The following is a 57,671-nucleotide window of genomic DNA, read 5'->3' on the forward strand; positions in this document are numbered from 1 at the left end:
CTACTCCCCCTACTCCCCCTACTTCCCCTACTTCTGACTCCTGACTCCTGAATTCTGCTGTAAAATATATGAAAATTATTTCTTGTTCTCAACAACAGTGCTACGCTTGACGGTATTCGGGGCAATGGCACGATAAAATTCTATAACGATAAAATGTAATAAAGGTCTAAATGGCAGAAACACTATTTTTCAACGCCCTGCGGGAAGCTATTGACGAAGAAATGGCACGCGATTCTAGCGTATTCGTTCTGGGTGAGGACGTGGGACACTACGGCGGTTCTTATAAAGTTACTAAAGACTTACACCAAAAGTATGGTGATCTGCGAGTTTTAGATACCCCCATTGCAGAAAATAGCTTTACAGGTATAGCTGTAGGGGCTGCTATGACTGGGTTAAGACCGATTATTGAAGGGATGAATATGGGCTTTTTGCTCCTCGCCTTCAACCAAATTTCTAACAACGCGGGTATGTTACGCTACACTTCCGGTGGTAACTTTAAAATCCCTATGGTGATTCGTGGTCCTGGGGGTGTGGGTAGACAGCTAGGTGCGGAACATTCCCAACGTCTCGAAGCTTATTTCCAAGCTGTTCCTGGTTTAAAAATTGTGGCTTGTTCCACACCTTATAACGCTAAAGGACTGCTGAAAGCAGCTATCCGCGATGACAACCCTGTATTATTTTTTGAACACGTTTTACTTTATAATTTAAAAGAAGACCTGCCAGAAACAGAATATGTACTACCGCTAGATAAGGCTGAGGTTGTCCGTCAAGGTAAGGACGTGACGATTTTAACTTATTCGCGGATGCGGTATCATGTGCTGCAAGCTGTGAAAGCTTTGGAAAAACAAGGTTATGATCCAGAAGTTATTGACTTAATTTCCCTGAAACCTCTTGATTTTGAAACTATTGGCGCATCAATTCGCAAGACTCACCGGGTGATTGTTGTAGAAGAGTGTATGAGAACCGGGGGTATTGGTGCAGAATTAACCGCTTCGATTAATGACCGCTTATTTGATGAATTGGATGCACCTGTATTGCGGCTTTCTTCTCAAGATATTCCCACACCTTACAACGGTAATCTTGAGCGCCTAACTATTGTCCAACCAGAACAAATCGTAGAAGCCGTCCAGAAGATGATGGCTTTGCGAGTTTAGGTATTTGTCAGTTGTCAGTTGTTCGTTGCTGTGAACCAATAACCACTGACCACTGACTACTGACCACAAGAGGAACACGGTAGCGTTGGGAGCTTCGCGTCTTCAAACCGCAGGGGAAAACGCACACGGGCGAATTGATTGCCTTCAATATTCGTGATACAATTAAATTGTCACTAAAGACATAAAAAGCTACCGGGGGACTCTCGGAAAGTTACGCTTGTCAGAGATGATTCTGCCAGTAATGGCAAACAGGATCAGGGCAAGAACCGTACATCTAAGGTAATACCTGAAAAGCGGATATTATTCGAGCAGTTGTCTTGACAATTATTCGATTAAGAATCCCCGCGTCTTTAGACCGGGGAGTGTCAACTCAAACTTCTACTCACAACGCAATCAAAGAACGTTATTATAACCTTTGTTAGTTGTGAGTGATAGTATGCAAAAACAGCGATCGCTATTAGCGTTAATTATAGTTTTGGTCATCGCCGCTATTACGGTGATTGTGACAATTCCTGTCCCCTTGGGATTAGATTTACGGGGCGGCTCACAGCTTACTATTCAGGTGAAACCAACGGCGGAAATTCCCCAAATCACCGAACGAGAATTGGAAGCTGTGAAAAAAGTAGTCGAAGGGCGAATTAATGGTCTTGGTGTTTCTGAGCCATTAATTCAAACTATCGGTACAGATAAGATATCCGTACAACTACCGGGTGTCAATGACCCAGAACAAGCAGAACGAGTATTAGGTGGTACAGCACAATTAGAGTTCCGTGTCCAAAAACCGAATACAGAAACACAACTTTTTGCTTTCCAGATTACACGCAACGATCTGAAAACTAAGCGAGAAGAGTTGAAAAAATCCAAAGATCAAGCCGCGATTGATAAAAATAAGGAAGAGTTTCAAAAGAATAATCAAGCGATCGCCGAATTGTTTGAAAGTACCAACCCACCCCTCACTGGCAAATATCTCAAGGATGCCTACGGTGAACCCAATCAAGGCACTAACTGGAATGTAGCTATCCGTTTTGACCAAAAGGGTGGAGAACTCTTTGCTGGACTGACAAAAGACCTGGCTGGAACAGGTCGGAGTATCGGTATTTTTCTGGATAATGAAATGATCAGTTCACCCACCGTAGGACCAGAACACGCTGCTACTGGAATCACTGGTGGTTCTGCTATTATTACGGGTCGTTTTCAAGCCCAAGAGGCTAATGATTTAGGGGTACAATTGCGCGGTGGTGCATTACCCGTTCCTGTGGAAATTGCGGAAAGAAGAACAGTAGGCGCTACTTTAGGAAAAGATAGTATTCAAAGAAGTATCTACGCTGGTATTGGTGGTCTGACTTTAGTATTAATATTTATGGTGTGGTACTATCGCCTACCGGGAATGATAGCCAATGTTTCACTAATAATTTACTCCATACTGACTTGGGCTGCATTTTGTTTACTAAGTGTTACCCTCACTTTGCCGGGAATTGCAGGTTTTATTCTCAGTATTGGTATGGCTGTTGATGCTAACGTCTTGATTTTTGAACGCACCAGAGAAGAATTACAAGCAGGTAAATCTTTATATCGTTCTGTAGAATCTGGTTTTTACCGCGCCTTTTCCAGTATTTTAGATAGTAACGTTACTACCTGGATTGCTTGTGCTGCATTATTTTGGTTAGGTTCAGGATTAGTCAAAGGCTTTGCACTTACCTTAGCTTTAGGCGTAGGGGTGAGTATGTTTACCGCAATTACTTGTAGTCGCACATTGATGTTTTTAGTTATTTCTATTCCCTCTTTGCGGAACACACAACTTTATGCTCCTAATGTGCCAGTAGCAAATAAGACAGGAGTGGCACAATGAGACTAGATATTAACAAGGCACGGGGTACTTGGTGGACTATTTCCGCTGTGATTATCCTGGTGGGGATCATCTCCATGGTGATATCCACACTCAATCCCAGCATCAAAGCACCTCTGCGTCCCAGCTTAGATTTTATCGGCGGAACCAGGTTGCAATTCGTGCGGGACTGTGGCAAACCTGGTAACTGTGACCAACCCATAGATATTAACCTAGTTCGAGAAGTCGCCAAATCCCAAGGACTTGGAGACAGCAGCATTCAGTTAATCTCGGAAAATGGACAGGAAAATGGCATTACCATTCGCACCAAAAACCTGGAAACAGAACAGCGGAGTAATTTGCAAAATGCCTTAACTGAAAAAATTGGCACTTTCGACCCCCAAAAAAATCAAATTGACTCCGTTGGTGCAACTTTAGGAAAGGAATTATTTACTTCGGGAATCTTAGCTTTAATAGTTTCTTTTGTCGGGATAACTGTTTATATGGCTTTCCGGTTTCAGTTGGACTATGCCTTATTAGCTATTGTGGCTTTGTTTCACGACATTCTGGTAACAACTGGAGTTTTCTCAATTTTAGGGTTAGTTTTCGGCGTTGAAGTAGATAGTCTTTTCATTGTTGCTTTGCTAACTATCACAGGGTTTTCAGTCAATGATACTGTGGTAATTTATGACCGCATTCGGGAAACTATTAAACTCCATCCTGAACAACCAATTGCTGAAATTGTTGATGATGCAGTTAACCAAACTTTGTCTAGGTCAATCAACACCACTTTAACAGTTTTATTAACACTATCTGCTATTTTCCTGTTTGGTGGAGAAACCCTCCATTATTTCTCTTTGGCTTTAATGGTAGGCTTTTTAATGGGAGCTTATTCTAGTATCTTCATTGCTAGTACACTCCTGATTTGGTGGCGAGAACGCAGTGAAAATTACTCAGTTGACAACTCTGTAAGTTCTCCAGAAATTTAAATTTCACTCACTCCTAGCCTCTGGCTTCACTCGTTCCTAGCCTCTGGCTGGGAATGTCTCCGTTGAGGCTCTGCCTCCTTACTACACTAAACCCCTTGTATCGTAATAAGGAGAGAAAAGAGTAAAATCTTAACTCAAGCAACAGAATAGGTTTTTCGTGATTTTACAAAAGTCCATGTCCCAACCGTGTTGAGTATAACTAGCGGCAGAGCCGCAATGATGAGCATTCCCAGTCGGAGACTGGGAACGAGATTTTATCGGCGCACAGTATATCTTTCCTATGGATAAACCTGAAGAACCACAAATTGAACCAGAGACAGTGGAATTAGACCCGGCTTTTGCTCAACAATTACAAAAACTACATAGGCTAAGAGTATATGGCAGATGGTTATTTGCCAGTTGTTTGTGGCTGACTATTGCCCCTTTTTGCTTATGGAATTTACGAACTGAAATTTCTTTGTTACAAGAATATTTTACCTGGGTAGGACTACGATATACACTGATTTTTCATCCTCTATCTACACTGGGTTTAAGTTTATGTATTGGTATGACGACTTCTGTTTTAGTTTGGCAAAGTCGTAATATTATATGGGGATTACCATTACAAGAACAGGAAAATTTAAAAAAGCAACTTTATCGGATTCGTCAACAAGGATCTTCTCATCCTTTATGGAAATGGGTTTGTCAATAATCAGGGAATAGGCACGAAGCGAAGTCATTTAGGGTGCGTAATTTACAGGAATAACTCAAATGTCATATAGTGAATTTACTCTAGACAAAGTTAGAAAAGCCTTTGCTTTAACGATTATAGATAAAGTTAATATTTTTGCATCTATCCCAGAAATTGAATGTCCAGATTTACTAACAGAAGTATTAAAAGAAAATCTACCTTTAGCACTTGCTAGTAATACTGAAAAATCCCGTTCTGAAATGATAATTGCACCGATTTTAATAGCTGCTAGAAAATATTTAAACAATCAAATCAGTTTATTTTCAGGGATTGATTTTACAGTAGACACTGAACAAGGATTAAACGGTAATTGTGATTTCATTATTAGCCGTTCACCTGAATTATTAATTATTAATGCTCCCGTTGTCACAATTGTAGAAGCTAAAAAAGAAAATATTAATGCAGGTTTAGGACAATGTGTAGCAGAAATGATAGCCGCCAGAATGTTTAATGAACGTGAAGGTAATAATATTCAAACAATTTATGGTACTGTCACCACTGGTACTAACTGGAAATTTTTAAAACTTATTAATCAAGTGGTAGAAATTGACTTGACAGATTATTATATTAATAATATCGGTAAAATTCTCGGTATTTTATCTAGTATCGTGATGGAATAGGTATTGTATATGCCTCTGGAGTCAATTACTGCTGAACAAAGAACGGTTTTATATAACGTTAGCTGGGATACCTTTGAAGCCAGAAGTGTTGAATGTTAAGATTTTGAGGATTGTGTCCAAGTTGTGCATTGGTATTGGTGATACCAAATTTGATCAATTAATGACTCTATTCTCAATAGACAATGGATTTTACCTGGGTAAAACGCAAAGATTGTAAAGTTTTATTGCAGGATTCAACACTTGTGCTTTGAAGCCTTGTTGAAAGATACAGGTGAGGATAGGAGAACGTTTAGCGGCCAAACTAAGAGAATTGAATATTGACCCTGACATTTTATAAAAAAATACACTTTGTGTAGGTTGGGTTGACCCAAGGAAACCCAACATTTCAATACGTAATGATCACGTTTTAAGCTTTGTGTAGGTTGGGTTGACGCAAGGAAACCCAACATTTAAAATATTCGATTAATTTTGCACTGAAGACTTAGAACTGATTATTTTTGATGAAACATCAAACTTAACCATCTCACAAAACCATTAAAATCATTCCTAATTTATGGGGCGCCTAAAATTGAATATTAATAGTATCAGAAAACCAATCATCATTAATTAACTGTTCTAAAGTATAAGGACATTGCTCAGGAAAAGTGTTTTTCTTTAATCCTGTTTTTGCTATCACATACTTAATAGCTTTTTGATAATTATTTTCTTTTTCTTCGTTTAGGTGTTTTCTTAAATTCCTAGTCATATCTGTTTCTAATTCATTGCGGAAATTAACAATTTCTGCTGCCCAACGACGACGATTTATACTTTCTGCTTCCCAATATTCAATTAATAATAAATGAATGATGATTTGTCTCAAATAACTTTCCCCACTACGTTTAGTATCTCTAACCAAATTTTCTAAAACCTCACTTAAACTATCTAAATCTAAATCATTTAATTGATCATTTTTTATTTGTTCCAAAGTCATCTCATACCAGGCTAAATAGTCTGATTTATATAATTTTTTTAAGTTATTTGTGCTTAAAGTTTGCATATTTCCACCTCAAAAAATAATATAATTTGATTATACCCCATAAAAATCCTCATGCAGAATTTCCTAATTTAAGTAGGTGAGCGTTGAAAATTGTCGTTATGGCAAGGCAAAAGGCAAGAGGCAAGAGGCAAGAGTGAAGAGGGTTTGGGCGATTTTACATTTCTTTACACAGTTTGGTTTTATTGTGTTCACCTACTTACAGTGCTTTGCGGTGCTAATTTGAGTTTTTGCAGTTCTTCCTCAAGGTTTTGCAGTCGATCTAACATCTGTTGAAATTCTTGTGCTTCCTGCACTACAACCTCAGCTTTGCCATTGACAGTCAGCACCAGTGGGGATTTTGTAGACTTAATTTTCTCTACGTAGTCTTTGGCGTTACGTTTGAAATCGGTAAGAGTTTGGATATTTTGGAGATTAATTCTAGTTTGCATCGCATCTAATAAAATGCTGAATAATACACATTATAAGATTTTTTGTAGCTATTTCTGCTATAGCTACCCAAGAGATTTAGAATATAAAAAAACTTATTTGAGTAAAGTGACTCAAAAAAACGTAAATCATCATGGGGAAGTCCCACAAAGCAGCAATACTACTTATTATTCCCTGCTAGGACTCCATCCCGGAGCATCAGTAATTGATATTCGTCGTGCTTATCGGGAACTGAGTAAACTCTATCATCCAGATACGACAGAATTACCTGCTAATATTGCTACGGCTCAATTTCAGCAAATCAACACAGCTTACGCTACCCTGAGTAATCCAGAACGGCGCTTAAACTATGATTTAAAAATTGGCTATTCTCGATTTGGTGTCATTCAAGTCCCACCAGATTTAAATCACTCCGTGCATAAACCCTACGATTTTTCCAAATCAATGTATTTGGATGCAAGCGATCGCCCCTTGTCTGCTGGAGAAATATTTGTATTATTTATTTTGGGGTTAACCATTGTTGGTTGTATGCTATTAGCTCTGGCGATCGCCATTCTCCGTGGAGAAGCAATTAGTTAAACTCAATTTCCCAACTCTAAAATCACCAATAATTCTGAATTGAACTGCTTATGCTTGCCGCTGATACACCCCTGTATAGTCACTCTTTACCACAAATCGAACAATGGCTAAAAAACCAAGGTTGTCAACAAGACGATACCCAACTACATTGTTGGCGTGTCCAAAGATCTAGTTGGGAAGCGGAACTTTGGTTAGATACTGAACAAATTACAGTTCGCTATTTTCAATCAGGAGAAAACCGTCAAGATATACAACGTTCCTTTAAATATTCCCTGAGTCGGGAAGACATTGAAGAAGCCGTTTTTTCAGGACCATAATCTGGGGGAGGTAGGGGCGCAGGGCCTGCGCCCTCTTGAATTGATTGATAATTGTCACACCTTCCCAAACCGACGTTCTCGTTGTTGATAAGCAGATAAAGCTCGATGAAACTCATGACGGTTAAAATCCGGCCAAAGAATATCAGAAATATAAATTTCACTATAAGCCATTTGCCAAAGTAGGAAATTAGATAATCGCATTTCCCCACTGGTGCGAATTAATAAATCTGGATCTGCTATTCCAGCCGTATATAAATGAGCTTCAAATACTTCTTCAGATATATCATCAGGCTGTAGTAAATCTTCTTTAACCTTTTGAGCGATCGCCCGACAAGCCTGTAAAATCTCCTGCCTACCCCCATAATTAGTCGCAATTGTAAACCGGATACTCTGATTATCCTTAGTTTGATCCATAGAATGGGAAATCTCAGCCTGAAGAGCCTGTGGTAAAGCCGATAAATTACCCACAAACTGAATTTGCACATTTTCCTCCACCATTTCCCGCAGTTCTTGGCGTAAAACGCGTTGAAATAGATTCATCAAAAATTCCACCTCCTCCTCTGGTCTTTGCCAATTCTCCGTTGAAAAAGCATAGGCAGTTAGAGCTTTAATTCCCCAGTCCTTGCAACAGCGCAGCAAATCCTTGAGAGCATCGACACCAGCCTTATGACCCATAATGCGGGGTAGACCACGACTTTTTGCCCATCGGCCATTACCATCCATAATTACCGCAACGTGCTGAGGTAGTAATTGTTGTTTTAAATCAAGAGGTAAATATTGCAATTCAGTTTGTTGTGTTTTCATTTTTTATCTTGAGAAGCGGTCGTACCCCTACGGGTAGCGTGTCGAAGGCAAGGTAAGCCAAGTAACCGGGACATTAATTTTAGTGATTGATCACCAAGTTGACGAACTAAACTTAAAAGACCAGGTGCATGAGCCTCCCGATCTACAGTCGGAGAAAATCGAGTTTCTAAAGACTCTTTGAGCTTTTTAATAGTTAGTGGTCTATATAGAGTTCCCTTTTCCGCTAAGGAAATAGAACCCGTTTCTTCTGATACAACAACACAAATACAATTTTCGACCCTTTCAGTAATTCCCATTGCCGCCCGATGGCGTGTTCCCAACTGCCGCGACGCTGTGCGTCCTGAAAGTGGTAGAATTATACCAGATGACACAATGCGCGAACCACGAATTAACGTTGCTCCATCATGTAACAAAGTTTTTGGTTGAAAAATAGTTTGGATCAGTTCTTTAGAAACTTCAGCATTTAGTTTCACTCCTGGGACTGAAAAATCCTGTTCTTCGATAGGTCCTGTGGTTTCTAAAATTAGTAAAGCGCCAATACGATTTTTTGATAACTCTTTAATTGCATCAACAATTTCATCAATTACACTATCTGACTTAGGAATTGCTCTGGCATTATTTTGAAATAATTGCCAAAATTCGCCACGTCCCAATTGTTCCAAAAAACGGCGAAATTCTGATTGCAGTGCCACAGCCATAGCCACAGCACAGCCAATCACCAATTTTTCGAGAACAAAATTTAGCAAAGGTAATCCTAACTTGCCACTGAGCGCCGAGCAAAGCATTAAGACTATAAACCCTCGCACCATCCATAATGTGCGCCGTTCACTAATAATCACCAGGATCATGTATGTCAGTGCCAGCACCAACACCATATCCAGAGTCCCAAGGAGCAAGGACTGCGACCAATCTCCCAGGTTTATCAGCCATTGCTTCCACCAATCTCTCATGACATCTGGATTCTTATAGTCATTTGTCAGTTGTCAGTTGTCAGTCGTCAGTTGTCATTTGTGATTTTTTAACCACTGACCACTGACCACTGACTACGGACTATTTAAGTCTTTCTGGTAGGCGATCTTGTCGAATCAAGTCTTGATAAGTTTCGCGTTGCAAAATTAAATTTGCTTCGCCATTTGCCACTACAACTGCTGCCGGTCGAGGGAGGCGATTGTAGTTAGATGCCATACTGTAATTGTATGCACCAGTTCCCATAACTACGAGAATATCATTTGCTTCAGTTTTTGGCAGTTGGGCATTTTTAATCAGAATATCTCCTGATTCGCAATGTTTACCCGCCAATGTCACAATTTCGGTGCAAGGATCAGATATTTTATTCGCAACCACCACCCGATAAACTGATTGATAGGTAATAGGACGCGGATTATCTGACATTCCGCCATCAATCGCCACGTAGGTGCGAATTTCAGGAACCACCTTGGTAGCGCCAACCGTGTAAGCAGTGACACAAGATGTGGCAATGAGCGATCGCCCTGGCTCACAGAGTAACTTTGGTAAAGGCAAGTTTTCCGATGTACAAGCAGCTTGTACAACCTCACAAATTGCCTTAGACCATTCGGCAATGCTTGGTGGATCATCAGATTCTGTATATTTAATCCCTAAACCACCACCAACATTTAATTCTGTCACCTGCAAACCATGTTTAGCCGCATCTCTTAACCACTGCACCATTACAGCGGCTAAATCTCTATGTGGTTGACGTTCAAAAATTTGTGAACCAATATGAGCGTGTAACCCCACACAGTTTAAACTAGGCTGTTGACTCACAAAAGTAAACACCTCTTGTAAATCATGGGGATCAAAACCAAATTTACTATCTAAGTGTCCAGTGCGAATATATTCGTGAGTATGGCATTCTATCCCAGGAGTTAAGCGTAGCATGATCCGAATGGGCGAAAGAAAAGAATTTTCCGTTTTCTCCCCTGCTATTTTCACCAGCATATCTAATTCATGCCAGTTATCCGCTACGATAGTACATCCAGACTGAATCGCTAAAACCAACTCATCATGAGATTTATTATTTCCATGTAAGTAAATTTTATCAGGACTCATACCCGCATTCAACGCAGTATAAAGTTCGCCACCGGAGACTACATCAATTCCTAAACCTTCTGAGGCAACAATGGCACAAACCGCTAAACAATTCCATGCCTTAGAAGCATAAAGTACCTGAGATTCTCCCTTGTAATATTCCTTAAAGGTATCTCGATATTGCTTACAAGCTGTCCGCAGGGTTTCCTCATCTAAAATATATAAAGGTGAAGCAAACTGTTCAACTAGGGTTGTGACATCACACCCACCGATTTCTAGATGATCATGATCATTAACTCTCGCCGTCAAAGGTAAGAGTTGTTGATTAGGAGAAATATCAGCACTGTCACCGCTTGTTGACTGTAAATATTGACGGCCAGAAAGTTGAACTTCGACGGGGTAAGTCGATACCATAACTAATAAGAGTTGTCTTTGTGAAAAATCAGGCCATGAGTATATGTCCTGATTTCCAGTTTACCCTCTCATTGGTATGGTAATGGATAATTGGTAATTGATAATTAACCTTCCTCAATCCTCAAAAATTGTGATTTCATCCGACTTAAAAATTCAACCTTTAACCACAGATAATTTAACTGAACTATTAGAACTAGATAAAGCCTGTTTTGATGGTTTATGGACTATGGAAGGCTACCTGCGGGAGTTAGAAAGTCCTAATAGTCATTTTTTGGGTTTATTTTCACCTTTTAATCACTCCGAATTGTTAGGAATGGGGTGCTTTTGGTCAATTTTAGAGGAAGCACACATTACAATTTTGGCAGTTCATCCCCAATATCATGGTCAAGGACTGGGAAAAGCTCTATTATATTCCCTTCTGCAAACTGCGGCTGATATTGGTTTGGAGAGAGCTACCCTCGAAGTCCGTGATTCTAACCACGTTGCTATTTCTTTGTATCAAAAATTTGGTTTCAAGACTGCGGGAAAACGACGGGGTTATTACAAAGATAACAATGAGGATGCCTTAATTCTCTGGCTGTCTGAACTACAACAACCACATTTTCTCAAAAATCTAGATCAATGGGCAACTTTCATGAATTCACCCTTCTAGTGGTCTGTCAATCCAAAAATGACGGGTAAAGGCAAGTAGGGGGAGAAGAGGGGTAGGGGAGTAGGGGAGGGAAAACAGAAGTTTTTCCTATTATTACCCGTCAAAATAAATTTGACGAACTACTATATTCCAACTGACAACTGACAACTTCCTAATCTTCCAGTGATTGGGATTGCACTTCAACGGCTTTCACATCAATTGTTCCTTCTGGTGTGAAGCGTTGGAATTGAAAGTCTTTCACTAATAATTGTTCACCACAGTTAGCACATTGTACTTGGCTGTTATTTATCCCTGTTAATTCATACCCACAGACAGGACACTGGTTAGTAACTAAATTCTTTTGTAACCACCAGCGAAACCCAAAGAATGCTATCACAGGCAAAAGAAACAGTAAACCCAAAATAATTACCAAGGAATTAACTAACCAGCCCAATCCCAATGATGCTAATAACCAGGCGATCGCTAACAGGGTTAGCCAGGGGCGGATTTTCTCAAAATTAAATTGCAAGTTTTTAAAGGTCATGTCTCTTTCTCTGTGCTAATAAAATATTAATTCTTCTTTAAAAATTATTTCTTCGTAGAGAAAAAAGGTTTTTTAGTTTTCTCTGATTATAGCAAACACCACAAAATAACTAAAAATGTAATTATTTTGACTTTTAAATGCCGATTAGCTCACTAATTTTTAATTTTGCCGTTCTTCTAAACAATATTTAACAATTAACAGGCAATTTCTACTATCTGAATCACGTTCATATACAACTTTATCCGCCAAGCGGCGGAGTAAAAACCATCCATATCCACCCACTTGTAGAGTCCCCGGTTCTGGCTCAGTGATTACATCGGGATTAAATGGTTTTCCGTAATCCCAAATTCTCACCTCTAGCCTATCAGTCCATAAACTGACTTGAATTTCTATAGTTGTTTCCGGTGGTAAAGCATGATGAGCATGACGAACTGCGTTGGTAAAACCTTCTGCTAAAGCTAGGTTGAGACGATAAAGTTGGCTATCTGACCAGCCATATTTAGGTAAATATTGCTGACAGAATTCTTCAAACCATTGTTGTACTGGATTTAAGAGCTTAAGATCGCTCCTTACCGTCCGATGGTCTTGCTGCACTATGCTAAGCATTGACCGTGACTTAAATAGAAAGTAATTGAACAGTAGTGGTGTTTTTTGTGATTTGAGAAGTTCACATTTAGGAATGGTGATGATTAGATTAGAGATAAAACTAAATACTTTGGTTTTAACTCTATCCTCATCATTAATCAATACCTTGTCCATTTCCTGTAGGTTGGGTTAAGCGACAGCGCAACCCAACGCATTTGTTGGGTTTCATGCTTCAACCCAACCTACAAATCAAGGCTTTTTCTAATTTGGACAAGGTATTGTTAATGTGAAATAATCTTCCCGCAATTCTAGTAGTTCGTCAAATTTATTTTGACGGGTAATGATCGGAAAAAACTTCTGTTCTTCCCTCCTCTGCCCCGGTGCCTCTCTTCTCCCCCTGCTTGCCTTCACGCGTCATTTTCGGGTTGACAGACTACTAGTTCAGTTAGGAACGTGGATTTATTAACTTACAATTCTTGATAACGACCGTCTAACATTAGTTAGATTACATCTAACAAGATTTGCACTTTATTTAATCCTCATTCCTTAGCGTCTGTTGATCTTCAAAAGTATATCTGTTTTAAAATACCAGTAACAATTAGACCATCAAATAATTATGGCTATTTGTTTGTCAGATATTATCCTGTATATACTCCTAAAAATCACAGACGCTACTAGATTTAGTGTTAACTTTAACTACCTTAGAATAATCCTAAAGTTAAGGATTTGTCTAATGGCATTGCAGCACCAATACCTAACCAGATGGTAACAAGAGTACCAAAAAGAAATACTGTTGTTGCTACGGGACGACGGAAGGGGTTTTGGAACTTATTCACGTTTTCCAAAAAGGGAACGAGAATTAATCCCAAGGGTACAGCAGCCATTGCTAACACACCTAATAGTTTACTAGGTAGTGAGCGGAGAATTTGGAATACAGGATATAAGTACCACTCTGGCAAAATTTCCAAAGGAGTAGCGAAAGGATTGGCTGGTTCACCGATCATCGCGGGATCTAGAGTTGCTAGAGCCACAATACAGGCGAAAGAACCCATAATGACGACTGGGAATATATAGAGCAAATCGTTGGGCCAAGCAGGTTCACCATAGTAATTGTGACCCATGCCTTGGGCAAGTTTAGCTCTCAATTTGGGATCGCTCAGATCCGGTTTTTTTTGGGTTGACATTTTTAAATGCGCTCTCCGGCTGAAGTGAAGTTAAAGTATTGGTGGAAGCTGTTAACAATGCAACTAGCTCAAGTTTCCGATAGTAGTTTATGTCTACAACTACAAGTTATTTTCTCTTTAGTTTAAAACAAACTACGATGATCTGGAAACACAAGTTTTGCCTATTTGCTAACAACTTTGATTACAAAGGTCCAGAAATACCTTGTTTGCGAATCATCAGGAAGTGGAACAACATGAAGACGGCAATTAACCAAGGAAGAACGAAGGTGTGAGCGCTATAGTAGCGGGTAAGTGTAGCTTGACCAACACTAGAACCACCACGGAGTAAATCGGAGATGAGAACGCCGACTACGGGAATGGCTTCTGGTACACCACTAACAATTTTTACAGCCCAGTAACCAACTTGATCCCAAGGCAGAGAGTAGCCTGTTACACCGAAGGAAACGGTGATAACTGCGAGGATAACACCACTGATCCAGGTTAATTCGCGGGGCTTTTTGAAGCCACCGGTTAGATAAACGCGGAATGTGTGGAGAATCATCATTAATACCATCATGCTGGCTGACCAGCGGTGAATGGAGCGAATTAACCAACCGAAGTTGACTTCATTCATGATGTACTCGACAGAAGAGAAAGCTTCAGCAACTGTAGGTTTGTAGTAGAATGTCATCGCAAATCCGGTGGCGAACTGGATCAGGAAGCATACTAGGGTAATTCCACCTAAACAGTAGAAGATGTTAACGTGGGGAGGAACGTATTTGGTGGTGATATCATCAGCAATTTCTTGGAGATCCAAGCGTTCCTCAAACCAGTCATAGACGTTAGCCATACAATCTTAAAGTCCTAAAAATAGATTGCGGTTGATAAGTTTTGTTATGCGAAGCTTAGTCAGCCATGACTATTCAACTAACCTCAGTTAGAGGGTTCGCTTCTCGCTTCATCCAAGAGAATGGGGTTCTATTTGTCCACGAGCGTAGATTTGGGTGTAACTCACCCTATTTTTGATAAATCTTCCCGTCTTCTTGTCTTTACGAGCCAACGCTAACTATGTTGACTCCAAAGATGATTTTATCGTTGATCAGGAAGAATGGGCAGCTCATAAATTTGGACTAGCAACTTTATGAGAAGAATGCACTTCTTCTATAAAAAAAGTAACATAGTCGAGAGATAGATTTCATCAGCAACTGAGCATTACAGAAATTTTTAGGGAATTTAAGTCTGAGATGGCACTGAAATTAGGGTTCATTCACAAACGGGTTTGGCGGCTAGGATGCTTACTGCTATTGCTTTTTGGTTTGGTGTTTGCAGGATATGTTCCGCCGGCTTCGGCTTTGACTCCAGAACAGAAGTTAGTTTATGAAGTATGGCGAATTGTTAATCGCTCTTATTTGGATGGAACTTTTAACCATCAAAGCTGGCTTGATGTGCGACAAAATGCATTAAAAGGACATTTTGCTAATCATGAAGCAGCCTATACTACTATTCAGGCGATGCTAAAGAGTTTGGATGATCCTTTTACCCGGTTTCTTGATCCTGAGAAATATCGCAGTTTGCAAGTTAGCACTTCTGGAGAGTTAACTGGTGTGGGATTACAAATTACTCTCAATCCCCAAACTGGTGTTTTGGAGGTGATTACACCCATTAATAATTCTCCGGCGGATAGGGCGGGTTTAAAACCACGCGATCGCATCTTGAAGATTGAGGGTTTATCTACAGAGAATCTGACTCTTGATGAGGCGGCGGCGCAGATGCGTGGATTAAGAGGCAGCGTGGTTACGCTTTTAATTGGCAGGGAAGGAGAACAGGATCAGGAGGTTATCTTGGTGCGCGATCGCATTTCGCTGAATCCTGTTGTTTTTGATTTACGATTATCCCCCCAAGGAACCAAGATTGGCTATCTATCACTGAGTCAATTTAGTGCCAATGCTGTTACTGAGTTGGCACAAGCTATTTCTATTTTAGAAAAAAAAGGCGCGTCTGCCTATATTCTTGATTTAAGAAATAATCCCGGTGGACTCTTACAAGCAGGAATTGAAACTGCTCGTTTATGGTTAGACTCTGGCACAATCGTTTACACTGCCAACCGTCAAGGCATTCAGGGAACCTATGAAGCCTTTGGACCGGCTTTAACGACAGATCCTTTAGTAATTCTCGTTAATAAAGGAACTGCCAGTGCCAGCGAAATTCTCGCGGGTGCATTACAAGATAATCATCGCGCCCAATTAATTGGGGAAACAACTTTTGGTAAGGGTTTAATTCAATCTTTGTTTGAATTGTCCGACGGTTCTGGTTTGGCGGTGACAATTGCTAAATATGAAACTCCTAACCATCGAGATATTAATAAGTTGGGAATTAAGCCTGATCAAATTATTTCCCAACCATCACTTAACCGAGAACAAATCGGCACAAAGACAGATACTCAATATCAGGCGGCTGTAGAACTTTTGAGTAAGAATTTGGTAATGGGTAATTGGTAATGGGTAATTGGTAGGAATTTCTTTCCCTATTCCCTATTCCCTATTCCCTATTCCCTATTCCCTATTCCCTATTCCCTCTTAACTGTCACCTGTCACCTGTCACCTGTCACCTAAATTCAAGTTGGTGATTTTTTGGTAAGCTTGGTCTATACAGGATTTACCTCTAAGGTAGCCTGTATTAGCGCCAGGGCATAAATAAGTTAAAGTTTGTGGTGTGAAGCGATCGCTTAATAACTTAACGCTTTTAAGTTGTCGTAGCCAATGAAAAGTTTTAGAAGTGCGTAGTGGCATAGGTTCACCATGCTGGTTAGGAAGTAAATGCCGTCCCGAAAATAACACGCCGTCAAATTCACGATAGTATAGACAAGAAGAGCCTGGAGAATGGCCTGGTGTCCAAATTATTTGTGTTGTGGCATTGAGAGTGAACTCATCAGTAAAAGTGGTGACAGTTGAACCGGGCAATAAATAGGCTTCTTGTTCTTGGATGAGAATTTCGCAATTTAAGATTTGCTGATATTCTGCGGCTTTACCAATAGCACCACGATGACTGATAAAAAACCACCGAATTCCCCCATGTAAGGACAAAAAATCCTGGTTTATTTGTTCTAAAGCTGGGCAATCTATGAGAATATTTCCTTCATTGCCGATAATGAAGTAAGATGTCCCTCCTAAAGTGTCCCGATTAGGTGGAAAGGCAAAAATACTGTTATTCGTAAAAATCAGAGGATTTTCTGGCGTTGACAGGCTTTTTGTCAGAATAGAACGTGGTGGTTTAGTCTTGTAACTCGACTGCTGGGGAAAAGAAGACATAAATGAAAAAACTCAAACTCAAGGAGTGGTGAACAATCAGGTTACAGTGTGTTTACCATGACTGTGAACCGTGATTGAAAAATTAAGGCGTGCAGTCTTGCTTATAATTAGAATCTGTAACAAAAATTATAGGTAAGTCATTCTATCAAAATATAGTGAAAATAATATGGCATTTTGGTTTCTCCTCCTTCTGGGGTCATTGACTTATTTAATGATGCAACAGAGCGTTGCACGGGCTACAAGAACCCCTGTATGGTTATTGTGGTTGGTTTTAATGACACCTGCATTTGTATTGACTGGTTGGACGCTGATATATGGTGTTAAACAAGCTCCCCCATCAGCGCTCATTCTTTGGGTATCGGGAGGTTGTTTATTATTATATTGGGTGTTGTTTAATCGGGGTCGGCAATTACCCGTAAATTCAGAAAATCAATCTCCAGAAAATCTATCACCATCCAATAATACTCCTCCTGTAGAAATAGCGCCCGTCCGTCCCATTAACGTAGCAGAAGAAAGTCAACTGCGAAATTGTTTTCCCTGGTCTGTATATTATGTCCAAAATATTGAGTATCGTCCCCAAGCGGTAATTTGTCGGGGACAGTTGCGAACTATGGCTAGTGCGGCTTATGAGCAGATTAAAACTAATATTGAAGGACAATTTGGCGATCGCTTTTTAGTCATATTTCAAGAAGGGATGAATGATAAACCCTTCTTTGTATTAGTTCCCAATCCTCAAGCAGTTAAACCAAATAACCAACAAGACGCAGAAAAAATTTCCGAACCAGTCTTAGCATTACTATTGTTAGTAGCAACTTTATTCAGCACCACTTTTATCGGCTTGAAAATTGCGGGTTTTAATATCACCCAACTAGAATCTGATTTCACATTATTTTTTCAGGGTTTACCCTATGCTTTGGGCTTAATAACTATCTTAGGAACTCACGAACTAGGTCATTATTTAACAGCGAAATTCTACAAAATTCGCACCACATTACCCTATTTTATTCCTATACCTTTTTTCTTAGGCACATTTGGTGCTTTTATTAAAATCCAGAGTCCCATACCTCACCGCAAAGCGTTATTTGATGTGAGTATTGCTGGTCCATTGGCAGGATTTATTATGACTATACCTTTATTAATTTGGGGTTTAGCTCATTCAGAAATAGTAGCTTTACCCGAAAAAACCGGACTTTTAAACCCCAATGCACTCAATCCTAAATATTCGATTCTATTAGCTTTACTCTCAAAGTTGGCTTTAGGAAGTGAATTAACTGCAAAATCTGCCATTGATTTACATCCAGTTGCAGTTGCAGGTTTCTTAGGATTAATTGTCACCGCATTAAATTTGATGCCTGTGGGACAATTAGATGGTGGTCACATTGTTCATGCTATGTTTGGACAACGAACTGCTGTGATTATTGGTCAAGTTGCCAGATTATTATTACTAATGCTTTCGTTTATCCGAGAAGAATTTTTATTTTGGGCAATTATTTTATTATTTGTTCCCTTAGTTGACGAACCTGCTTTAAACGATGTCACGGAATTAGATAATAAACGTGATTTTATGGGATTAATATCAATGGCTTTGTTACTGTTGATTGTTTTACCATTACCCAAAGTTTTAGCTAATTTGTTGCATATATAGGAATCCGGTTTGATTCTGTGAATTTTCCTGCGTAGGAAGGCAAGAGGCAAAAGGCAAGAGGCAAGAGGCAAGAGGATTTGAGAATATGAAGGTGTACCGAGTTTTGTATGGCTACGCCACGCAAGCTATCAAAAATCAAATAGGAGTCCTATATAAATGTAATTAAGAGGCAAGAGGTAATGACCAATGACCAATTACCCATTACCCATTACCAACCTCAATATTGTAGTCTAGGATTCTTGTGAATTAGCGGCTTCAGTAGCCTTTTTAGAAGCATCTGTGCTACCCATACGGATTTCAGAAGTGAAGGAAGCCATACTAAAGCCACCAAAACGCTTTAGCACACTTACTCGCATCCGTAAATTAGGACTGGCAAACCATAGTCTTTCTTCAGACCACATGGTTTCATACTCAGTAATTAGAGTTAAAGCACCATCGTCACCGATTTTATAGCTACCAGCAACGGGGGCTTTTTCGGCATAACCCATTTCTCGGAGTAATTTACCTTCATCTGGGTTATCTGTATTGGGGACTGTGACTAAAACAGTCGAACCCTGATGTTTTTCTTCATCCCATTCCATTGTGCCATTCCAGATAACTCGCGCCCCACAGGAAGCCGTATTTGGCGCAATTTCATACTGTTCACACAGTTTAATTACTTCTGGATGATCAGCGGCTAACATCTCAATTACAATGTCTGATTTGCCGTCTTCTGACTGTTTAAACGCTAAGTGGTGACTGGTGCGATGGGAAAACCATTTTCCAGCACTTAATTCAAAAAATTCTTCAATGTTCATAAATAAAGTTGTCCTGCATCACAATTTTAACAATGCCTTTTATTATAAGAGACCCGCGTCTTTAGACCGGGAAGTGTCAATAAAAACTAGGAGGCGACTTTAAGTAGGTGAACACAATAAAACCAAACTGTGTAAAGAAATGTAAAATCGCCCAAACCCTCTTCACTCTTGCCTCTTGCCTCTTGCCTTTTGCCTTGCCATAACGACAATTTTCAACACCAACCTACTTAAGTTCAACTCAGGTTGTTGGTTTCTTCAAGTCTTTGTAGAGAAATCCTGGCTGCTTCAGCAACGTTTTTATGACTATCTTTTTCTAGATATTTTAAGGCGGAGACACTTTTAGGAGTCGGTAAATTGCCTAAAGCCTCAGCTAGTCGTTGTCGCACTAACCAATCCTCTGATTGGGCAAAACGGAGAATATGTGTGACAGAATTTATATCGCGGATTTCTCCCAAAGCTGAAATAGCCGCTTGTTGGATGACTATTTCTTCGCTATTTAACGCTTGGATGAGAATATCATGGGCGCGAGGGTCTTTGATATTACCTAAAGATACGGCAGCACTAAATCGCACTAGCCAGTCCGTATCTTCATAAAATGCCCGTGATAGCACTTCTAAGGCTCTATTATCTTCTAGATACCCCAATGCACCGGCAGCATCAGCGCGGATGCCATAATCTGGATCTGTTTCTAAAATTTTCACGAGAATAGAATAGCACTCTGGGGTTTTTTTGATTCCTAGAGCGAATATTGCCATTGAGCGCAGTTGCAGGGATTCATCATCTAGAACCTTTTTAATTAAAGGGACTGCATCATCGGCAGATATGTGACGCAAACTAGCAAGAGCTACCATGCGATCGCGCAAATTTGGACTTTCTAACTGAGTCGCAATTACTTCTAAACTTGGAGCAGCCATTTATTTGACAGCAATTTCTTAATTTATCTTTACTTTAACGTAATTGGGGCAGTCTAAACTATGATTCTTGTGATTCTGATGATTTGGATGATTTTGGCGATGAAAACCCCATTAATCATCTAAATCAAAGAGATCACACAAATCATAGTTCAGACTTTGGTATGATATCGTCACTTAAATAACAGTAAAACTTCACACCTATACTGTGTCTTTAGCAAGAGGAGAATAGATCGGAATAGACGTAGGGTTAATGGAACGACTGTTAAAGACAGCGAAATTACCATTAGGAGAATGATCATGGTTTTAGTTAGCGATCGCCCGGGTACGAAAAAAATCACCAGCTTACAACAGCAGCTTATTTATGAAATGAACATCATGTTCGATGCTGAAAATCATTTCTTAGAAGCCCAGCAAATGATGTGGCAATGTTGTCAAAACAGTAAATTGAAAGCTGTAATTGAGCCACATATTCCAGAAACCGAACAGCATATCGAAAACCTGAAACAGGTTTTATCTATTTTAGGAGAGCAACCACAGCGAATTACCTGTGATCTTGCGGCTGGTTTAATTAGTGAAGGTCAAAAATTCGTCCTTTTAGCTGCCGATAATCCCAAAATTATAGACTTAGGATTGGCGGAATGGCATAGTAAAATTGAACAATTGGAAATAGCTTGTTATCGTAGTTTAATTAAGGTAGCGGAACAAATGGGACAAAACCAAGTTGTCCAGTTGTTAGAACAAAACCTACACCAAGAAGAACAGACAGCACAAAAGCTGGAACAGTTGATGATGCAGTTAGTTCAAGAAGCAAAGCAAACTGAAGCTAAGGCTACTGCTAAGGCTCGTTAGTATGATTGGTATGTTCTAAAAAACCCAGTTCATACTGAGTGTTTTTGGATATTATAATCCCCGATTTTTCATGCTTCGGGGATTTTAATTTGCGAATTTTGGCGTTGCTGAATTGAGGTATGAAATTCCCAAATTGAACCTTTAAAACTCAAACCTCAGTGCGTCTTTGCGCCTTTGCGTGAGACTAGAATTCATACCCTTAATCAGCAACGCCCGAATTTTCATCACTCAAATCTCAAAAATCTATAAATCAGGAGGCAGAATTACGTTATCAATTGCATGAACAACACCGTTACTACCTTGGATATCTGCCTGAGTTACTTTGGCATCATTTACAGTTACACCTGTAACTGGGTCAACTTTAACATTAATAGCACCCCCTTCTACGGTTTTCACTTCCCCAGATTTTAAGTCAGTGGAGAGGACCTTACCAGATACTACATGATAAGTTAATATCTTGACCAATACTTCCTTATTTTCTGGCTTCAATAAATCCTTTAATGCGTCCGCTGGTAGTTTTGCAAATGCTGCGTCTGTAGGAGCAAAAATGGTAAAAAGACCTTTTCCTTGTAAGGTTTCTGTAAGTCCCGCTGCTTTTAAAGCTTTAGCGAGAGTTTTAAAAGATTCATTCTTCTCAAGCAAAGTCACTAAATTCACTGATGTTGACTGGGTGGGTTTGCTAACTGGTGTAGTGGGGACTTCCCTTACTGGCTGGTTGGGTTCGGCGACCGGTGCGGTTTCACTAGGTTTGCTACCACGATTGTAAGGTGGTTCATTGAAAATATTTGGTCTGGGATTGCGGACTTCTTTGGCTGGAGATGGGATAGTAGTTAAAAGAGCGATACTCATTAATCCCATAATTGCTGTGATTTTGGGCAATAATTTGCTGTAATTAGCGTTCATAAATTTTGTTTATCTTGATTGCATACAAGTTATACCAAGATTTATCACATTTTGCCAACCAAAAAGGTTCTTGACTCAGGAACAAGATTTTTCGCAAAAATTGAGGTAAGGTGATCAAAGAATCTAGAAATCAGTGGTCAGGAGTAGGAATATTTATAATATCTAAGAGTTTGTTTGAAAAGTATTAGATGAAACCTATCCCCCCTTCCCTACCTCTCCCTAACTCTCTTCTAAGAGGCTATCGTGTACACACAAGTTAAATTACCCCCCTTAATCCCCCCGATGCTTTGGGGGGAAACCGGAAAAATTAGTTCCCTCCCCAAAGCATCGGGGAGGGTTAGGGTGGGGTAATTTGAGGAATAATGGTGATTTGATAACTTGTGTGTAGACCGTAGCTCCTAAGAGGAGAGGGAAAAGGAATAACATTTAATACTGGAGAGGTTTACCAGAGGGATTTATTTATACATTAAAAACTTTTCAAACATCCTCTAACAAGTTCAACACTTTTATGCTATTTTATGCTATGAACTATTGGGAAAATTTTAAGTATCTCGAACAGTGCTAAATCAATTTATGTCCATAAAAATCCGAACCCGATTGTTGCACAAATTCGAGTGATTTCCAACTTGATGGGCAACAACTTAACCCAGAAAATGGTAAATTTACAGGAAAAATGCTAAGAATTAAAGATACAATTATAAAACTAACGACTAAACAAGTTGCCGAATATACAATATGCTAGAACTATATCAGTGGGAACTATCTCAATTTTCCGAAAAAGTTCGTCTAATCCTAGATTATAAAGGACTAGAGTATCGCAAAATCGAAGTTGCACCAGGAATTGGCCAGTTAGAATTATTTCGTTTAACTGGACAAAAGCAAGTTCCAGTGTTAAAAGATGGCAATAGATATATTGCTGATTCTACAGAAATCGCTAAATATTTAGATTCAGAATACCCAGATTATCCCCTGATACCGATAGATCCCAAAAAACGCGCTTTGACTTTATTATTGGAAGATTGGGCTGATGAATCTATAGGTGTTAAAGGTAGAAAGGTTCTATTTGCAGCTATTAGTCAAGATCAGAGTTTTCGTAAGTCGTTGTTACCAGTTTCTACTCCAGATATTCTTAGAAGTGTTGTGGAAGGTGTTCCTAGTGATTTTCTGTCAGCACTGGGTTTTGGTGTCGGTTTTACCCCAGATGTGGTAAATGCGGCTGTTACTAGCTTAAAACAAGATTTGGATATTATTACCCAATTATTAGTGGGTAGTCCTTATTTAACAGGTGATGAACCAACTTTAGCTGATTTAACAGTTGCTAGTTTATCCATGCTTTTGAAGTTTCCTGATGGTGCTTATTTGGATTTACCTGTATCTCTCAGAGGGAAAGGGTTGTCGAGTATAGCCAATAATCCTGATTATGAAGCATTTTTCGCTTGGCGCGATCGCATCTACTCTCAATTTAGAAAACCATTACCAGGAATCACACCACCCGTAGGAAATTCACCCACAAGTATTCAAATTGATTAGGCAAGAGGCAATAGGCAAGAGGCAATAGGCAATAGGCAATAGGCAATAGGCAAGAAAAATATCAATATTTCCTGTTCCCTGTTCCCTGTTCCCTGTTCCCTGCTATAACAACGAACAACGAACAACAAACAAAAATGAATTTGGGATTACCATTAGGTTCTGTTATTGAAGGTTCTCTAACTGGGGGTTTGGAGGTCAGATTACACCCAGATATTTCTGTCGAAGATATGCGGGTAGGTAAATTTCTCGTGGTACAAGGGATGCGATCGCGCTTTTTCTGTATGCTAACAGATGTATCCTTGGGTATGGCGAATGACCGCATTACAGCTAGTCCTCCCAATTGGGAAGATAGCTTTCTGCGTGAAGTATTAGCAGGTAGCGGTACTTATGGGATGATCAACCTAGCACCCATGTTGATGTTTACCCCTGAATCTCCAGAATCTGGCTTTTCTAACAATGGTAAATCCCCTAATTCTTTTATCCCATCGTCCACTGGTTTAGCATCCTTTCAACCCCAAACCAGTACGACGATGGAATTATTACCTGTGAAAACTATTCCTAGTCACTTTAGCCAAGTTTACGAAGCCAATGAGGAGGACTTCCGCAAAGTGTTTGGCTGGGAAGATGACCCTCATCGTAACAACTTTTCTATCGGTAAACCCTTAGATATGGATGTGCCGATTTGCATTGATTTAAACCGCTTTGTGGAACGGAGTAATGGGATTTTTGGTAAATCGGGGACTGGGAAATCTTTCCTGACACGGTTAATTTTAGCTGGGGTTATTCGTAAAAATGCGGCTGTTAACTTGATTTTTGATATGCACTCAGAATATGGTTGGGAAGCAGTCGCAGAAGGAAAGAACGTTAATACTGTAAAAGGTTTAAAACAACTATTTCCCGGACAAGTTGAAGTTTACACACTTGATCCAGATTCAACTAAACGGCGAGGTGTAAGAGACGCACAAGAACTATATCTAAGCTATGAACAGGTTGAAGTTGAAGATATTAAACTATGTAATCGTGATTTAGGACTTTCAGAAGCGGCTTTAGATAATGCTAATATCCTCTTTACAGAGTTGGGTAAATCGTGGATTATTCAATTACTAAATATGAGTAATGAAGATATTGAGATGTTTTGTGACGAAAAACGCGGACACAAAGGCTCAATTATGGCATTACAGCGGAAACTTTTTCGCTTAGATAGTTTAAAATATATGCGAAGTGCTTGTCCGCAAAATTATATTAAAAATATCGTCCAATCTTTAGAAGCTGGAAAAAACGTAGTTATCGAATTTGGTTCCCAGTCCAATATGCTCTCATATATGCTGGTGACGAATATGATTACCAGACGGATACATGAGCATTATGTCAAAAAAGCTGATAAATTTCTCCAAAGTAAAAATCCTTTGGATCGGCCGACACCATTAATGATTACAATAGAGGAAGCACACCGCTTTCTTGACCCAGGAGTGGTACAAAGTACAATTTTTGGAACTATTGCTAGAGAACTACGAAAATATTTTGTCACGCTTTTGGTAGTTGATCAACGTCCATCAGGGATAGATAATGAAGTCATGTCTCAGATTGGGACTCGAATCACCGCTTTGCTGAATGACGAAAAAGATATTGATGCTATTTTTACAGGTGTATCTGGTGCGGGTGGTTTACGCTCAGTCTTAGCTAAGTTGGACTCTAAACAACAAGCTTTAATTTTAGGTCATGCTGTTCCTATGCCAGTAGTCGTGCGGACTCGTCCCTATGATTCTACCTTTTATTCCGAAATTGGTGCGATCGCTTGGGAAGAAAAAACAGATGAGGAAGTATTCACCGCTGCTGAACTAGCAAAAGCAGATTTAGGTTTTTAGTAGTTTCAAGTCAATAACAGACAACAGACAACAGACAACAGACAACAGACAACAGACAACGGACAACGGACAACTAACAATTTCGTAACATCCCTCCATTATCCAAGTAGCTCAAGTTCGGTTATCCGGCTAATCAAAAGCAACTTTAGAGGGGTTTTCGCGTCACTATGGATATGCGAACACAGTTTTTGGAAGTTAAAAAAAAATAGTTTCCATAATCATCAACTTTTTGGCTTGATTACTAGAGTATTTATTATCTGGGAACTTTACTATTGACTCTGTTTGTCGTAACATAAAACCAATGTAAACTCATACTGACTCCGGTTTCAAAACGACTACTAGATAACTTAAACAAAAGAATTCTAGCCACCAACCCAATGTATTTCTGCTAAAACTCCAAAATCAAAATTATAGAGAGGGTAAGGAGACATATTTTTAGACTAACAACATCTTCATAAAGGTTGGATCAATATCAATCATGCTTGATGGTAGCTTTTCATATCCAGTGATGTATATTGTAAGCTTACGAATTGCCTTTGTTAAAAAAATATTGATTATGTTTAAGGAGTAGAGGATAAAAGCACCAATGCCTACAGTTAAAAATCATACAGAGAATGTCAATGCCAAATTTACCGCTGATATGGTCAGAACCTATCTGCGAGAAATTGGTCGTGTACCTTTGTTAAGCCGTGAACAAGAGATTATCTACGGTAAACAAGTACAGCAGATGATGGCGCTGCTAGAAGCTAAAGAAGCTTTGAGGAAGGAAATTGATCATGAACCTAGTTCATCAGAATGGGCTGCCCGTGTTAATCAATCAGAAACAGAAATAAATCATCTGATGGTACAAGGTAAGCGAGCCAAGCAAAAAATGATTGAGGCTAATTTACGCTTGGTTGTAGCTATTGCAAAAAAATATCAAAAGCGAAATATGGAATTTCTGGATTTAATCCAGGAAGGTACTTTGGGATTAGAACGGGGTGTGGAGAAATTTGATCCTATGCGGGGTTATAAGTTCTCAACCTATGCCTACTGGTGGATTCGTCAGGCAATTACCAGAGCGATCGCCCAACAAGGTCGAACCATTCGCCTACCAATCCATATTACCGAAAAATTGAACAAAATTAAAAAAGTTCAACGGGAGTTAGCACAAAAGCTAGGAAGATCACCCTCACCGACAGAAATCGCCAAAGAACTGGAGTTAGAACCGGCTCAGATTCGTGAATATCTGAATATGGCGCGTCAACCAGTCTCTTTAGATGTGCGCGTCGGTGAAAACCAAGATACCGAATTACAAGAAATGTTGGAAGATGACGGTCCTTCCCCTGAGTATTACACTACTCAAGAGTTTCTACGTCAAGACTTGAATAATTTACTTGCAGAACTCACACCCCAACAGCGTCAAGTTGTCGCCTTACGCTTTGGTTTAGAAGATGGAAATGAAATGTCCTTGGCGAAAGTTGGTGAACGGTTGAACCTCAGTCGGGAACGAGTCCGCCAATTAGAGCATCAAGCCCTTGCACATTTACGTCGCCGTCGAGCTAATGTCAAAGAATACGTTGCCAGCTAAAACAGTATACACGCAACAGCGTATCTTGAAGCATTCCTCTTGGTGATGCGCCTCCTGAGTTCAAAACAGGGGGCGATTTTTTTTGAAGAAATAGAAAAGGTTCTGCAAATTTCTGATTTATTTTGCGAAATCTGTAGATGGGAAGTTGTATCTACTGGCAGATCAATACAAGAATTAAACATTGAAACAGGCTGAGAATTTTCAATCTCGATTTTACATCCCTCCGGTGGAGGATTTTATGAACTGATGGATAAATTTATTAACTAATGATAATCTGAGATTATTCCCCAAATTTACATAAATGGTGAGTTTTTGCTGAATTTAAAATTAAATATATAGATAAAACTTTTGAGGGAATCGTCAGTAATGAGTATTCAGTTATTATGGCAAAAATCCAGGAAAGAACAATAGTTAGCTTTATTACAGGAGAAATCCGATGCTTAATCATATTTCCAAATTAATGACTTCTAGCCAATTTAAATTTCCCATTGTTGGACTAATTGTTTCGGTTGGTATTTTGGGTATTAGTTATTCTAGTCAACAACATTACAAACTCCTCTCATCAACGGCCTTAACTACTAATTATGTAGTACCCATAAATCAAAGACAGATTAACTTTGATCCTGCTGTGATTAAAGAGGAAGCTATGCAAAAATCACCAGTGAATATTTCTAATCAGATATCTACTGATAAGTTAACAGAAAATATCACAGCATTATCTACAAATACGAGAGAATTGGGGAGAAAAGGACAAATCCAATTTCCCGAACAAGATGGGACTTATCTTTATGGACAATCATCCACACCAAATGAATTAGGACAAGGTTACATTCTCTTTCAAAAACAACAAAGTAAAATTATTGGTGCTTTGTATGTTCCTCACTCTGAATTTAGTTGTTTTCAAGGAACTTTAGCTAAGTCAGGAGAATTAGCAATGACAGTGAAAAGTTCTCCCGGTGAAGTTGGTGTAATGGAGGTTTCTACAGCAAGTACGATCCCTAAAGTTAATGAAAATGAGTTCACAACTTATCCTTATTCAGTAACATTACAAGACTATCATCAGTTGAGTTCTGTAAGTTCTAATGATAGGGAAATTTTGCAGATATGCCAACAAGGAAGCGATGGTTTTAAATAAGTAGGTGGACGTAAATAATTGTCCTTGGGATATAGCATTTTTTAGTGAGGTACAAGAACCCCAACCCCCTCCCCGCAAGCGAGGAGGAGGCTATAAATATACTCGATATGATTAGGAAATGCTATAAAGCAGGGAGAAATAAGTTAATGACCAATGACCAACGACCAATGACCAATGACCAATGACCAATAACTAATGACCAATGACTAATTTGAATTAATACTCAATTCCTGCTTGAGCTTTCACCCCTTGATCCTTAAAAGGATGCTTAACTAATGTCATTTCAGTGACTAAATCGGCTTTTTCAATTAATGCCGGTGGTGCGCCTCTTCCCGTGAGAATTACGTGCTTGTCTGCTGGTTTTTGAGCTAAACCTGCTAATACTTCTTCAACCTGTAAATAACCCAGTTTCAGAGCAATATTAATTTCATCGAGGAGAACTAATTTAAAGTCTGGGTTGTTGATAAATTCTAGGGATTTTTCCCAAGCAGCAGCAGCTTTATCAAGATCACGATCACGATCTTGAGTTTCCCATGTAAAGCCTTCTCCCATTGCATGAAATTCGAGTTGGTTTTCCCAGTGGCTAAAAGCACGTTTTTCTGCTGGTTCCCATGCGCCTTTGATGAATTGCACTATGGCTACTTTATGTCCATGTCCGAGCGATCGCAAAACCATTCCCAAAGCCGCAGTAGTTTTACCCTTACCATGACCAGTATTGACGATAATTAAGCCTTTTTCCGGTATGGCTTTAGCTATGCGTTGATCTTGGACTTCTTTCCGTCGCTGCATTTTTTGACGGTATTTTTCATCAGTTTGGGATGTTGATATTACCTCATCAATTAACCGGGAAATCTCTTGATCTGCTGAATCTGGATGTAATTCTTCTGGTGTGTCGCTTTTCATAAATCCTGTTGATAAATAACTGTTAAGACTAAGAACATGAAGTATAATTTTTCTGCTTCGACAAATTCATTAGTTATGATAGACCAGAAATCACATAAATTATGTTAGCTGTGATCTTAATAAAAAGTAGAAATATCTGTGAGGGTTGGCATCGGTTTCCGAGTTAATCCTCTGGGATAATCTTATTGTAAACCAAAAAGAGCGATCGCATTTTTCGACGCAGAGTAACGCTAAGTCGATCTTTTCAAGCTTTTACTCTGCTTATATTTTATATCTCAATCGGACCAACATTAAAACAAAGTTCTAATTGCTGATACTTTTAACCGAGACATTCCCCGATATCTGAGATATCGTGAATGTCCAGTACAACATCACCAACTGAGTTGGTAAAGGTGGTTACGTCGTAACAATCCCCTGACAATAGTATTATCAAAATTTTCGTCAGCAAGCAGTTTTAACATACTTCCCGTTCTGCTTTCCGCGCCAACAATCTATCACGCAACCCTTGGGAATCAAATCTGACCTCATTTATTTTACGAACTTCCTGTGCTTGTTGGTGTCTTTGCTGTAAATACACTTCCACTTCTTGTTGATGATTGAGATAGAAGGCAATGGTAGCATAAATATCAGCAAGTTTAAGGGATGGATAACGGTAAGCAATTTCTTCTGCTGTTGTTCCTTGTTTAAAAACAGCAATTACCGTATCTAGTGTTACACGAGTTTTGCCTATCCTAATGCGATAACATTATATCCAGTGTATTTGCTATTCAGGATTTCCCAAAAATGTCACAAAAGCCAGGTAAGAAAATTGCACCTATTCCCATGTCTAAAAATGTTAGCGTGGTTGACTTGATTGATACCTATTTTACCGCTTACAACTCAGCCCGGTTGCGGGAAGCCTGTCAACTGCTAACTAAGGAAGTGTTTCAAGAGGGTGTCACCGTAGGAGTAAGCCTATCTGGGGCGATGACACCGGCAGGTTTTGGAGTTTCCGCCCTTGCGCCTCTCATTCGCAATGGTTTTATTGACTGGATGATTTGCACAGGTGCGAATCTTTACCATGATATGCACTATGGTTTGGGTTTTGAACTATTTGCGGGTAGTCCCTTTTTAGATGATGTCAAATTGCGAGAAGAAGGAACAATCAGAATTTATGACATTATTTTTGGTTACGACGTACTGCTAGAAACGGACGCTTTTATTCGCAAAGTTCTCCAAGCTGAACCTTTCCAAAAGCGCATGGGAACTGCGGAATTTCATCATTTACTGGGTAAGTGCGTCTGGGAAATCGAAAAGCAATTGGGTGTCAAAAATTCCTGCTTATTGGCGACAGCCTATGAATGTGGCGTACCTATTTATACTTCTTCTCCTGGAGATAGTTCCATTGGGATGAATGTGGCTGCTTTGGCTTTAGAAGGTTCAAAGCTGGTAATAGATCCGTCCATTGATGTCAATGAAACCGCAGCTATCGTCTATGGGGCGCGAGAAAACGACGGTACAAGTGCAGCGGTAATTATTGGTGGTGGTAGTCCTAAAAACTTTTTATTACAAACACAACCGCAACTTCACGAGGTTTTAGGATTGGAAGAACGGGGACATGACTTCTTTATTCAGTTTACTGATGCCCGTCCTGATACTGGTGGTTTGTCTGGGGCGACTCCTGCTGAAGCTGTGAGTTGGGGTAAAATTGACCCCGATGAGTTACCTAGCGCTATTGTTTGTTATACCGATAGTACGATCGCTCTACCTTTGGTGACAGCATACACTCTTAATCAATGTCCACCACGCCCCCTAAAACGGCTGTATGATGGACGGGAAGCTTTACTAGATACATTGCAAAAAGACTATCTAGCAGCTAAAGATCAGCCTGTGAGTGAGGGTAGTAAGGAAAAAGCCGCTACTTATCCCTGCGGCACACCAGTTAAAGGTTAGGGTTTTAAAGTCATATTAGTAAGGTGCGTCAGCAGCTAATAATTTATTAAGTTTGACGCAACCTACTAACTTATGAACGATTAATCTCCCATTTATTATGATATATTGTGGATAGTTCCAATCATTTTAAAACTTGATATATGATATAACATCACAAATCATCCAATAGAAAAATATGAAAAATATTCAGATTACTTCATTAGGTATCAACCAAGCACTTAAAAACCATGATTATTTATCATCCATTGCACAATATATATGGAACGGTTTTGATGCGGAGGCTACTGAAATTAATATAATAATGCAATCTGATGACTTGGGAAGAATATCAGAACTAAAAATTATAGATAATGGATGTGGTATTGCTGATCCAAATAGATTTTCACTCTTTTATGAATCGAATAAACAAATTAATTTTGGTACTGCCAAGAATCTATCACATATTCACGGTAACAATGGTATAGGCAGATTAACTTTTTTTACTTTTTCTTCCTCAGCACAATGGGATACTATTTATGAAAAAGAAGGAAAAAGATATAGTTATAGCATAAATATAAATCATAAACAATTGGATAACTATGATATCTCAGAAGAGGTAGAAACTGATAAAAAAACAGGAACAACAGTTTTTTTTGATGATATTCATACAATTACATCTAATGATTTTAATGATGATCTTAATATCTATCTATATAGAGAATTTAGCTGGTTTCTTGAACTAAATTCAATGAAAAACTTTTCAATTAAAATAAATGATATGGATTTAGATTATAAATCTAATTTCATTAGCGATTTCACTGAATTAGAACATAAAATTGGTCAATATTTATTTAATTTGAAATTTATTCGCTGGTCTCAATCTCTAAAGAATGAATATTCTAGATATTACTGTATTAATTCCAAAGGTGAAGAAATAGATAAAAATACAACTACTCTTAATAATAAAGGTGATCATTTTTCTCATAGTGTTTTTGTTAAAAGTGAGTTCTTTGATCAAGAACATTTTGGATGGAGAAATATACAGAATAAGCAAATTTATAATTCTTTGATTCATTTTATTAATCAACAGCTTCAAAATAGAAGAAAAATTTTTCTGAAGACAAAATCGGATGTAATAATAGATGAATTTAGAAGAAATAATGCTTTCCCAAGATTTAGTAATAATACTTGGGATCAATACAGAAAAGCTGAACTTGAAGATTTTATCAAAGAATTATATCAGGTAGAGCCAAAAATTTTTAGTTCTCTCAATATTGAACAAAAGAAAGTATTTGTTCATTTTTTGAATTTAATTCTTGATTCAGATGAAAGAACTAAATTAATTGATGTATTAGGAGAAATTATCAAGTTAACTTCTTCTGATTTAGAACATTTATCTGAATCTTTAAAAGTTACCAAACTTACAAATATTATTAAAACTGTAAGATTAATAGAAGATAGATACAGAGCTATTGATCAGTTGAGAAATTTAGTTTTCAATCAAGATTTAGAAGCTAACGAACGAGATCATATTCAAAAATTTGTAGAAAATCATTACTGGATTTTTGGTGAGCAATATCATCTTGTAACTGCTGCTGAACCAAAGTTTGAAGAAGCATTACGTAGGTATACTTATCTATTAAGAGGAGAAAAGCCTATTGTTTCTATTGATCATCCTGACAAGAATAAAGAAATGGATATATTTATGGTACGGCAGCTTTTAAATAATTCTTCTATCAATAATGTAGTTGTAGAGCTAAAACATCCTCAAAAGAAGCTTGGTTCAAAAGAATTAGAGCAGGTTAAAAAATATATGGGAGTAATTTTGGAACAAGATGAATTTAATGCTTCTAACGTGACTTGGGAATTTTATTTAATTGGTAATGATTTTGACAAATCTAAATATATTGAAAGAGAAATACAAAGTGCTAAGTCTCATGGTGAAAAATCTCTAGTACAGGTTGTTGATAATTATAAAATTTATGTTAAAAAGTGGAGTGAGATATTCACTGAGTTTGATTTAAGACATAAATTTTTGTATGACAAACTTGAATTAGAGAAGGCACAACTTAATATGGATGCTAGAAGTGCAAACGAAATCATTAGTAATATCCATAGCAATAGTGCGGTGCAACCTCCTCAACGTGTTATTCCAGAAAATTAAAATTTTTGTAACTTTATAAGTGAAGAGGCTTAACATCCGGTTAAAAAGTTGTTATCGTAGATTTGATAAGGAAGAACTATTTGCTATTTTTCAAAGCCAGTTGATATCCTACATAAATCCATTGATTAACGCATCTTTATCCGCGTTTATCTACGCTCATCCGCGTACCCTTATTCTTGCTATTCTCTCCTCAGAGTGATTTTTATAAATTAACTAATTATAAATAAAAGCCAATTGCCAGAAGGCTTTTTGGAAAAAATTATAGGTAACAAGAAGTAAATATGATTTATCAAGAATAAGCACGATCTCCTCATTTTCTTCAAAAATTTAGGAATATGGATGATTTTCAGCTTTGGCTTGATTACAAAAGAAAAATAATCAGCATATTCCTAAATATATAAAAGTAACTGAACATTAATCTTACCTTTGATTGATGTAGATCATGTCTGTATTTTGAGAACATATAAGGTGTTTACGTGCTAATCGGAATTAATAATAATGACCATACATAAGATAAACATTGGTTTGACAGAAAAGCAGCGTCAAGGTGTGATGAATTTGCTAAATCTTGATTTAGCAGATGCCAATGTACTGCTAGTAAAAACGAAAAAGTATCATTGGGATGTTGTCGGTCCGCAGTTTCGCACCTTGCATAAACTTTGGGAAGAACACTATCAAGAACTGACAATAAATATTGATAAAATAGCTGAAAGAATTCGGACTTTGGGCTGTTATCCAACTGGTACAATGGCAGGATTTTTAAGTATTGCGACCCTCAAAGAACATAGCGATAAAATTCCTACAGCAACCAAGATGGTGACTCAATTGGTGGAAGATCATGAGCAGATTATTCGCAATTTCAGAAATCATATAGATCAGTGTAGTGAAGAATTTCATGATCAAGGTTCTGCTGACTTTTTAACTGATTTGATGGAAAAACATGAAGAAATGGCTTGGATGTTGCGTTCATTTATTGAAGGAGAAGCAGTAGAAGCGGATGGAAAAAAACAACCAGCAGCAACTAAAGTTCCGGTGGGTGTGTAATTGATATTTGTCAACACAAAATATTAGGAGTAAAGAAGTGCCAGAAGAATATCAAGCAGAACGTACCATCTCCGCTGTATTTAAAGAAGAGAAACAAATTGATAATGTAATTCGGCGGTTACTAGATAGAAATGTCCCCAAGGATAATATTTCGGTAATGGGGCGAAATTTTCAGTCAGAAACGCGAATTTCTGGTTTTATTACAAAGCGAGATGTGATTCTCGGCGGTTTGAGAACAGGAGCAATTTTTGGTTCTTTGTTTGGTTCGTTCCTGAGTTTGCTTACAGGTGTAGGTGTATTGTTTGTTCCCTTTGTTGGGCCAATTGTGGCAGCAGGTCCAATTGGGGCGATATTATTAGGGGCTGCAAGTGGAGCGATCGCTGGTAGTGCTGGTGCAGGTTTAGTATCAGTTCTGACTGCTTTAGGAATGCCAGAAGACAAGGCTACACTCTATCAAACCCGCTTAGAAGCTGGTGAATTTTTAGTGATGGTAGAAGTACCGAGCGATCGCAGTGGCGAATTTCAATTAATTCTCGAAAGTGCTGGTGGTGAAGAAATTAACACCATTGAAAAAACACTACCCCATCCTTGTCCGGGAATCTGTAACAATCCAAATGATTTATCGCCTGAAGTTCGCACCCATCTTTCCCCAGAAGCCCAGCGGATATTCATGCAACGTTATAATACTGCACTGAATGAAAATATGGATGAACTTACTTCTGAACAAATGGCTTGGGATGAAGTTCACAAACAATTTGATGAAGACGAAAATGGAGTTTTTTCAAAAGTTAAAGTTTTACGCTAGGAATATGCAAACAACAAATTGCACAATCTAGCAAAAAATATTTACCCAGTTATTAATCTAGAGAAATACTCTTGTGGTGCGGGCATCTTGCCCGCTATCTAGATTCAGGAAACAGGTTAATTGCCCCTACATTTATTCATCAAATGTCTATTTACTACTTTGCTGTTTAATTGCTTGTTTTACCACTTCGATATCTAACTCAAATATCCGAGCAATTTGTTCTACAGTTAGCCCCTCATTTAACAGTTTAGGAATCGTTTTTAACTTAGTTTCTAACTCCGTCTCTTCTTTTACTTCTTGATAAAATCGGGTTTGCTGCCATTCTGTTAATCCAAACATTGCTTCTAACTCCTGACGGCTATAGGATGAAAATTTGTAAACCAGCATTCTTTCTACTAATTCTAAAAGATTACGACTCTTGGCCGCATCTGCTTTTTCGACCAAATTGATCAAAGTTTTTGCTTGTTGGATAGCTTCATCTTCAGGGGCAACTACTAATTTAATAATTCCTAAACCAATTGAAGATGATGTATCAGCTATTTCATCTAAATAAACAACATGAATTAGTCCAGCAGTTAGTAAAGTTTGATATGCCAAGGGTATACCAGGGTCAAGATCCCGATTTGCCCACAATACTACCGCTTGCCATGTTCTTTGAGGTTTATTTTGGTTTAAGTAAAGAACTGCTTCTGTGATTAATCGCCAGTATAAATTATCATCGCTTTGAAATTGTACTTCTACAAAATAAATCGGGTCTTGTAGGTACTCTGGTTTAGGTAAAAATAAGCCATCTATTCGCCGGGCTAATTCTTTGATTTCCACTGAGGAAAATTCGTAGTGTAAAGCTAGTGTAGGAGGCTGTTCTAGCAGTTCAAATAACACACTGGGGAGATTTTGCAGTAATGTGTAAAATATCGTGTCTGTCTTCATATCTTGTTGTTAACTATTATTCTAACGGAAAACCGCCATATTTTTCAATAATTTGATCAATATCTTCCATAATCTTAATAGTTTCCGATATGATGGAAATTATATTTTGATAATGGCTAATATCATCAAAATTCAATTGTCTCCCTTTTCTATCTTTCAGCCATTTTTGACAAACTTGATAACCTCCAATATAAAAATTCCAAATTTGTTGCGGAACTTGATCAAAATACTGTTCAGAATTTATCCAAATTTGTTGATGATTTTCATTATATTTCACTTGTTCCACAATATCAGAACCAGGAATGGGATAAGTAGAAATTTCTGTTCCTGTTTCTTTCATGAGATGATATTTTACTAATTTATCACCTTTGATTACTAATTCCCAAAAAAGCGCAGAATTGGCAGTTAAAGGAACGCGAGGAAAATCAATCTTTAAAAATTCGGCGTAGCGTTGACGGTAAATAGGAGAATGAAAGATAGCGTAAATGTAATTAAAAATATCCTCTGGTCTAAAGGTTTTATTTTTATCTGATTTTCCATCAAACATAAATTCTAAATCTAGTTTTTGGGAAAATTCAATAATAAATTCTGGGGATAAATTCGGTTTACGTCCTCTAGGTGTATTAGTTGGGATAGAATCAAATAAAGTTGGGGTATCTGTTGGGTAAAGGTAAAGAGGGAAAATATTAACTCCACCTCTTCTAAAAATATTAGTATCAATAGGTTGGTTCGCAACTGATACCAAAGACCAGATAGGATCATTTACAGCAATTCCTTGACGACCTAAACCTAAACATAAATTATCTTTTCTAAAAACATGATCAAGTAATTCTCGTCTAGGCCTATCCATTATTAGATCACTATAATAACAGTAACGCCAATCGAAAGGGCGATATAAACAACTAATTATTTTATCTTCCCATTGATTATCTAAGCGAATTAATTGACGGACTTTATCTAATCGCCAATCTTGATGATCGTGAATATTATATTTATTGCTATAGTCTTCATTAGATAAATTAGTTTCTCGCAATTCTCTAAATTTTTGAGTAATGCTTTCCTCCTCAAAATCAATAGCAAAATGATCTCTATGGGTTTTTATACCAGCAGCATTCACTAGCATGATATCAATAACTTTCCATCCTTGTTCATACTCTGATGATAAACTGGTATTTTGAGGGTTAAATAAATAAAATTTAGCTTCAGGTTTGACAATTTTCCAATCAGTTGAACTAATATCATTTTCAGCTAACCAATGATACTTACCTCCAACTAACTCCTTATTTTCATAAACCTCTCTCATACCCCATAAATCAGCATGATAAACAGATGCTAACTTTTGCTGACTATGTTCATATTTAATAAAAATACTGATTGCTACACCTTGCTGAATATCAAATACATTTTTATCCTGTGAACCGTCAGGACAAACTTCTTTTTTCTTGCTATTACCATGTAAATCTAAAACATAAATCTCATCAAAAGTTTGCATCAAATTTTGACGCATTCCTCGAAAAGTGGGATTATCTAAATAACCATGATTTGTAATTAAAGCCACAATACCATAACCCGTTTCCGAAACCCGATGTTGAGCAAAACGGATAAACTTTACATAATCATCTAATAATCCTTTCGGGTTTCTTTCTCCTAAAGGTTTACCATCTACTTGATAATAATCTCTAACTAATCCTACAATCCAAGGATCAGTATTTATAGATTCATAAGAATAGGGAGGATTTCCTAAAATTACCATCACAGGAACATCTTGTTTTATATCTTTTGCTGCTTCTGCTTCATCTCTAATTCTGTTCATAAAACCATCAGCAGCAGGAATTTGAAAAGCCTCTTGTAATGTATTTGTTAAATAAATCCTTAACCGTTCATCAGAACTAAAATCATAACCCAATTCTTGCAACTGTAAACCTAATTTCATGTGTGCTACAGTATAAGGTGCCATCAACAATTCAAAACCAAATAATCGGGGTAATAAATGTTGACTCACATAACTTGACCACATCCCCTTTTGAGATTTAAACTTATCATAAATAAAATCAATCACACTGTGCATAAAAGTTCCCGTACCCACCGCAGGATCTAAAATCAAAACTTGATGAGTTTCGATAGTTCCCTCACCCTTGGGATTGGGGATTTTAATCTTTTTAGAATCTGCTAAACCTTTACTAATATTAAACTTATGTTTGAGAATATAATCCACACTTTTAACAATATAATCAACCACAGGTTCAGGAGTATAATAAACCCCTCTTGATTCTCGCATTTTTGGATCATATTCTGCCAAAAACGTCTCATAAAAATGCACAACAGGATCTTCTCTGCGGGTACGTTTACCAAAATCTTTAAGAATTTCTGCCATTTCCGTTTGTTGCAGAATATTCGCTAAATTATCCACAGCCCAACTAATTCTATCATCTAAATCTGGTCCTGCTATTTGTCCAAAAATACTCCTTAAAAATGGGTTAGTTTTTGGTAATTTAAAAGCTGCTGTTTCCCGTGAAAAAGTATTAACATTATCAGTATTACACCGCGCTGCAAATAACCCATAACAAATAGTTTGGGCATACATATCCGCAAATTGTTCTACCGTCAAATCCTTAATTAATACTCTTTGAAATGACTCTAACTGCTGACGTAACATTCCCCCATTATCTACATCATGTAAAGCCGTTTTAATAGCATCTCTCATCAATTGCGCTAAACTGGCCATACGTTTAGCTAAATCCTTCGGTGTGGTGACTTGGGGAACTTTAGCTAATAAAAATTGCCGTAAAAGTTGGTCAACTTCTTGTATTCCTTCTTTATCAACTTTGATTTTTTTGTTTTTATCAATTGTTCCTAAAGATGCAGTTAATTTTAATTCTCCTTGAATATACCAGCGAAATTCTAAATAATCAGTTAAAATCAAATTACCTAAAGCCTGAAAATAACGCCCCATTTGGGTAGTTTTTTCTACTTTCTTGAGAGAAATACCAATATCTTTAGCTTCAATATGTCCAATTTCTAAAATACCATTTTTTACCACAAAATCTGGCGCACCGCAAGCTATTCTTTTCGGTTCATTAATAGCTTGAATTTGAGAATCTAAAGAATCTATTAACTTCTTTAATGCTGGGCGATAAGTATGTTCTGTGGCATTTTGTTGTTGATAAATTTGCGTAATTTCTTGAATGTAGGTTTGTAGATTATTCATATATGTATGGATTTAAAAACAATTTAGATTGAATTAAGTGATAAGTAACTCAACTTTTAAAATGACCTTTATCTGCAAATCTGCCCTCAGTCATATTCTGCCACTAACTCCTGTTTCATTAATGCCATAAATATGATGAATTACATAAGGATACTTTTCTCTAGCCATTTTACTTGCTACTTCCTTATCCTGATCAATAAAATAATCACCGCTATCAGGTTCAATAGCAATATACCAACCATAATATTTATCTAATATTTCTGGTTTTAACCGCTCAAAAATCGCCCAACAACGCTCAGAGAATGCCTGTCTTCTAGCTTTTTCCTGAGCCTTTCTTTCTTGTGTCCACTGAATTTCGGGAAATACTCGACCACGACGGACAACTCTTTGGGGTGTGGATTGTGTCATCTTCATCACCTGATTAAAGTGTATTCCTCATTTTAACATAATGTGCCATAGCTCTTAATTCATTGAAAAACATCTACACAAAAATAGGATGAGCTTTTATACCCACCCCTGATGTATTAATCTTATTTGAATAGTTGAAAATTATTGGGGTTTATTTTGTTGACGACGAGAACGCATATTTTCGCGCATTTGCTTAATTTGCGCTTTCTGTTCAGGAGTTAATACAGCGTCCATTTGTTGTTTTGATGACTCTCTAATTTCTTTCATTTTAGCTTTTTGTTCAGTGGATAAGCCTAATGAAGCAAAAATATCACCTTTTTTTCCACGTCCTTCTCTGCGTTGCTCTTGTCCTTGTTGACGTTGTGCTTTATATTCTGCCATTGTGGCTTGTAATTTAGTCTTTTGTTCGGGTGTCAAAACAGCTTCAATTTGAGTGCGGGTATTGCTACGAATTTCTTTTATTTTAGCTTTTTGTTCAGGGGTCAAATTCAACTTTTTAGCTGGACTTTCTTTTTGCCATTCCTGACCAGCTTGGGGTGAAGATGAATTTTGTTCTGCTTGAACTGCAAAGGGAGTTGCGATTAAAGTCAAAGCCAGAGTACCAGCAATTAGTGATAATGTCTTCAGTTTCATAATTACCTTTTGGTTATGTTTGGTTATGTCGGTTTTCTATGTTCCTATCTTAGAGACTAACACCCAGTAACCACATGAGGCAAAAGTCACGTCTACACCCATTACTTTAGTCATGACATTAGCATTCAGATATCTTATGCTTGTTCCATTTTAATTTAATCGTGATACAAATATTTTAAGTTAGGTTGAGGATTTCAGCCTTGTAACTATATCAACTATCAATCAATTATGAATCGTCCTATTCAGTTTAATAATCATCCTTTTCGATTTCTTTTGTATTTAGAATGGCTATTATTGGGATTTTCAGCGTTAATGGCATTAATGCCATCTCCCTCACCGCGCTTTTCGGCAATGTATCCAGAATTGACAATTTGTAGTTTAACAATTTTTGGTTTAATGGGGTTAAGATTGCCTACTTTCAATAAAACCAATAAAATTATTTATACAGCATTGGAAGTTATCTTAATTTTAATTACTGGTTTTTTCGGTGGTAGAAGTGCCAGACTTTTCCCCTTTCTCTATTTAATTTTGGTAACTCGTAGTTGTTTAATTTTTCAACTTCCCGGACGATTAACAGTTACTTTATCTTCATTTATTTTATTTCTATTTACTCTGCGACAACGGATACCTCCTGGAAGATTTTCACCAATAGCTCAGGAAAGATTTAGATTTTTCAGTTTTAGTTTGGCGGTTCTATTTGGTTTAAGTTTAGTATTTGTTTTAATACTAATGAATACTGTTTTGGCTGAACGGCAAAGTAGAGATAAACTGCAAGCTGCTAACGAAAAACTCCGTCAATATGCCTTGAAAATTGAAAGTCAGGCAACTTTGGAAGAACGCAACCGCATTGCTAGAGAAATTCATGATTCTTTAGGACATTCTCTAACGGCTTTAAATCTGCAATTAGAAACTGCTTTAAAATTATCAAAACATGATATACCTAGAGCGATGACGTTTTTAGTCACTGCAAAAGAACTTGGTTCAAAAGCCTTACAAGATGTCCGGCAATCGGTTTCTACTATGAGATACCATCCTTTACAGGGACAAACCTTAGAGGAGGCAATTAAGGTTCTTGCAGCGGATTTTCAGCGTTATAATGGCATTTTACCTAGTTGTCAAATTTCTATTATCTCTCCACTGTCTATGGAAATCAGCACTCCTATTTATCGAATCATCCAAGAATCATTAACGAATATTTCTAAATATGCCCAAGCTACAGAAGTTCAATTAGAATTAATAACAACTTTAGCAGGGTTGAAGTTAATAATTCAGGATAATGGCAAAGGTTTTGAAGTGGGGCAAAATACTACTGGATTTGGTTTACAAAGTATGCGCGATCGCACTTTAGCATTAGGAGGCGAATTTCGGATTAACAGCAGCCATAATCATGGTTGTCAAATAATAGTTGATATCCCTTATTCATATCCAGAGATAGCAATAGAATAGCCAATTACCTATTACCAATAAAAATGATTACAGTCTTACTTGTAGATGATCAAAGTTTAATTCGTCAAGGTCTAAGAGCCTTATTAGAATTAGAAGTAGATATAGAAATTGTGGGCGAAGCAGAAAATGGTCAAACCGCAATTAATCTAGTTGAAAAATTACGACCTAACGTAATTTTAATGGATATCAGAATGCCTATCATGGATGGAGTTGCTGCTACCAAAGAAATTAATCAGCATTTTCCTCAATGTAAAATTCTCATATTAACAACTTTTGATGATGATGAATATGTGAAAGCTGGATTACAAAATGGCGCAATGGGTTATTTACTCAAAGATACACCCTCAGAAGAGTTAGCAGTTGCCATTCGTGCAGTTGACAAAGGATATTCCCAATTAGGACCAGGAATAGTCAAAAAACTAGTCACTCAATTTCCGGCTACCTTACCCCAAGCTGTATTAGCTATACCACCGAACCTCACGGAACTTACCCCCAGAGAAAAAGAAGTTTTGCGGTTAATTGCCATTGGCGATAATAATCGAGAAATTGCCAAAAAACTGTACATTTCCGAAGGTACAGTCAAAAATCATGTCACCAATATGTTGAATCGGCTGAATTTACGCGATCGCACACAAGCTGCTATCCTAGCCAATAGTTTTTTGACATACTTAGAACAAGATATTTGAAATAAATAGCACGTAGTTTCTTTGATGTAGTCATTATCAGATTACAACCTTTTGTCTGCACCACATTTACATAAGTAGGTTGGTGTTGAAAATTGTCGTTATGGCAAGGCAAAAGGCAAGAGGCAAGAGGCAAGAGTGAAGAGGGTTTGGGCGATTTTACATTTCTTTACACAGTTTGGTTTTATTGTGTTCACCTACTTAGACATACTTGATAATGATAATATTGACAAAAATTAATACACAATACTCAAAACTTCCTATAGTTGACACTCTCAACAAAAACTAAAACAAAATACCCAAAATTGACACCGATTAAATCACCTCAAAAGCTTATGTCATATAAGTTACACAGCTTAAGATTACAAACAAAGCAATAATCTTAACTTGTATTAATAATAAGAAAAACTAAATTCCGTATTTTTTCGGTATCATCTTAGTTTTGACTGGTGCATAATTTAAATCACAAGGATACTAGAAAAGAGGCATCCATTTACACAGTTCCATTATTGTTTCTTTAAAATAAATGATACTGTACTACTACAAGTAAAAAGAGTTTGTTTAATTCCGTATTTACTTGATTTTCCTACCCACTTTCCCATTTAAAACAACGGAGAATAATCATCATGGCTATCAACTCAGAAAAACTCAGCATGGTTTTACAAAACTTTGTTAGTGCTACTACTGATGTACAGGGAGCAGCACTTGTTACTCCCGATGGACTCCCTTTAGCAGCAAGCTTGCCAGGTGGAATGGATGAAGAAAGGGTATCAGCCATGTCCGCATCTATGTTATCCTTAGGCGAAAGAATTGGTATGGAATTAGCCAGAGGAACTATTGACCGAATCTTTGTAGAAGGCAATAAAGGCTTTGGTATCTTAACTGGTTGTGGTCAAGATGCCGTGCTTCTAGTTTTAGCCAGTGAAAGCGCTAAACAAGGATTACTAATGCTAGAAATCAAACGAGTTCTAGCAGAATTAAAGCTGATCCTCATGTAAATTACATCACCTTAGAGGTTAACTTATCCAGAGTTCCCCAATAGATAAATACTGCTGATTCTAGGGAACTTTTTACTTAATTGGATGTGTTTATTTTTGCAGTAAGTAGCTAGATTGGTCGTGTCAGCCTGAGTACGAGATAGTGCCAACCTTGCCAGAATTAAACAAGAAGAAAATAAAAATGTGAGCAACTGTAAACATTTTTGTATCGAAGGGTGATAAAGATGGAAATTATGCGCTTGGTTGTCACAGGAACTGTAGGGGCTGGTAAATCTACCTTTATTCGTTCCGTTAGTGAAATTGAAGTTGTAGATACAGATACCCGTGCAACTGATGAAACAGCATTGCTGAAGAAAAGAACCACTGTAGCCTTTGACTTCGGCAGATTGCAATTTGGTCCAGATATGGCATTGCACCTTTACGGAACACCTGGTCAAACTCGCTTTGACTTTATGTGGGACATTTTGATTAATAAAGCACACGCTTATATCGTACTCATCGCAGCCCATAGACCAAGAGAATTTCGTCAAGCACGGAATATTATCAACTTCATGCAAGCGAGAGTTAGTGTACCGATGATCATCGGTATCAGCCATACAGATTGTCCCGGAGCTTGGGCAGAGGAAGATATATACTTAGCAATTGGTTATGTAGATGAGCAGAATCGGCCTCCTTTAGTTAAGGTGAATCCTAACGAAAGAGACTCAGTAGCAGAAGCAGTAATTCACTTAGTACAGCACTTAATGGAAAGTTGTGCAGTTGAGAGTTAAGAGCTTTTTTGAAAGTACAAATTGGGATTTTGAGTTCTGGGTTTTAATAAATCTCTTCTTCATCAAGGAGGCTGATTATGTCTATTAATGGTAACTTTGCAGATTTTTCTTTGCCAGAACTGCTGCAATTTTTAGATCAAGGCAAAAAGACAGGTATACTTCATATTGAATTGTCATCTGACAAAAATCAAACTAACGCCAAGCAAATTTATTATATTTGGCTGCATCAAGGACGAGTTGTAGCTGCATCTGATCGTTTAGATCAACAAGGTTTAACATTGTTAATTGCTCAACGAGGATGGGTGAGTGAGCGGGTAATCTCTAGGGTGACTCACATTTCTGCCTGTTTTATTAATTCACCTTTGGGACTGTGCCTAAAATCCCAAGGTTTAATCCAACCAGAACAACTGAAACTATTGTTTAACTCTCAAGTTCTCCGTCCAGTCTGTGCCTTATTTCAAATTAAAGATGGTCAGTTCAAATTTGAACCAATTACAGCTTTACCATTGGGAGAAATGACAGGTTTGAGTATGTCCGCAACCGAAGTTATATTAATCGGATTGCGAGCATTACGAGACTGGAATGCCTTAGCTGAAAAACTACCAGATCCCACCTCTGGCTTATCAGGTCTAAGTTCAAAACAGCCCAAATTACAGCTAAATGCTCAAGAATGGCAAGTATGGGAATTTGCCAATGGTGAAGTTGCCCTAGCCAAAATCGCCGATCAACTTAATCTCGCCGTAGATACAGTATTGCAAATAGCTTTCCGTCTCATTGTGATTGGTTCAGCAGAAGAACATTTTATGGTTGCGGCTACTTCTATCTCCATGACCGAGGAAGTTTCTACTTACGAAATACCCATAGTTGCACCAGTTCCAGAACCGGCTCAAAAGCCAGCAGTTAGTCAATCATTTCTCAAAAATTTAGTCGGTTTTCTGCGGAGTAAAACTGCTTAATTAATCCTGTTACTGCTACTATCTTAATTTTGAGAAATTTATATACTCTATCTTTTACAGAGTAAAAACAGACATTAATTAAATCCAGATACGACTATCAATGAAGAGAATCCTTTAACTGAGAATTTGAATTATGTCATTACGCAAAGAACTAGGCGATTTTAATAGTATTGTCTGTTTTAAATCTGCTATTACAGGTATGGAAGAAGCTCTTGGGGAAAAAGCTACAGCTATTGCCCTAACTACAGCCGGTCGTACTAGGGGTAAAAAGTTAGCTGAAGATTTAGGTTTAGCAGTATCAACAAAAGGGCGTTGCTGAATTGGCGTATGATTTTTGGAGGTAGAGACGTTCCATGGAACGTCTCTACAAGAGTCTTGAACGTATGCAAAATTATTTTCATCCCTAAAATCAGCAACGCCTATCAACAAAAGTTAATTAAATCCACACCTAACTATTTTTAAGGATTCATTATGGCTATTGAACCTCGCGCTTTTTTGACCACCATGGAAACTCGGATTGGTCTGACAGCTGAAGATAAAAAGGTAATGCAAGCAAATACAGATTGGGGAACAGCAGTTGCTGAAGAAATGGCAAATCATTTTTATGCTTACCTGGGACGTGATGAAGAAATGAATGGTATTTTAAATGCCACTGAGGGACGAGTTCATCGGTTACACGCCACCTTTATTGACTGGTTTAATCAGATGTTCACAGGTATGGATAATTGGGGTGATGAATATGCAAAATGTCGTTGGCACATTGGCTTGGTTCATGTGAAAATTGGTATTGGTCCTCAGCACGTAGTTCCAGCAATGGCAGTTGTGGTTGATAAAGTCGGTAAAAAACTCAAAGCTGATGGTAAATCAGATGAATTAAAAGATGCCTTGGCTAAAGTTTGTATGATTGATTTAGCTTTTATTGAACAAGCTTATGTAGAAGTTTCTTCTGCTGCGGTACTTAAAGAAACTGGTTGGTCAGCAGCCTTATTCAGACGTTTGATTGCTACTGGTGCATCTGATATGTAATAGACATTTCCAGAAATCAATGTAGAGACGTTCCATGGAACGTCTCTACAAGGGTTATAGGATACGCATATTTAATTTCTGGAGATGAAATAGTAATACTAAGATACCGGACTTCTTAAAGAAGTCCGGTATCTGTCTATTTGATGTGATTCATCTATAATAGATATCACTTCTCACTGTTTACCTCTCATGCAAATTCCTCGTTTACATCCAGACACTATTGAAGAAGTTAAACTCCGGGCTGATATTGTTGATGTAGTCTCGGAGTATGTAGTCTTGCGGAAACGGGGTAAAGATTTTGTCGGGTTATGCCCTTTTCATGATGAGAAAAGTCCTAGTTTTACAGTTAGTCCCAATAAGCAAATGTATTATTGCTTTGGCTGTCAAGCTGCGGGTAATGCAATTAAATTTGTCATGGATTTGGGAAAACGCCAATTTGCAGATGTGGTACTAGATTTAGCAAAGCGTTATCAAGTCCCGGTTAAAACTTTAGAACCTGAACAAAGACAAGAATTACAACGGCAGATATCTTTACGTGATCAATTATATACTGTTCTCGCTTCTGCTGCTCAATTTTATCAACACACTTTAAGACAATCTCAAGGACAAAAAGCATTAGAGTATTTAGAAAAAACTCGTCAATTTCAACAAGGAACAATTCAACAATTTGGTTTAGGTTATGCTCCTGCGGGTTGGGAAACTCTTTACCGTTATTTGGTGGAAAGTAAACATTATCCGGTGCAATTGGTAGAACAAGCGGGATTAATTAAACCCCGGAAAGAAGGGGGCGGATATTATGATGTATTCCGCGATCGCCTAATGATTCCCATTCGTGATATCCAAGGGAGAGTAATTGCTTTTGGTGGCAGAACTTTAACAGAAGAACAACCGAAATATCTCAATTCTCCAGAAACAGAATTATTTAGTAAGGGGAAAACCCTATTTGCTTTAGATGAAGCGAAAGACGGTATTTCTAAAGTAGATCAAGCTGTGGTTGTCGAAGGGTATTTTGATGCGATCGCTCTCCATGCAGCCGGAATTAATAACGCCGTTGCTTCCCTTGGTACAGCCTTAAGTTTAGAACAAGTGCGGCTCTTATTACGTTACACAGAATCCAAACAATTAATCCTGAATTTCGATGCTGATAAAGCCGGAACAACCGCCACAGAAAGGGCAATTGGTGAAATTGCTAATTTGGCTTATACAGGGGAAGTCCAATTAAAAATTCTCAATTTACCCAATGGTAAAGATGCTGACGAATATCTACATAGTCATACCCCAGCAGATTATCAACAACTATTAACAAATGCGCCACTTTGGCTAGATTGGCAAATTCAAAATATTATTAAAAATCGAGATTTAAAACAAGCTACCGATTTTCAACAAGTCACCCAACAAATAGTTAAACTATTGCAGAATATAGTTAATAGTGATACACTTAATTATTATGTTTCCTACTGTGCAGAAATCCTGAGTTTAGGAGATACTAGACTCATACCTTTAAGAGTTGAAAATCTCTTAACTCAAATTAAACCTAGTAGTGTAAAATCCCTAAATTCGCGCACAAGTAAACCGCTGACTAAAACACCAAAGCTATCTTTAGTTAACACAGAACGCAGTTTACTAGAACGAGGCGAAGCATCATTATTAATAGTTTATCTTCATTCTTCCCAAGATCGGCAAATCATTATTGAAGATTTAGAAACCCGCAATTTAGAATTTAGTCTTTCTCATCATCGCTTTTTGTGGCAACAAATTGCCGAATTTCCATTAGATGAAATTGATTTAATTTCCAGTGTCCAAAATAAATATTTAGAATTATCAGAAGAATTGGAAATTGTTTCTCATCTATTTCATCTAAACGAAAAAATAAAACAGGAAATATTAGTTAATCCCCATCGTAATCCCTATATCATCCAAACAGCATTAGCTTGTATGGAGAGAGTATTTAGAGAAAAACGCTATTATTACTTTAGGGAACAATGGGAAAAAATAGATCCTCAAACCGAACCAGAAAAATCTAAATATTATGCTGAAGCCATGTATATAGAAAAAATCCATTTACACGACCTTGAGAAACAGCGACAATTTTCTATTACCGATTTAATTTAGTAGGTTGGGTTGACGCAAGGAAACCCAACATTTTCATGATTTTTCAAACATTCTCTAAGGGAGAATTAGCTTGTTGTTTTCTAATTGCACGAGCAATCAAAGGAGCTTTCTTTTCTAATCCTGTTAGGGTAAGATCACCATCAATATACAACTTATACCATTCTCGACGCTGACGAAGAACTCTTTCATCATCCTGTAAAGGTAATCTTTGTAAAGTAAATTCAGCCTTTTGGCGTTTCTCTTCTGGTACTGCATCAGTTATTACTAATTGTAGGGAAGGTAACAAAATTTCAAACCAATCATCTTCAACTTCAAACGGGTCAAGAATCTGGTTATCAAGAGTACCTTTACTACTATTAATCCAACCAGAAGCAAAACGGTAATTATTCCATTCATACGCTAAATGACGATGATTTTCACAAGATAGGAAATGGTCTACAGTACCAACAGGTTCATACATAACAGTATAACCACAAAGATTACCAAAACCATCAGCTAAATCACTTTTAAAATTTGACCAATAATCTTTTAGTCTTTTTTTATCTGGATTTTTTTCTAACCAATTATTACCTGGTTGTCGTGCTTTTGCATCAAAATTTTCTGGTTCTGGTGGAGGAATGAACTTCAACATATTTATTATAAATTTGATAACCTTGAATTTCTTTTTTCTGCTGTAACTATCCAACGTGGCCAAAATGGATCATGTCCTGGTAAAAGTCTTTGCAGTTCTTGATGAATTTGTGATTGTGTTCTCAAATGTTCAGGAAAAGTATTCATATTATCATTACGCATCCACGCTTCTGCTGCTTCAATTGCGGTTTCTGATTCTTGGGAACGTGCTTGTTTTAGTCCAAATATTTCTGATGTTAACCATCCTACAGTATCTCCTTGTTTAGTCCAGAACATTTCATTTAATTCAGCCTCTTTTCCTTGTAGTTCAAATAGAAATAATTTATCTTGTTCTTGATCAAATATTGGTTCTAATGAAGCCAGCACAAGGGGAGAATGAGTAGTAACTAAAGCTTGTATTGTGATATTTGATTTTAACTGATTGACTACTGATAAAATAGATGGTAAAATCGCTCTTTGCCAGCGAGGATGGAGATGAGACTCAATTTCATCTATTAATAAAACTATTTGATTCATTGGTTCTTGCTGCTTTAATTCAGAAGCTTTTTCGTGTTCATACCAAGTCCATACTAATAAATAAGCAAGTCCCAAAATCCGCTTCATTCCTGCTGATGCTTGGGTAATGGGAATATTACCATAAGGAAGATTAATTGTCGGAATATCACGCACATCATCAACAGATACTCGCGTTGGTTCTCCTATTTCTATCCATTCATCAGGATGAGGTGCAAGTTGTTTAATAACATTTGATAAAAGTTGAAATGGCGTTTTTTGGGGTTGATTTTGCCATGTTACCCAATCTTGAATAAGACCGTTAGAAATAACTTTTCCTTTTAATTTTAACCCATTCCAAAGTGTATCAGGGGTAAAATCATAGCCATCTTCATCGTTGCGAGCAGGATCAAAAATAGAGAAACTTCCATCAACGCGAACAAAAATAATTATTCCTTTTAATAAGGGAACACCATGAAAGGGAACATTTACATCTTGCCATTTTTGTTTAGAAAAATTAAATTTAAAGGAATAATTTTTTCCTTCATCATCATCTAGAGTGATAATTTGGGAGATAATTTCTGGAGGTGTTTCTGTATTTCTTTGCGGATAAGCAGGTTGTTCTACCCAGTTTCCAGTAAGTACCCACCAAGCAACATCTAGTAAGAAACTTTTACCTAATCCATTATCTCCAGTAAAGATATTGAGTCTATCAGCAAATTCAACATCAAATTGAGGAGATGGTCCTACAGACCTTAAATGAAGTTCTTTTAGCATTTAACTAATTCTCCAATGTATTTTGATTCACTTGCAACTAAATTTTAAATCTCACCAATAACCACAGTTTAACAAGGGGGTAACATATCAGATAAACGAATTTGCAAGTCAGGAAACTCTAAAGGTGAAACCGTTTCACTTTCCATAATAATTACCTGACTTTCATAACCGTTTTCAGTCGGGTTTCTGAAAATATGTAATTCACGTTTTACCACATCCAAAACCCAATAATCTTTAATTCCTGCCAAAGAATAAGCTTGAGCTTTAGTTTCACAATCTAATTTTAAACTACTATCTGCAACCTCAATAATTAAATAAACTTCCGATGGTGTAGGATGATGATCTGCATAGTCTAAAGGATGAATTTTCACAACGGAAATATCCGGTTCTGGTTCAGACCTATCATTCAATTTTACTGGGTCTTGAACACATATTAAAGCCCGATTTTTTAAACAATCTTGTAGTAATCTATCTATTCTTCCTACTGCTGAACGGTGCGCTGTTCCTTTTGCAATCATCCAAATAATCCTCCCTTCTAAAAGTTCCACCCGTTCATCTGGTGCAAAAATACCCGCTTCATTCATGCGGTGATATTCTTCCACAGTCCACAAGCGCAATTGTAGATTTGTTTCTGTACTTTGCATAGCGGCTTTTGAGGTTGACTAGATATAGTTTAAATATATTAGATCCCCGACTTCTTTGAGAAGTCGGGGATCTGAGAATGATAATATTTATGATTACTTCTGGGTGATATGTTTTAGCAACCCTTCACAAGCATCCATTAGTAAATCAATCACATGATTAAAGCCTTCAACTCCGCCATAATAGGGGTCTGGAACTTCCTTGAGGGTGTGTGTAGAGCAAAAATCACACATCAACCTAACTTTAGAATGATATTGCCCAGAAGGGTCAACAGCGAGGATATCATCATAATTATTACGATCCATTGCCAAAATCAAATCAAACTCTTGAAAGTCACGGATTTGAAATTGCCGAGCTTGTCCAATGAGTTTAAATCCTAACTTATTCTCTGCTGCGGCACTCATGCGTCGATCCGGTGCTGCACCAATGTGATAACCAGCAGTACCGGCAGAATCGCAAAGAATTGTATTATTTAACCTGGCTTGGTCAATGAGATGATTCATAATATTTTCAGCCGATGGCGATCGGCAAATATTACCAAGGCAGACAAACAGTAGCTTATAAGGCATAATATTTTGATTTAAGTTTTGTGTCAGTTGCCAGTTATTTTACACTACTGACCACTGACCGGGAATTTTAGATTTTAGATTTTAGATAAAAAAATTTGGTACGAGTTTCCATCCTTGAGAACGGGAAAATACTCGCTGCGCTGCGTACGCTTCGCTAACGTCAATCCCAAATCCAAAATTTTTGAGCTTCTACACTTTAGGTTGGAGTCAATCCAAAATCCAAAATCCAAAATCGTCAATCCAAAATTGAGTGACTAAGTAGTGAGACAGAATTAATTACACAATGTCATTGCGTTAGCGCAGCGTGGCGTTAGCCATATGGAACGAAGTGAAATGAAGCAATTGCCAGGGTTGTGATTGCTTCCCTTCGCTCGCAATGACTGTAAATATTTTTGTCCAATTACTTACATTCCAGGTAATTCCAGTCCACTGGTTAGATCTTCCATACGTTCTCGCATGGTTTCGGTGGACTTTTTATAGGCATCCTTCATCGCCGCCGCGACCAAATCAGAAAGCACTTCTGGACCTTCTGCTAAAGCAGATGGAGCAATTTCTACTCGTTTGGGTTCTTGGTTGCCACTGACGACGACTTTAACAAGTCCACCACCAGATTCTCCAAGAATCTCCATTTGCTCCAATTCTTCTTGCAGACGCTTTGCACCTTCTTGAACTTGTTGCGCTTTTTTAAATGCTTCGGCTAGTTCTTTCATTTTGCCTAAGCCAAAGCCAAATCCCTGTCCTTTTTCTGCCATAACTGGTTATCCGCTGTACGATTGTTTAGAAATCAAATTCAATTATAGATGCGATTAGTCATTGGTGATGGGTGATTGGTAATTGGTAATTGGTAATTGGTAATTTAATTACTCTTGCCTATTGCCTCTTGCCTATTGCCTCTTGCCTATATTTAACTGAAACTCACCCAACATTTTCACTTCTGGTTCTAGCCAAATTGACCAGCGTTCTTGCACCTCATTTTGAACATGACGAATAAGGGAGAAAATATCGCTGGCTTTAGCTCCTCCCCGATTGACGATAAAATTAGCATGAAGTTGGGCGACTTGCGCTCCTCCTAATTGATAACCCTTGAGTCCGGTTTGTTCAATTAACCAACCAGCAGAATAAGGTTTAGGATTTCTAAACACACTGCCACAACTAGGATAGCTGTAGGGTTGAGTGCTGAGTCGGTGTTTTTTATGTTCCTTAGTTCTAGCTGTCACTTGCACAGGATCTGCTCCTGGTTGCAGTTGGAAGGTGGCTTGAGTTACAATCCGCTTACGACCTTGGAGGAGTGAACTCCTGTATGTGTAACCTAATTCCTCCGGGGTGAGAGTTGCCAGAGTTCCATCTGGAGAAAGAACTTGAGCGCTAACCAACATATCTGCGATACAGCTATTGTGCGCTCCAGCATTCATTACCACTGCACCGCCCACAGTTCCAGGAATACCCACAGCCCATTCTAATCCTTCCCATCCTAAAGCGGCTGCGTCCCATGCTAGAGTCGGGATAGGTTCTCCGGCGGATACAGTTAATTGACCTGTAGTTGGGTCAAAGTTTTTAGACCGGAGATGACGAGTGGCGATGACTAGACCGGGTATGCCGCGATCGCTCACCAACAAATTAGAACCAGCACCCAATACTGTGATTGCTAAATTATTTTCTTTTGCGTACTCAATACTTACTTGTAACGCCTCTAAATCATAGGGAGAAACATAGCACTCAGCCTCTCCACCAACTCGATAAGAAGTAAACGCTGACAAAGAAGTATGGGTTTTTAAAGGACAATTCGTCCCTGGTAGATAAATTAATTTACTATTATCCACATCATCTTTTGTTTGCAGTTGTGGAGTGAAATTAGAAAATTCGCAGATTTTGCCAAATCCCTGGGAAGTTATCATTTTTAATTCAATTAGTGAATTTTTGACATTTGTTATTTATAGCAACAGACAAGATAGTGAGGACATCAATTAACTGTGAAACTCAGAAGACAACAGGGTTTTATTCCTGAATCGGTGAATCTTTGTTCATGGCAGTGAATTGATGACAACACTACTAGAGTGAAGTTCTTAGTCTAAGAAGTGGCGATCGCTGGTTCACTCATGATGGTAATCAGTTCCGGAATAGCCTGATTTAAGTTACCCGCACCTAAAAACAGTGCCAAATCCCCCGGACATAAGGTTTGCAGTAAAAACTCACTAACCAAAGATAAAGTTTGTTGATAAACTACTTCAGGATTGTGTTTACTAATCGCAGTAGCTAAATCCTGTCCACTCACTTGTCCTAAATCAGGTTCACCCGCACTGTAAATATCCGTCAGCACAACTAAATCAGCATGAGAAAAAGACTCAGCAAACTCTTCTAAAAACGTTAATGTCCGCGTGTAACGATGAGGTTGGAAGATAGCAACTACCCTCTGTCCTGGTCTAGCTTGAAGACGAGCAGCGGCTAAAGTAGCGCGAATTTCACTAGGATGATGGGCATAATCATCAATAAAAGTCACCCCAGCCGCCTCACCTCGGAACTCAAACCGTCGTCTTGCACCTTCAAATGTAGCAATACCTTGGGCAATTTCTCCAAATTCTAATCCCAAAACTCTACCCACAGCTACTGCTGCTAGAGAATTGCTGAGGTTATGATGACTCAATAGCTGTAAATTTAACAAACCCAAGGCTTTACCCTTTTCCCATACCAAAGCTGTTGTGCCATCAGCACGATAATCTATATTGGTAACGGTGTAATCAGCACCTTTATCTGGGTAAAGACTATAGGTAATGGTTGGTTTAAACCTATCACGCACTGTCTCACAATCAATGCTACCCACCAAAGTTTTGCAACCTTGAGCAAAGGTTTGGAAGGTATCAACCACCTCTTCCAATGTCTCATAGTGGTCAGGATGATCTAATTCAATATTAGTAATAATACCAATCTCTGGAGCGTGTTTTACCAGAGAACCATCGGACTCATCTGCCTCTGCTACTAAATAACGGCTTGCACCCATTCTAGCATTACCTTCCCAAGCCTTAACTTCACCACCGACCAAAATTGTCGGATCAAGCCCAGCTTGCAATAGCATATAGCCAATCATACTACTAGTAGTGGTCTTGCCATGAGTTCCTGCTACAGCGATACTGTAGTAATCAGCAATCAAAGCCGCGAGAACATCAGAACGATGCCAAATGGGGCAACCTAATTCTAGAGCCGCTTTATACTCCAAATTATTAGCATTAATAGCTGTAGAACAAATCACTTGGGGTAAAGCGGTTTTCACAGCAGACAACTTTTCTGGAGCAGTTAATGGTACGGTATTAGCCGTTACTTCTGACAGAAAAAATGCCAAATTATTGGCTTCTTGTTTACTGAAAATGTGAGCGCCCAGGGATTCTAAGTTGTGCGTAATATGGTTAGCACGTAAATCTGAACCGGATACTGGCAATTGGCGTTTAGTTAGAACATAAGCCAAAGCAGACATTCCAATCCCACCAATCCCAATGAAATGAAATGGTCTGCCACTAAAATCTATAGAATTACTCATTTTTATTTACCTCTTACACCACACCACACCAGAACCACATAAGACACGCGTATCATAACAGGATTTTGATTGTTACAGATCCTAACTATGCCATCCAAAATATTCATCCCTGCTGAATGATTAAATTTTGACTTTCGTTTTGCTCTGTGAGCCAGATTACCCCCCGGTCGAAAATTCTTGCTGTTTTTAATCTGCCCATAAGATTATTCTGAAAATTTCTGCTACATCGGGAAAGAAAATTGTGTAAATTTAAATACATTTTGTTATGATTGTTTTAGAACTAAGTAGCATGGGTTTAAAGACAGCAACTTGCATTACTTACTAAAAGCCTCTGTCGGAATTGACTACAATAGTACATTGGTAGTGAAATTATTGTTCAATTTATAAAAATCATCATTGGGAATAGGGAACAGGGAATTTTCTTCTTCTTTCTAACTCCTGACTCCGAACTCCGAACTCCGAACCCCGAACTCTGAACTCCTTTCTGTATTTTTTTGTTGATCTAAAACTTTCTGGTTATAAATGGCCACCCTCTTTGCGATATGATTGGGGTCAACGATATCAACTTATAGGCATAAATACAGAGGGCAAGACACTGTGATTAGAGTTGCAATTAACGGTTTCGGGCGCATTGGACGTAACTTTGCACGCTGCTGGGTGGGCAGAGAAAATAGCAATATCGAACTGGTCGGGATTAATGACACATCCGACCCTAGAACTAATGCTCACCTGCTTAGATATGACTCTATGCTAGGCAGGTTGAAAGGTGTAGATATTAGTGCTGATGATAACTCCATCACAATTAATGGAAATACAATTAAATGCGTATCTGATCGCAACCCAGATAACTTGCCCTGGAAAGAATGGGGAATTGACCTGATTATCGAATCAACAGGTGTTTTTACCAGCAAAGAAGGGGCAATGAGGCACGTAAATGCCGGGGCTAAAAAGGTTTTGATTACAGCCCCTGGTAAAAATGAAGATGGTACTTTTGTCGTCGGTGTAAATCATCATGATTATGACCACAACAAACATAACATCATCAGTAACGCTAGTTGTACAACCAACTGTTTAGCTCCTATTGCCAAGGTATTAGATGAAAAATTTGGTATCATTAAAGGCATAATGACCACTACCCACAGCTACACAGGTGATCAGCGTTTACTAGACGCTTCCCACCGTGATTTGCGTCGGGCTAGAGCAGCAGCTATCAACATTGTTCCCACTTCTACAGGTGCAGCAAAAGCAGTAGCTTTGGTACTTCCTCAGTTGAAGGGTAAGTTAAATGGTGTGGCTTTGCGTGTACCTACCCCTAACGTTTCTATGGTGGATTTTGTAGTGCAAACTGAAAAGCGCACTATTACCGAAGAAGTTAATCAAGCGCTGAAAGAGGCTGCTGAAGGTCCTCTCAAAGGCATTTTGGGTTACACCGAATTGGAACTTGTATCTTCTGACTATCAAGGTACAGATGAATCTTCTGTTGTTGATGCCAGCTTGACTATCGTTATGGGCAATGACATGGTGAAGGTTATGGCATGGTATGACAATGAGTGGGGTTATAGCCAACGTGTTCTTGATTTGGCGGAATTAGTAGCTGAAAAATGGGTTTAATTGTCCTTTGTCCTTTGTCCTTTGTTTGAAGACCACTGACTAACGGAATGGGCGCAGGCCCTGCGCCCCTACATGGGATGGGCGCAAGACCTACATGGGATGGGCGCAAGACCTGCGCCCCTACTGAGCAAAATGTTGAAATCCCTGGCTGAGGCTGAGAACTTGGTCGGGGATTTCTGCTTTTTCTTGGTGTAAAATCACGTTTGAGCCTGGGGTAATTGTGCCAATTATGGCTGCACTTGTGCCTAGTTTTTGCACTAATGCTAATGCTGGTTCGGGTGGTAAACACAGGACTAATTCAAAATCTTCGCCACCGTAGAGGACATATTCTAATGATTTTTCTGGTGTTAGCCACTCTTCAAAGGCTGATGGTAAGGGGATTTTACTAGATTCTATAACTGCACCGACTTGACTGGCTCGGCAAATTTGTAATACTGCGTCTACTAAACCGTCGCTACTATCCATGCCAGAGATAGGGAAAAGGCAGGGGGCAGGGGGCAGGGGGCAGGGGGAGGTGAGAATTTCTTTGAGTATGGGTAAGACATCTAAACGTGGCTTGGGGCGCTGGTGGGCGGTGATTAAGGCTGCCTTGGATGCTGTTTTGAGGTTGTAACCTATTTCGGGATTTAAGAGTAATTCTAAACCCGCACGGGACGCTCCATGTATACCTGTGATCACAATAGCATCTCCTACTTGGGCTGTGGAACGACGGATGATGAAATTGGGGTTGGCTTGACCAAAGGCGGTAATTGCTAAAGTGGTAATGGGCGATCGCACTATATCACCACCTACTATGGGAACATGATATTTTGATAAGCATTCTGTCATGCCCTGATATAGTCGCTCTACCCAATTTACAGTTACATCTCCAGGTAAACCTAATCCCACAGTTATGCCCATAGGAGTCGCCCCCATAGCTGCTAAGTCGGATAAATTAGCCGCCGCAGCCCGCCAACCAGCATCCTCTGGGGAGGTGGTAACATCACTAAAATGCACACCGTCAACGAGCATATCTGTGGTGACTATTAAAGATTGATTTGGT

Annotated in this window: 53 protein-coding genes and 3 pseudogenes (1 of these 56 running past the window's edge); 28 read left to right on the forward strand and 28 right to left on the reverse strand. The window is 38.2% G+C overall.

Annotated elements, in window-relative coordinates:
• The first annotated feature begins 170 nt into the window (after positions 1 to 170).
• From AN486_RS07145 to AN486_RS07165, 5 genes are all read left to right on the forward strand, one after another.
• Positions 171 to 1,154 (forward strand): alpha-ketoacid dehydrogenase subunit beta, encoded by a 984-nt coding sequence (locus AN486_RS07145; protein WP_039204864.1) that lies wholly within the window; start codon positions 171 to 173, stop codon positions 1,152 to 1,154.
• 436 nt (positions 1,155 to 1,590) lie between these two features.
• Positions 1,591 to 3,003, forward strand: coding sequence for a protein translocase subunit SecD (secD, locus tag AN486_RS07150; protein ID WP_290599928.1), 1,413 nt, complete (start codon positions 1,591 to 1,593; stop codon positions 3,001 to 3,003).
• Positions 3,000 to 3,968 (forward strand): protein translocase subunit SecF, encoded by a 969-nt coding sequence (secF, locus tag AN486_RS07155; RefSeq protein ID WP_290599887.1) that lies wholly within the window; start codon positions 3,000 to 3,002, stop codon positions 3,966 to 3,968. Before secD ends, secF begins: the two co-directional genes overlap by 4 nt.
• Positions 3,969 to 4,248: 280 nt before the next feature.
• Positions 4,249 to 4,659, forward strand: a complete 411-nt coding sequence (locus AN486_RS07160) for a hypothetical protein (RefSeq protein ID WP_290599889.1) — start codon at positions 4,249 to 4,251, stop codon at positions 4,657 to 4,659.
• Between the two features lie 59 nt (positions 4,660 to 4,718).
• Positions 4,719 to 5,318 carry a hypothetical protein gene (locus AN486_RS07165; protein ID WP_190383388.1) on the forward strand — a complete coding sequence of 200 codons (600 nt, stop codon included), beginning with the start codon at positions 4,719 to 4,721 and terminating at the stop codon, positions 5,316 to 5,318.
• A gap of 562 nt (positions 5,319 to 5,880) precedes the next feature.
• Here AN486_RS07165 and AN486_RS07170 read toward each other — a convergent pair.
• Together AN486_RS07170 and AN486_RS07175 are read right to left on the reverse strand one after the other, a co-directional pair.
• Complete coding sequence (locus AN486_RS07170; RefSeq protein ID WP_039204855.1) at positions 5,881 to 6,354, reverse strand: DUF29 domain-containing protein; 474 nt, start codon at positions 6,352 to 6,354, stop codon at positions 5,881 to 5,883.
• 215 nt (positions 6,355 to 6,569) lie between these two features.
• Positions 6,570 to 6,782: pseudogene (locus AN486_RS07175) on the reverse strand (type II toxin-antitoxin system Phd/YefM family antitoxin); the annotation flags it as partial.
• Between the two features lie 106 nt (positions 6,783 to 6,888).
• Here AN486_RS07175 and AN486_RS07180 point away from each other — a divergent pair.
• Entirely contained in the window at positions 6,889 to 7,359 is a 471-nt protein-coding gene (locus AN486_RS07180) for a J domain-containing protein (RefSeq protein ID WP_039204865.1), read from the forward strand.
• A gap of 50 nt (positions 7,360 to 7,409) precedes the next feature.
• The gene (locus AN486_RS07185) at positions 7,410 to 7,676 is read left to right on the forward strand and encodes a DUF3143 domain-containing protein (protein ID WP_053540303.1); all 267 of its coding nucleotides are present in this window, start codon (positions 7,410 to 7,412) and stop codon (positions 7,674 to 7,676) included.
• A 54-nt stretch (positions 7,677 to 7,730) separates the two neighbouring features.
• Here the strand turns inward: AN486_RS07185 and AN486_RS07190 are convergent, their stop codons facing one another.
• From AN486_RS07190 to lysA, 3 genes are all read right to left on the reverse strand, one after another.
• A complete protein-coding gene (locus AN486_RS07190; protein WP_053540302.1) occupies positions 7,731 to 8,480 on the reverse strand; it encodes an isoprenyl transferase in 750 nt (249 codons plus the stop codon).
• Complete coding sequence (gene cdaA, locus AN486_RS07195) at positions 8,477 to 9,430, reverse strand: diadenylate cyclase CdaA (RefSeq protein WP_053540301.1); 954 nt, start codon at positions 9,428 to 9,430, stop codon at positions 8,477 to 8,479. Before cdaA ends, AN486_RS07190 begins: the two co-directional genes overlap by 4 nt.
• A gap of 100 nt (positions 9,431 to 9,530) precedes the next feature.
• A complete protein-coding gene (lysA, locus tag AN486_RS07200) occupies positions 9,531 to 10,943 on the reverse strand; it encodes a diaminopimelate decarboxylase (protein ID WP_053540300.1) in 1,413 nt (470 codons plus the stop codon).
• A 130-nt stretch (positions 10,944 to 11,073) separates the two neighbouring features.
• On the opposite strand from lysA, the gene rimI reads away from it, so the two are divergent.
• Positions 11,074 to 11,595: a ribosomal protein S18-alanine N-acetyltransferase gene (gene rimI, locus AN486_RS07205; RefSeq protein WP_168635059.1), complete on the forward strand. Its 522-nt coding sequence runs from the start codon at positions 11,074 to 11,076 to the stop codon at positions 11,593 to 11,595.
• A gap of 151 nt (positions 11,596 to 11,746) precedes the next feature.
• On the opposite strand, the gene AN486_RS07210 is transcribed toward rimI, so the two are convergent.
• From AN486_RS07210 to petB, 4 genes are all read right to left on the reverse strand, one after another.
• The gene (locus AN486_RS07210; protein WP_168635058.1) at positions 11,747 to 12,118 is read right to left on the reverse strand and encodes a hypothetical protein; all 372 of its coding nucleotides are present in this window, start codon (positions 12,116 to 12,118) and stop codon (positions 11,747 to 11,749) included.
• Between the two features lie 159 nt (positions 12,119 to 12,277).
• Positions 12,278 to 12,724 carry an anti-sigma regulatory factor gene (locus AN486_RS07215; RefSeq protein ID WP_053540297.1) on the reverse strand — a complete coding sequence of 149 codons (447 nt, stop codon included), beginning with the start codon at positions 12,722 to 12,724 and terminating at the stop codon, positions 12,278 to 12,280.
• A gap of 680 nt (positions 12,725 to 13,404) precedes the next feature.
• Positions 13,405 to 13,887 carry a cytochrome b6-f complex subunit IV gene (gene petD, locus AN486_RS07220; RefSeq protein WP_053540296.1) on the reverse strand — a complete coding sequence of 161 codons (483 nt, stop codon included), beginning with the start codon at positions 13,885 to 13,887 and terminating at the stop codon, positions 13,405 to 13,407.
• 181 nt (positions 13,888 to 14,068) lie between these two features.
• Complete coding sequence (petB, locus tag AN486_RS07225) at positions 14,069 to 14,716, reverse strand: cytochrome b6 (protein ID WP_015083377.1); 648 nt, start codon at positions 14,714 to 14,716, stop codon at positions 14,069 to 14,071.
• Positions 14,717 to 15,110: 394 nt separating this feature from the next.
• Here petB and ctpA point away from each other — a divergent pair, with 394 nt between their 5' ends.
• Entirely contained in the window at positions 15,111 to 16,364 is a 1,254-nt protein-coding gene (gene ctpA / locus AN486_RS07230; protein ID WP_168635057.1) for a carboxyl-terminal processing protease CtpA, read from the forward strand.
• Between the two features lie 99 nt (positions 16,365 to 16,463).
• On the opposite strand, the gene AN486_RS07235 is transcribed toward ctpA, so the two are convergent.
• Positions 16,464 to 17,174 (reverse strand): hypothetical protein, encoded by a 711-nt coding sequence (locus tag AN486_RS07235; protein ID WP_053540294.1) that lies wholly within the window; start codon positions 17,172 to 17,174, stop codon positions 16,464 to 16,466.
• 166 nt (positions 17,175 to 17,340) lie between these two features.
• On the opposite strand from AN486_RS07235, the gene AN486_RS07240 reads away from it, so the two are divergent.
• Positions 17,341 to 18,819, forward strand: a complete 1,479-nt coding sequence (locus AN486_RS07240; RefSeq protein ID WP_168635056.1) for a site-2 protease family protein — start codon at positions 17,341 to 17,343, stop codon at positions 18,817 to 18,819.
• Between the two features lie 230 nt (positions 18,820 to 19,049).
• On the opposite strand, the gene AN486_RS07245 is transcribed toward AN486_RS07240, so the two are convergent.
• Positions 19,050 to 19,616, reverse strand: coding sequence for a phycobiliprotein lyase (locus AN486_RS07245; RefSeq protein WP_168635055.1), 567 nt, complete (start codon positions 19,614 to 19,616; stop codon positions 19,050 to 19,052).
• Positions 19,617 to 19,849: 233 nt separating this feature from the next.
• Positions 19,850 to 20,530: a HEAT repeat domain-containing protein gene (locus AN486_RS07250; protein WP_039200245.1), complete on the reverse strand. Its 681-nt coding sequence runs from the start codon at positions 20,528 to 20,530 to the stop codon at positions 19,850 to 19,852.
• 297 nt (positions 20,531 to 20,827) lie between these two features.
• On the opposite strand from AN486_RS07250, the gene AN486_RS07255 reads away from it, so the two are divergent.
• Positions 20,828 to 21,379 (forward strand): DUF892 family protein, encoded by a 552-nt coding sequence (locus AN486_RS07255; RefSeq protein WP_053540292.1) that lies wholly within the window; start codon positions 20,828 to 20,830, stop codon positions 21,377 to 21,379.
• Positions 21,380 to 21,622: 243 nt separating this feature from the next.
• On the opposite strand, the gene AN486_RS07260 is transcribed toward AN486_RS07255, so the two are convergent.
• Positions 21,623 to 22,282, reverse strand: coding sequence for a fasciclin domain-containing protein (locus tag AN486_RS07260; RefSeq protein WP_053540291.1), 660 nt, complete (start codon positions 22,280 to 22,282; stop codon positions 21,623 to 21,625).
• Between the two features lie 735 nt (positions 22,283 to 23,017).
• Here AN486_RS07260 and AN486_RS07265 point away from each other — a divergent pair.
• From AN486_RS07265 to AN486_RS07280, 4 genes are all read left to right on the forward strand, one after another.
• Positions 23,018 to 23,812, forward strand: coding sequence for a glutathione S-transferase family protein (locus AN486_RS07265; RefSeq protein ID WP_053540290.1), 795 nt, complete (start codon positions 23,018 to 23,020; stop codon positions 23,810 to 23,812).
• Positions 23,813 to 23,946: 134 nt separating this feature from the next.
• Positions 23,947 to 25,677 (forward strand): ATP-binding protein, encoded by a 1,731-nt coding sequence (locus tag AN486_RS07270; RefSeq protein ID WP_039199949.1) that lies wholly within the window; start codon positions 23,947 to 23,949, stop codon positions 25,675 to 25,677.
• Between the two features lie 586 nt (positions 25,678 to 26,263).
• Positions 26,264 to 27,247, forward strand: coding sequence for an RNA polymerase sigma factor, RpoD/SigA family (locus AN486_RS07275; protein WP_290599898.1), 984 nt, complete (start codon positions 26,264 to 26,266; stop codon positions 27,245 to 27,247).
• 436 nt (positions 27,248 to 27,683) lie between these two features.
• Positions 27,684 to 28,382 carry a hypothetical protein gene (locus AN486_RS07280; protein ID WP_053540289.1) on the forward strand — a complete coding sequence of 233 codons (699 nt, stop codon included), beginning with the start codon at positions 27,684 to 27,686 and terminating at the stop codon, positions 28,380 to 28,382.
• A gap of 216 nt (positions 28,383 to 28,598) precedes the next feature.
• Here the strand turns inward: AN486_RS07280 and cobO are convergent, their stop codons facing one another.
• The 3 genes and pseudogenes from cobO to AN486_RS07295 all read right to left on the reverse strand — a co-directional run.
• Positions 28,599 to 29,285, reverse strand: a complete 687-nt coding sequence (cobO, locus tag AN486_RS07285; protein ID WP_053540288.1) for a cob(I)yrinic acid a,c-diamide adenosyltransferase — start codon at positions 29,283 to 29,285, stop codon at positions 28,599 to 28,601.
• A gap of 454 nt (positions 29,286 to 29,739) precedes the next feature.
• Positions 29,740 to 29,868: a hypothetical protein gene (locus tag AN486_RS07290; protein WP_290599901.1), complete on the reverse strand. Its 129-nt coding sequence runs from the start codon at positions 29,866 to 29,868 to the stop codon at positions 29,740 to 29,742.
• A gap of 30 nt (positions 29,869 to 29,898) precedes the next feature.
• Positions 29,899 to 30,021, reverse strand: a pseudogene (locus AN486_RS07295) (DUF433 domain-containing protein); the annotation flags it as partial.
• A gap of 47 nt (positions 30,022 to 30,068) precedes the next feature.
• On the opposite strand from AN486_RS07295, the gene speY reads away from it, so the two are divergent.
• The 4 genes from speY to AN486_RS07315 all read left to right on the forward strand — a co-directional run bounded on the left by speY (position 30,069) and on the right by AN486_RS07315 (position 35,209).
• Complete coding sequence (speY, locus tag AN486_RS07300) at positions 30,069 to 31,217, forward strand: deoxyhypusine synthase (RefSeq protein ID WP_290599903.1); 1,149 nt, start codon at positions 30,069 to 30,071, stop codon at positions 31,215 to 31,217.
• A 175-nt stretch (positions 31,218 to 31,392) separates the two neighbouring features.
• On the forward strand, positions 31,393 to 33,360 hold the full coding sequence (locus tag AN486_RS07305) for an ATP-binding protein (RefSeq protein ID WP_290599905.1): 1,968 nt from the start codon (positions 31,393 to 31,395) through the stop codon (positions 33,358 to 33,360).
• A gap of 504 nt (positions 33,361 to 33,864) precedes the next feature.
• Positions 33,865 to 34,404: a Dps family protein gene (locus AN486_RS07310; RefSeq protein WP_152608806.1), complete on the forward strand. Its 540-nt coding sequence runs from the start codon at positions 33,865 to 33,867 to the stop codon at positions 34,402 to 34,404.
• A gap of 37 nt (positions 34,405 to 34,441) precedes the next feature.
• Positions 34,442 to 35,209, forward strand: a complete 768-nt coding sequence (locus tag AN486_RS07315) for a ChaB family protein (RefSeq protein ID WP_290599930.1) — start codon at positions 34,442 to 34,444, stop codon at positions 35,207 to 35,209.
• A gap of 147 nt (positions 35,210 to 35,356) precedes the next feature.
• On the opposite strand, the gene AN486_RS07320 is transcribed toward AN486_RS07315, so the two are convergent.
• From AN486_RS07320 to AN486_RS07335, 4 genes are all read right to left on the reverse strand, one after another.
• Entirely contained in the window at positions 35,357 to 36,139 is a 783-nt protein-coding gene (locus AN486_RS07320) for an Rpn family recombination-promoting nuclease/putative transposase (RefSeq protein ID WP_053540283.1), read from the reverse strand.
• Between the two features lie 16 nt (positions 36,140 to 36,155).
• Positions 36,156 to 39,347 (reverse strand): type ISP restriction/modification enzyme, encoded by a 3,192-nt coding sequence (locus AN486_RS07325; protein ID WP_053540282.1) that lies wholly within the window; start codon positions 39,345 to 39,347, stop codon positions 36,156 to 36,158.
• Between the two features lie 90 nt (positions 39,348 to 39,437).
• Positions 39,438 to 39,755: a hypothetical protein gene (locus AN486_RS07330; protein WP_290599908.1), complete on the reverse strand. Its 318-nt coding sequence runs from the start codon at positions 39,753 to 39,755 to the stop codon at positions 39,438 to 39,440.
• Between the two features lie 141 nt (positions 39,756 to 39,896).
• Positions 39,897 to 40,388 (reverse strand): P pilus assembly/Cpx signaling pathway, periplasmic inhibitor/zinc-resistance associated protein, encoded by a 492-nt coding sequence (locus AN486_RS07335; protein WP_168635047.1) that lies wholly within the window; start codon positions 40,386 to 40,388, stop codon positions 39,897 to 39,899.
• 228 nt (positions 40,389 to 40,616) lie between these two features.
• On the opposite strand from AN486_RS07335, the gene AN486_RS07340 reads away from it, so the two are divergent.
• From AN486_RS07340 to dnaG, 8 genes and pseudogenes are all read left to right on the forward strand, one after another.
• Positions 40,617 to 41,834, forward strand: coding sequence for a sensor histidine kinase (locus AN486_RS07340; RefSeq protein ID WP_168635046.1), 1,218 nt, complete (start codon positions 40,617 to 40,619; stop codon positions 41,832 to 41,834).
• A 23-nt stretch (positions 41,835 to 41,857) separates the two neighbouring features.
• Entirely contained in the window at positions 41,858 to 42,520 is a 663-nt protein-coding gene (locus AN486_RS07345) for a response regulator transcription factor (protein WP_168635045.1), read from the forward strand.
• Positions 42,521 to 43,143: 623 nt separating this feature from the next.
• The gene (locus tag AN486_RS07350; protein WP_168635044.1) at positions 43,144 to 43,515 is read left to right on the forward strand and encodes a roadblock/LC7 domain-containing protein; all 372 of its coding nucleotides are present in this window, start codon (positions 43,144 to 43,146) and stop codon (positions 43,513 to 43,515) included.
• Positions 43,516 to 43,739: 224 nt separating this feature from the next.
• Complete coding sequence (locus AN486_RS07355; RefSeq protein ID WP_027404353.1) at positions 43,740 to 44,285, forward strand: ATP/GTP-binding protein; 546 nt, start codon at positions 43,740 to 43,742, stop codon at positions 44,283 to 44,285.
• 77 nt (positions 44,286 to 44,362) lie between these two features.
• Positions 44,363 to 45,241 (forward strand): DUF4388 domain-containing protein, encoded by an 879-nt coding sequence (locus AN486_RS07360; RefSeq protein WP_168635043.1) that lies wholly within the window; start codon positions 44,363 to 44,365, stop codon positions 45,239 to 45,241.
• Between the two features lie 133 nt (positions 45,242 to 45,374).
• Positions 45,375 to 45,536, forward strand: a pseudogene (locus AN486_RS07365) (hydrocarbon-binding protein); the annotation flags it as partial.
• Positions 45,537 to 45,712: 176 nt separating this feature from the next.
• The gene (locus AN486_RS07370; RefSeq protein ID WP_039199993.1) at positions 45,713 to 46,267 is read left to right on the forward strand and encodes a protoglobin domain-containing protein; all 555 of its coding nucleotides are present in this window, start codon (positions 45,713 to 45,715) and stop codon (positions 46,265 to 46,267) included.
• Positions 46,268 to 46,456: 189 nt separating this feature from the next.
• Positions 46,457 to 48,379 (forward strand): DNA primase, encoded by a 1,923-nt coding sequence (gene dnaG, locus AN486_RS07375; RefSeq protein ID WP_053540277.1) that lies wholly within the window; start codon positions 46,457 to 46,459, stop codon positions 48,377 to 48,379.
• Positions 48,380 to 48,422: 43 nt separating this feature from the next.
• On the opposite strand, the gene AN486_RS07380 is transcribed toward dnaG, so the two are convergent.
• From AN486_RS07380 to murC, 7 genes are all read right to left on the reverse strand, one after another.
• On the reverse strand, positions 48,423 to 49,010 hold the full coding sequence (locus AN486_RS07380; protein ID WP_053540276.1) for a hypothetical protein: 588 nt from the start codon (positions 49,008 to 49,010) through the stop codon (positions 48,423 to 48,425).
• A gap of 5 nt (positions 49,011 to 49,015) precedes the next feature.
• On the reverse strand, positions 49,016 to 50,278 hold the full coding sequence (locus AN486_RS07385; RefSeq protein WP_053540275.1) for an AAA family ATPase: 1,263 nt from the start codon (positions 50,276 to 50,278) through the stop codon (positions 49,016 to 49,018).
• 68 nt (positions 50,279 to 50,346) lie between these two features.
• The gene (locus AN486_RS07390; protein WP_053540274.1) at positions 50,347 to 50,922 is read right to left on the reverse strand and encodes a Uma2 family endonuclease; all 576 of its coding nucleotides are present in this window, start codon (positions 50,920 to 50,922) and stop codon (positions 50,347 to 50,349) included.
• A gap of 93 nt (positions 50,923 to 51,015) precedes the next feature.
• Positions 51,016 to 51,489, reverse strand: a complete 474-nt coding sequence (locus AN486_RS07395) for a low molecular weight protein-tyrosine-phosphatase (RefSeq protein ID WP_081424273.1) — start codon at positions 51,487 to 51,489, stop codon at positions 51,016 to 51,018.
• Positions 51,490 to 51,893: 404 nt separating this feature from the next.
• Positions 51,894 to 52,241, reverse strand: coding sequence for a YbaB/EbfC family nucleoid-associated protein (locus tag AN486_RS07400; RefSeq protein ID WP_027404347.1), 348 nt, complete (start codon positions 52,239 to 52,241; stop codon positions 51,894 to 51,896).
• Positions 52,242 to 52,373: 132 nt separating this feature from the next.
• Positions 52,374 to 53,384: a UDP-N-acetylmuramate dehydrogenase gene (gene murB, locus AN486_RS07405; RefSeq protein WP_290599918.1), complete on the reverse strand. Its 1,011-nt coding sequence runs from the start codon at positions 53,382 to 53,384 to the stop codon at positions 52,374 to 52,376.
• A 173-nt stretch (positions 53,385 to 53,557) separates the two neighbouring features.
• Entirely contained in the window at positions 53,558 to 55,018 is a 1,461-nt protein-coding gene (murC, locus tag AN486_RS07410) for a UDP-N-acetylmuramate--L-alanine ligase (RefSeq protein WP_290599920.1), read from the reverse strand.
• A 597-nt stretch (positions 55,019 to 55,615) separates the two neighbouring features.
• On the opposite strand from murC, the gene AN486_RS07415 reads away from it, so the two are divergent.
• The gene (locus tag AN486_RS07415) at positions 55,616 to 56,629 is read left to right on the forward strand and encodes a type I glyceraldehyde-3-phosphate dehydrogenase (protein ID WP_053540270.1); all 1,014 of its coding nucleotides are present in this window, start codon (positions 55,616 to 55,618) and stop codon (positions 56,627 to 56,629) included.
• 120 nt (positions 56,630 to 56,749) lie between these two features.
• Here AN486_RS07415 and thiL read toward each other — a convergent pair whose 3' ends face one another.
• Positions 56,750 to 57,671, reverse strand: the 3' portion of a protein-coding gene (thiL, locus tag AN486_RS07420) for a thiamine-phosphate kinase (protein ID WP_290599923.1). 122 nt of this gene lie beyond the right edge of the window; 922 of the gene's 1,044 nt are visible here — the last part of the coding sequence; the start codon falls outside the window, past its right edge; its stop codon occupies positions 56,750 to 56,752.

It is taken from the genome of Anabaena sp. AL93, assembly GCF_001672085.1.
In the GTDB taxonomy this organism is placed as follows: domain Bacteria; phylum Cyanobacteriota; class Cyanobacteriia; order Cyanobacteriales; family Nostocaceae; genus Dolichospermum; species Dolichospermum heterosporum.

Excerpts from the sequence above, each read along its gene's own strand:
- AN486_RS07145 (WP_039204864.1), top strand. The coding sequence starts at position 171 with ATGGCAGAAACACTATTTTTCAACGCCCTGCGGGAAGCTATTGACGAA.
- secD (WP_290599928.1), top strand. The coding sequence starts at position 1,591 with ATGCAAAAACAGCGATCGCTATTAGCGTTAATTATAGTTTTGGTCATC.
- secF (WP_290599887.1), top strand. The coding sequence starts at position 3,000 with ATGAGACTAGATATTAACAAGGCACGGGGTACTTGGTGGACTATTTCC.
- AN486_RS07160 (WP_290599889.1), top strand. The coding sequence starts at position 4,249 with ATGGATAAACCTGAAGAACCACAAATTGAACCAGAGACAGTGGAATTA.
- AN486_RS07165 (WP_190383388.1), top strand. The coding sequence starts at position 4,719 with ATGTCATATAGTGAATTTACTCTAGACAAAGTTAGAAAAGCCTTTGCT.
- AN486_RS07170 (WP_039204855.1), bottom strand. The coding sequence starts at position 6,354 with ATGCAAACTTTAAGCACAAATAACTTAAAAAAATTATATAAATCAGAC.
- AN486_RS07185 (WP_053540303.1), top strand. The coding sequence starts at position 7,410 with ATGCTTGCCGCTGATACACCCCTGTATAGTCACTCTTTACCACAAATC.
- AN486_RS07190 (WP_053540302.1), bottom strand. The coding sequence starts at position 8,480 with ATGAAAACACAACAAACTGAATTGCAATATTTACCTCTTGATTTAAAA.
- cdaA (WP_053540301.1), bottom strand. The coding sequence starts at position 9,430 with ATGAGAGATTGGTGGAAGCAATGGCTGATAAACCTGGGAGATTGGTCG.
- lysA (WP_053540300.1), bottom strand. The coding sequence starts at position 10,943 with ATGGTATCGACTTACCCCGTCGAAGTTCAACTTTCTGGCCGTCAATAT.
- AN486_RS07210 (WP_168635058.1), bottom strand. The coding sequence starts at position 12,118 with ATGACCTTTAAAAACTTGCAATTTAATTTTGAGAAAATCCGCCCCTGG.
- AN486_RS07215 (WP_053540297.1), bottom strand. The coding sequence starts at position 12,724 with ATGCTTAGCATAGTGCAGCAAGACCATCGGACGGTAAGGAGCGATCTT.
- petD (WP_053540296.1), bottom strand. The coding sequence starts at position 13,887 with ATGTCAACCCAAAAAAAACCGGATCTGAGCGATCCCAAATTGAGAGCT.
- petB (WP_015083377.1), bottom strand. The coding sequence starts at position 14,716 with ATGGCTAACGTCTATGACTGGTTTGAGGAACGCTTGGATCTCCAAGAA.
- ctpA (WP_168635057.1), top strand. The coding sequence starts at position 15,111 with ATGGCACTGAAATTAGGGTTCATTCACAAACGGGTTTGGCGGCTAGGA.
- AN486_RS07235 (WP_053540294.1), bottom strand. The coding sequence starts at position 17,174 with ATGTCTTCTTTTCCCCAGCAGTCGAGTTACAAGACTAAACCACCACGT.
- AN486_RS07240 (WP_168635056.1), top strand. The coding sequence starts at position 17,341 with ATGGCATTTTGGTTTCTCCTCCTTCTGGGGTCATTGACTTATTTAATG.
- AN486_RS07245 (WP_168635055.1), bottom strand. The coding sequence starts at position 19,616 with ATGAACATTGAAGAATTTTTTGAATTAAGTGCTGGAAAATGGTTTTCC.
- AN486_RS07250 (WP_039200245.1), bottom strand. The coding sequence starts at position 20,530 with ATGGCTGCTCCAAGTTTAGAAGTAATTGCGACTCAGTTAGAAAGTCCA.
- AN486_RS07255 (WP_053540292.1), top strand. The coding sequence starts at position 20,828 with ATGGTTTTAGTTAGCGATCGCCCGGGTACGAAAAAAATCACCAGCTTA.
- AN486_RS07260 (WP_053540291.1), bottom strand. The coding sequence starts at position 22,282 with ATGAACGCTAATTACAGCAAATTATTGCCCAAAATCACAGCAATTATG.
- AN486_RS07265 (WP_053540290.1), top strand. The coding sequence starts at position 23,018 with ATGCTAGAACTATATCAGTGGGAACTATCTCAATTTTCCGAAAAAGTT.
- AN486_RS07270 (WP_039199949.1), top strand. The coding sequence starts at position 23,947 with ATGAATTTGGGATTACCATTAGGTTCTGTTATTGAAGGTTCTCTAACT.
- AN486_RS07275 (WP_290599898.1), top strand. The coding sequence starts at position 26,264 with ATGCCTACAGTTAAAAATCATACAGAGAATGTCAATGCCAAATTTACC.
- AN486_RS07280 (WP_053540289.1), top strand. The coding sequence starts at position 27,684 with ATGCTTAATCATATTTCCAAATTAATGACTTCTAGCCAATTTAAATTT.
- cobO (WP_053540288.1), bottom strand. The coding sequence starts at position 29,285 with ATGAAAAGCGACACACCAGAAGAATTACATCCAGATTCAGCAGATCAA.
- speY (WP_290599903.1), top strand. The coding sequence starts at position 30,069 with ATGTCACAAAAGCCAGGTAAGAAAATTGCACCTATTCCCATGTCTAAA.
- AN486_RS07305 (WP_290599905.1), top strand. The coding sequence starts at position 31,393 with ATGAAAAATATTCAGATTACTTCATTAGGTATCAACCAAGCACTTAAA.
- AN486_RS07320 (WP_053540283.1), bottom strand. The coding sequence starts at position 36,139 with ATGAAGACAGACACGATATTTTACACATTACTGCAAAATCTCCCCAGT.
- AN486_RS07325 (WP_053540282.1), bottom strand. The coding sequence starts at position 39,347 with ATGAATAATCTACAAACCTACATTCAAGAAATTACGCAAATTTATCAA.
- AN486_RS07330 (WP_290599908.1), bottom strand. The coding sequence starts at position 39,755 with ATGACACAATCCACACCCCAAAGAGTTGTCCGTCGTGGTCGAGTATTT.
- AN486_RS07335 (WP_168635047.1), bottom strand. The coding sequence starts at position 40,388 with ATGAAACTGAAGACATTATCACTAATTGCTGGTACTCTGGCTTTGACT.
- AN486_RS07340 (WP_168635046.1), top strand. The coding sequence starts at position 40,617 with ATGAATCGTCCTATTCAGTTTAATAATCATCCTTTTCGATTTCTTTTG.
- AN486_RS07345 (WP_168635045.1), top strand. The coding sequence starts at position 41,858 with ATGATTACAGTCTTACTTGTAGATGATCAAAGTTTAATTCGTCAAGGT.
- AN486_RS07350 (WP_168635044.1), top strand. The coding sequence starts at position 43,144 with ATGGCTATCAACTCAGAAAAACTCAGCATGGTTTTACAAAACTTTGTT.
- AN486_RS07355 (WP_027404353.1), top strand. The coding sequence starts at position 43,740 with ATGGAAATTATGCGCTTGGTTGTCACAGGAACTGTAGGGGCTGGTAAA.
- AN486_RS07360 (WP_168635043.1), top strand. The coding sequence starts at position 44,363 with ATGTCTATTAATGGTAACTTTGCAGATTTTTCTTTGCCAGAACTGCTG.
- AN486_RS07370 (WP_039199993.1), top strand. The coding sequence starts at position 45,713 with ATGGCTATTGAACCTCGCGCTTTTTTGACCACCATGGAAACTCGGATT.
- dnaG (WP_053540277.1), top strand. The coding sequence starts at position 46,457 with ATGCAAATTCCTCGTTTACATCCAGACACTATTGAAGAAGTTAAACTC.
- AN486_RS07380 (WP_053540276.1), bottom strand. The coding sequence starts at position 49,010 with ATGTTGAAGTTCATTCCTCCACCAGAACCAGAAAATTTTGATGCAAAA.
- AN486_RS07385 (WP_053540275.1), bottom strand. The coding sequence starts at position 50,278 with ATGCTAAAAGAACTTCATTTAAGGTCTGTAGGACCATCTCCTCAATTT.
- AN486_RS07390 (WP_053540274.1), bottom strand. The coding sequence starts at position 50,922 with ATGCAAAGTACAGAAACAAATCTACAATTGCGCTTGTGGACTGTGGAA.
- AN486_RS07395 (WP_081424273.1), bottom strand. The coding sequence starts at position 51,489 with ATGCCTTATAAGCTACTGTTTGTCTGCCTTGGTAATATTTGCCGATCG.
- AN486_RS07400 (WP_027404347.1), bottom strand. The coding sequence starts at position 52,241 with ATGGCAGAAAAAGGACAGGGATTTGGCTTTGGCTTAGGCAAAATGAAA.
- murB (WP_290599918.1), bottom strand. The coding sequence starts at position 53,384 with ATGATAACTTCCCAGGGATTTGGCAAAATCTGCGAATTTTCTAATTTC.
- murC (WP_290599920.1), bottom strand. The coding sequence starts at position 55,018 with ATGAGTAATTCTATAGATTTTAGTGGCAGACCATTTCATTTCATTGGG.